The sequence below is a fragment of the Spirosoma sp. genome (assembly GCF_026391055.1).
Classification (GTDB): Bacteria; Bacteroidota; Bacteroidia; order Cytophagales; family Spirosomataceae; genus Spirosoma.
The window spans coordinates 345,367-390,619 of record NZ_JAPLET010000010.1 but is presented as its reverse complement, the minus strand read 5'-3'; the positions used below and the strand labels follow the sequence as shown (position 1 = coordinate 390,619).

Here is a 45,253-nt window from a genome sequence, read left to right as displayed (position 1 = left end):
TCTCTCTCTGTAGGAAAAAAGACAACAAGATATTGACTGGTCACAGTCGAAAGAGTCAATTAGGTTGGTGTAGTTTAGGCGGGTGTTCACCTCTACCATTTCGAACAGAGCCGTTAAGCCCCGTACTGCCGATGGTACTGCTGTCATAAGCGGGAGAGTAGGAAGATGCCACCTATTGAAACAGCGAAAGCCGTTCACCCAGTGAACGGCTTTTTGCGTTTTAAAGGTTTTGAAAGCTATTGTTAAGTTGCAGAAAATAGGTAACCTTGAGATCGTAACTTCATGAAGCCGGCTCGATCGAATAAAGAGAAGTTGACGTAATTTCACGCTCAAATTTCTGACTTCTATGAAGCGAAACTCTTTTTACTCTTCAATGCATACTTACCGGCTTACGCTGATCTTTTTAATTTGGGCCACGATAAATTCGTCTGCCCAGTCCACACAGCAGAAAGTAGACTTTGTTGACCTGATTAATCCGCTGATGGGGACGGCGTCAAAGCCAAGTCTATCAACTGGGAATACATATCCATCAATTTCATTGCCATGGGGTATGAATTGCTGGATGCCCCAGACTGGTAAAATGGGTGATGGATGGGCATATACCTATGACGCGGATAAGCTTCGGGGTTTTAAGCAAACTCATCAACCCAGCCCCTGGATTAATGATTACGGACAGTTTGCTATTATGCCTATCACTGGCAAAATTCGGTTTAATGAAGATGAGCGGGCTAGCTGGTTTTCGCATAAATCCGAAATAGCCAAACCCTATTATTACAAGGTTTACCTGGCAGATCATGATGTAACAACAGAAATTAGCCCAACTGAACGGGCAGCTGCCTTACGTTTTACCTTTCCCGAAACGGAAGAAGCTCACGTTGTTATTGACGCATTAGATAAAGGCTCTTCTATAAAAATCATTCCTGGTGAGAATAAAATCACTGGCAACACAACAAAGAACAGCGGGGGTGTACCTGCCAACTTCAAAAACTATTTTATTATTAAGTTCGATAAACCGTTTGCTAACACAACCACTTGGCATGGAAAAGAACTGGCATTAAAAGATCTCGAACAAACAGCTGACCACGTAGGGGCTGTGGTAAGCTTTAAGACAAAAAAAGGCGAGCAGGTTTATGCTCGGGTTGCCTCATCGTTTATCAGCCCTGAGCAGGCAGAACGTAATTTGACCGAAATAGGAAATGATTCATTTGATGTAGTTAAAGATAAAGCAAAAGCAATTTGGAATAAAGAGTTAAGTCGTGTAAGTGCAGAAGGTGGTACAGATGATCAGCTGCGGACCTTTTACTCGTGTCTTTATCGGACAATGTTGTTCCCTAGAAAATTCTATGAGTTAGATGCCAGTAAGAAAGTGGTGCATTATAGCCCCTATAACGGTGAGGTTCTACCGGGCTATATGTTCACTGATAATGGGTTCTGGGATACCTTCCGGGCGGCATTTCCACTGCTGAACTTGCTTCAGCCAACTATGAATGCCCATATCATGGAAGGGTTGGCAAATGCTTATAAGGAAAGTGGATTTCTGCCAGAATGGGCTAGTCCGGGCCATAGAGATTGTATGGTGGGGTCTAATTCGGCATCAATCATTGCCGATGCCTACCTGAAAGGTATTCGAACGGGCTATGATATAAATACCCTGTATGAAGCTATCTTGAAGAATACACAAACAGAAGGGCCCTTGAGTTCGGTTGGTCGGAAAGGTGCGTCTTACTATAACCGCCTGGGTTATGTTCCTTACGATGTAAAAATCAATGAAAATGCGGCCCGAACACTGGAGTATGCCTATGATGACTTTACAATCTATCAACTTGCGAAAGAGTTAAAGCGACCCCAGTCTGAGATTGATTTGTTCGCCAAACGCTCGCAGAATTACCGCAATCTTTTCGATCCAGCCACAAAACTGATGCGGGGTAAAAATGAGAACGGGACATTTCAGTCTCTTTTCAATCCGTTTAAGTGGGGAGATGCCTTTACAGAAGGTAACAGTTGGCATTATACCTGGTCGGTATTTCACGATGTGCAAGGGCTGGTTGACTTAATGGGTGGCCGTCGCGAGTTCACTAAAATGCTCGACTCTGTATTTGTTGTACCGCCTGTTTTCGATGATTCGTATTATGGCTTTGTGATTCACGAAATCCGTGAGATGCAGATTATGAACATGGGAAATTATGCACACGGTAATCAACCGATTCAGCACATGATCTATCTCTATAACTTCGCAGGCCAGCCTTGGAAATCGCAGTATTGGCTTCGTGAAGTAATGAACCGAATGTATCAACCAACGCCGGATGGCTATTGTGGGGATGAGGATAATGGCCAAACATCGGCTTGGTATGTGTTCTCCGCTATGGGCTTTTACCCCGTTTGCCCGGGCACTGACCAATATGTGCTGGGCGCACCTTTATTTAAGAAAATTACATTAAAGCTGGAGAGTGGTAAGACCGTAACGATCAATGCTCCCGGCAATAACGCCCAAAATCGGTATATAAAAACATTGACGATCAATGGGAAGGCCTACAGCCCGAATTGGCTAAGTCATAAAGGGTTGATGCAGGGCGCAACACTTGACTTTCAAATGACCGATAAGCCCGATACCCACCGGGGAACAAAAGAGATTGACTTTCCCTACTCCTTTTCAGCAGCGAAACGATAACTAATGATGAGTTCTGGGATGCTAAACGTTATCCCAGAACTCACTTATCATCAGTAATACCTCATCGACTGTGTTTGCAACCAGCAGTATAGACCGGTTTTCCGACTTAAGAAAGCCATCGGCAACCATCCGATCGAGTTGCTTTAGCATGAGGTCATAAAACCCGTTGGTGTTCACAATAGCGACAGGGCCATCGTATAATTTTAGTTGCCGCCAGGCCAGGATTTCAAACAATTCATCCATAGTTCCATAACCGCCGGGCAAGGCAATTACGCCTTTGGAAAGCTGTACCATTTTGAACTTGCGCTCATGCATGGTTTCAACGAAATGCAGCTCCGTCAGAGTTTGGTGAGCCACTTCCAGATCAGCGAGAAAGTTGGGAATCACTCCTGTTACTTCACCCCCATTTTTTAACACAGCGTTAGCAACATTGCCCATTAGGCCAAAGCCACCCCCGCCATAAATAAGGCGGACATTGTTTGCCGCCATCTTTTCGCCTAGTTCTATGGCTACTTCATTATAAATCGGGTTAACGCCGAGGCTCGACGCACAGTAAACAACAATGCTTTGCATAGAAAAACAAACGTTCGTTTGTTAAAAAGTATAGAAAATTGTAAGTCAACCTGTTTATAAAAGTTTATCAGCTAACGCATCTATTGCTAATCCGCCGAACTGGCCGGAACTCATTAACAAGAAGACAGTAGCTGCTTCTTGCTGATCAATCAGAAAGTTTTGCAACTCTTCAGGCTTATTGAACACATGTAAACCCGGCTTATTAAAGGCATGTAGTACATCCGTTGTCGATATAGCCTCTGGGTTGCCATCTGATGCGTTTTCGTAAAAGTAGACGACTCCAACATCAGCTGCGTCTAATGTGCCCTCGTACTGGTTAAGAAACGCTTTATTTAAACTACTGAAGGTAGACAACTCAACAACAGCCACGACTTTTCTTCCGGTAAATTGTTGCTTCATTGCTTCGGTGGTTGCTTCTACTTTAGCTGGAGAGTGAGCAAAATCGCGATACAGAACTCGTCCGCCCTTTTCGGCAACTTTTTCCAGTCGCATAGCCACCGGCTTAAATGTTGGGATGGCTTCATAGAATTGATCTTCAGTAATACCTATTCGGTCGCAGACGGTCATAGCGCCCGCAATATTTTTCAAGTTATGCTGGCCAAATACCTGTATTGGAACCCGCGCTCCTTTTTTAGTCACCAGAATCGTTTTGCCTTCAACGATTGTAGCCGGATGTGGCAGGTAGGGAATCTTTGTGATATCGGCACGCTCTTTCTGCCCGATCACATCAAGCATATCATCTGATTCATCAAAAATCAAAATGCCGGCCTTGGGCATGGCCTCGGCCAGTAATTCGAAAGCGTCGACGTACTCGTCCCAGGTTGGGTAAATATTGACATGATCCCAGGCAATACCACTGATTAGCGCAATATGTGGCTGATAATGAAGGAACTTTGGTTGGGCATCGATGGGCGACGATGGGTATTCATCGCCTTCGAGAATGATAACCGGCGCATCGGGCGTCAATTTCGCCATAGTCTCAAACCCGTCAATTTGCTCGCCTACAAGGTAGTCGAAATTGCGGTTGTGGAACTTGAGCACGTGCAGAATCATGGCGGTAATGGTCGTTTTGCCGTGGCTTCCGGCGATAACGACTCGCTGCTTCTGCTGGCTTTGCTGGTACATGAACTCAGGGTATGAGTAAATAGGTAAGCCTAACTCAAGTGCTTTAACAAGCTCCGGATTTTCCTTGTGTGCGTGCATACCAACAATAACGGCTGTAAGACCTGAATGGATTTTTTTCGGAAACCACCCCATTTCAGCGGGTAATAAGCCATGCTGCTGCAAGCGGGACCGAGACGGGTCGTAGATTTCGTCGTCGGAGCCCGATATGGTGTAGCCTTGTTGTTGAAGCGTCAGGGCAAGATTATGCATGGCACTGCCGCCAATGGAAATAAAATGAATAACCTGAGACATTCGGTAAAATCAATCTGTGTCGAATGACAAAAGTAGACGTTCTTTTTGGTTTCAGGAAAGAAGATAATTGGCCGGGCCGGTAACCAGGCTCAGCTACTATTAAATTTATGTGATTTCCGAATCAAACCCCCCACTTTTTCGTTGACTATCGTACGAATAAACTTTACTTGGAAAGCCGGAATGCCGGATCACCATTTTTCCGGGTGAAATTCGCGCCTGTTTTTTGAACACAAATCCCCTTTTATGCGTCAAACGTAAGAATGAAGACATACTATGACCTGATTGACCAGACGTTTGAGTTCCCAACCCGGGAGTTCAATGTCGAGAACAATGAACTGATGTTCAACAATGTTCCACTGATGGACATTGTCAAGCAGTACGGTACCCCGCTAAAACTGACGTATTTACCGAAAATTACGGAGCATATTGAACATGCCAAGCTGCTGTTCAAGAACGCCATGAAGCGGTATAATTACAAAGGGAATTATACGTATTGCTATTGTACGAAGTCGTCACACTTTCGGTTTGTACTCGATGAGGTTCTGAAGAACAACGTACACCTCGAAACGTCGTCAGCTTACGATATCCAGATTATAAGGGAGTTATATAAGGCGGAGAAAGTTAGTAAGAGCACCTACATTATCTGTAATGGATATAAACGGCCGCTATACACGCAATATATAAGTGAACTTCTCAACGAGGGTTTCACAAACTGTATTCCAGTTCTGGATAACCTGAAAGAAATTGAGGCCTACGAAAATTCGGTAACCGCCGAGACGGTTAATTTCGGTATTCGGATTGCTACAGACGAAGAACCTAACTTTGCCTTCTATACTTCTCGCTTAGGTATTCGGTATAGTGATGTGAATGAACTGTACCGTAGCAAAATTCAGCCGAATGAAAAGTTCAAGCTTAAAATGCTGCACTTCTTCATTAATACGGGTATTAAAGACAGCGCCTATTACTGGAGCGAATTAAGTCGCTTTATGTATAAATACTGCGAACTGCGGAAGATGTGTCCGGACCTCGACTCTATCGATATTGGTGGCGGTATGCCTATCCAGACGTCGTTCCAGTTTACTTACGACTACCAGGCCATGATCGACCAGATCGTGGAAAGTATTCAGTGGATCTGCAACAAGAACAACGTACCTGTACCGCATATCTTCACGGAGTTTGGTTCGTATACCGTTGGCGAAAGCGGGGCCGTAATTTATAAGGTGATCGATCAGAAGCTCCAGAACGATAAAGAGTTGTGGTACATGATCGATGGATCGTTCATTACTCAGCTACCTGATTCATGGGGCTTGGGGCAGAAGTACATTATGCTTTCTGTCAATAACTGGGAGAATCCGTATCAGAAGGTGAACTTAGGTGGTCTGACCTGCGATTCGCACGATTTTTATAATACCGAAGCCCATAGTGCCGATTTATATCTGCCTATTTTTGACCAGGATACGGAAGATCAGTACATCGGACTGTTTCATACCGGAGCCTATCAGGAATCATTAGGAGGATATGGAGGTATTCAACATTGCCTGATTCCAGCTCCGCAGCACGTCATTGTTGACAAGGATGATGAAGGTAATTTGCGTACCCGTCTGTTCGCTCCTGAGCAGAATAGCGAAGTAATGCTGAAGATTCTGGGCTACGGTGGCGCTGAGCCAGGTATGACGGAATTAGAAGCGACCGAAGCTGCTGAAGAGCGTGAAGAGGAAGCTGAATTGATAAAGGACGAAAACTAATTTTATCGGGCTAGCACGCCAGCCCGATAAAAAACTAACGAATCGTACTGTTTTTGGCACTATATTCGTTTATAGATCTGAAGGTTAAATCAAAAGCAGAGACTATCGATTCATGAAAAAACTACTGATCTTTGGTGCTGTACTGGCAACGTTATCGCTCGGGTCATGCTCACGCAAGGCAAATTGCCCAGCTTACGGAAGCACACTAAAGCCTGCTTCTGGACAAGTTCGGGCTTAGGTAAAGAACTAGGTATCAATAAAAAAGGGCTCCATTCAACAAGAATAGAGCCCTTTTTTATTGATACCTAGTCTATGCATATTCCAGCACAAAGCGAGAGGCTTCCAATAGGTTGGGAGCGCAGCCATCACACTCGGGGGTAAGCTCCGGTTCATGGGCAATGCGAACCGTGCGAACGCCAACTCGTTTACCCGCCTGCATATCCCGGAGCGCGTCGCCAATCATCCAGGACTGGTTAGGCAGGATATTATATTTAGCCATTGCTTTTTCAAGCATCAGCGAACCGGGTTTCCGGGTTAGGGACTCGGTATCGTATTTGGGGTGATGCGGGCAGTAGTAAATATCGTCGATGAGTTGGCCGCACTGTTCTTGCAAATACTGATAACAAGCCATGACATCGTCGCGGGTGTAGAGCCCTCGAGCAATACCTGCTTGGTTGGTAATGACAATGAGCAAATACCCGGCATCTTTCAGTAAGCGGAGCGCTTCGGGCACACCGTCGGGAATAATAAAATCCTCAACCCGATACACGTAGTCCGTTCGGTCCTCATTTAAAACACCATCCCGGTCCAGAAAGATACACTTGTTCATTGACGATATAGAATTTATAGAAAGCAATAATGCAATTATTTAACCAAATAATTGCATTATTGCTTTAAAAATATGGTTAAAATTTATAAACTGGTCATTAACCCCTTTAGTATCAATTGCTAATTGTCATTAGGAGGGTCTCAGTAACTATACGCTTAAGTCCTTCAATCGTTGCTCCAGGGCCTGTATTTTGGCATCGGCATCTGCTAATTTTTGACGCTCACGGTCCACCAGTTCGGGTTTGGCATTGGCAACGAATTTCTCGTTCGACAGCTTCTTGAGCGTCGACTCGCGAAAACCAATGTTGTATTCCAACTCCTTACGTGTGCTGGCAATTTCCTGCTCAACGTCAATTTCACCGGCAATATTTACAAAGTACTCATCGCCTTTAATCAGAAACGAGAGGGCCAGTCCAGAAGCGGCCTCACTAGCGCCTTGCTCATTTACATAACTGATCGCCGAAACGTTGGCCATTTTCTGCACCAGGGCTTCCAACTTGCCAAACCGCTCGGATGTGCCCGTTTTAATAGCCAGCGGAAGTTCCGTTTTAGGCGAAATCTGTTTTGCGTTCCGAATGTTTCGAATATTCGAGATTATCTCAAATAAGGTGTCAAAATCAGTCAGAACCTGACTATCGACAGTACCGGCCTTCGGAAACGACGAGATACAAATGCTTTCACCTGCTTGCCGTTCGCGAATATCCTGCCAAATTTCCTCCGTAATAAACGGCATGAACGGATGAGCCAGTCCCATTAGCTGCTCGAAGAAATTAATGGTAGCCTCGTATGTTGCCCTGTCAATGGGTTGCGAGGTACCCGTTACTGCATCAAACGGGGGTTTGATCAGTTCAAGATACTGCGAGCAGAAGTCATCCCAAATCAGTTTGTAAACAGCTTGTAATGCATCCGAAATCCGGAACTTGCTGAAATCGTCTTCTATCTGGATTAATGTTGCGTTCAATTTGGATTCGAACCATTGGATGGGTAAAGACGATGCACGCGTTGTCTCTAGGTTATCGTTCGCCACCGTCCACCCTTTCACTAACCGGAAAGCATTCCAGATTTTGTTGCTGAAATTCCGGCCTTGCTCCACTAACTTCTCGTCGAACATCAGGTCGTTTCCTGCCGCCGAACTGAAAAGCATACCCGTGCGTACGCCATCGGCACCGTACTGGTCGATGAGATCGAGTGGGTCCGGTGAGTTACCCAACGACTTCGACATTTTACGGCCCAACTTATCGCGGACAATACCCGTTAGGTACACGTTCTTGAACGGTGCTTCGCCCCGGTACTCGTACCCGGCAATAATCATTCGGGCTACCCAGAAGAACAGAATTTCGGGAGCCGTAACAAGGTCGTTGGTTGGGTAATAATAGTTTATATCGGCATTGTTAGGGTCTTTCAGACCGTCGAATACCGATATGGGCCAAAGCCAAGACGAAAACCAGGTGTCAAGTACGTCTTCGTCCTGCGTCAGATCGGCCTCGGTCATGGCAAACAGCAGTTTTTCGTGCTGTACTTTTTCCAATGCTTCGTGCTTGTTTCTAGCAACAATGATGGTGCCATCCTGCATGTAAAACGCTGGTATGCGCTGTCCCCACCAAAGCTGACGGCTGATGCACCAATCATGGACGTTCTCCATCCACGACCGGTACATGTTCTTAAATTTGGGCGGCACCAGATGAATAGTATCGTCCATTACATTCTTCAGCGCGGGTTTCGAAAGCTCGTCCATTTTCAGGAACCACTGCAACGATAGCTTCGGCTCAATAACGGCGCCGGTGCGTTCCGATGTACCAACGTTCGATTTATACTCTTCTGTTTTCTCCAGATTACCAGATTCTTCCAGTAATTTTATAATGGCTTTCCGGGCCGCAAAGCGGTCCGTTCCGACCAGAATCTGCGCCTTCTCGTTGAGTGTACCATCATCGTTGAGGATATCCAGAACGGGCAGGTTGTGCGCAATACCCAGCGCGTAATCATTAGGGTCATGGGCGGGCGTTACTTTCAGACCACCCGTTCCAAAATCCATCGTCACATACTCATCCGTGATGATGGGGATTTCTCGGTTGATAAGTGGGATAATGGCTTTCCGGCCGTGCAGGTGCTTGTATCGTTCGTCGTTGGGGTTAACGGCAATAGCCGCATCGGCCATGATCGTTTCCGGCCGAACGGTGGCAATGGTAATCGCATCCTGTCCGTTGCTTCCGGCTATTTCATAGCGGATGTAAACGAGCTTCTGCTGAATTTCTTTGGTGATAACTTCCTCGTCGGATACGGCCGTGCGCCCCTGTGGGTCCCAGTTCACCATCCGAACGCCCCGGTATATCTGTCCCTTTTCGTAGAGGTCGACAAACACGTCGATAACGGAATCGTGCAGAGCCGGTTCCATCGTAAAGCGTGTACGGTCCCAGTCGCAGGAAGCGCCGAGTTTACGCAACTGCGACAGAATAATACCGCCGTACTTATGCGTCCATTCCCAGGCGTATTCCAGAAACTCCTCGCGGGTCAGGTCTTTCTTGCTAATGCCCCGTTCCTTGAGCATAGCCACCACTTTAGCTTCGGTCGCAATACTGGCGTGGTCGGTGCCGGGTACCCAGCAGGCGTTTTTACCTTCCATACGCGCTTTCCGGACCAGCACATCCTGAATGGTATTATTGAGCATATGGCCCATATGCAGCACACCTGTCACGTTTGGGGGAGGAATAACGACAGTATATGGCTCTTTCTCCGGGTCGGGCGTAGATTTAAAAAATTGGTTATCAAGCCAATATTGATACCATTTTTCCTCGATTTCCTGGGGGGCGTATGTCTTTGAAATCATAAATCAGTTGAAATACTGTTCCGTACAATCCTGCAACGTGGCATTATCCTGAAAACCGATTGTGAGGATTACGGATAAAAAGCAAAATTAACTAAATTGGGTAGGGCGAAAAAACGAAAGCCTGTCTTTGGCAGTTTTATAACTACACTTCATGATCAGGCACACATGGAATTCGGGAAAGTACAAAACCTTAGTAACGTAAATTTCAGCTTACCGCCCGGTGCTGCCTTCAACGGCCGGATCTGGTCGGCCGTCGAGCAAATACAGCATAGCGGGCGATGTCAGCCGTTGGTTTCCATCGGTGGACCTGTATGGGCTAACAAAGATTATGTCGGAAAAGTGTACCCGTCTACGGCAAAGGAAAAGGAATTTCTACACTACTACACCCGCCAGTTCAATACCATTGAGCTTAATCTGACCCATTACCAGATTCCGACGCTGGGCATGATCGATAAGTGGAAGATGGAGGCAACGGATGGATTCACCTATTGCCCTAAATTCCCGCAGATGATCAGCCATGAACGGCAGCTAATTGCTACCGAAGGGCTGACTGAGGAGTTTGTGAATGCTGTTTTGAGTCTCGAAGAATACCTGGGCATGACGTTTTTACAGTTACCTCCCAATTTCAGCCCCGATAAATGGCCTGTTCTGGAGGCTTACCTTAAAAGTCTGCCCGATGAGCTGGATGTGGCCGTCGAATTCCGCCACCCAGATTGGTTCAGCAAAACGGCTGTCTGGCACCAAACGCTTGAGCGTCTTTTCAACCTTCATCGGCATGTGGTCATTACCGATGTTGCCGGTCGGCGGGATGTCTTGCACATGGGCCTGAGCAGCCCCGTATTAACACTTCGGTTCATTGCCAATGAAGGTCATCCAACGGACTATGCGCGAACCGATGCCTGGGTGCAGCGGCTGAAAACGTGGTTTGAAAAGGGCCTTCAGCGGGCTTATCTGTTTGTGCACGGTGGTGGCGACAACGACACCGCTCCTGAACTGATCGCTTATTGGATTCGCGAGTTGAACAAACACTGTGGCCTGAACCTGCGTCAGCCCGTTCTCCAACCCAAAGTAGTACAGGGAAGTTTGTTTTGATTTACAGGCCATAGCGTTTACCTTTGCCCTATGACTTCACAGGCAACAATTCATCGGCATCATCATTCTGAGCGGTAACGCAGCAGAACAAGATGCTCGTGTTTGTGAATTCGGATAGATACTTCTGATTACCACAATATACAAAGCCCGGTTCTGCCAAAGAGCCGGGCTTTCTTATGTATGAAAACTGTCATTATTAAATACAACGCGGGGAACGTGCAATCGGTGATGTACGCGCTGGATCGGCTGGGAGCCAGTTATCTGCTTACCGATGATGAAGCCGAAATCCGCTCGGCCGATAAGGTTATCTTTCCCGGCGTGGGTGAAGCCAGTACGGCAATGGCTTATCTTCGAGAACGGGGATTGGACAAACTGATTCCGTCGCTCAAACAGCCGGTGCTGGGCACCTGCGTGGGTATGCAGCTCATGTGCCGCTATTCTGAAGAGAACAACACGACCTGCATGGGCATTTTCGATATCGATGTCCGGCGGTTTCCGAATGAAGCGGGTCTGAAAGTGCCGCATACCGGCTGGAACAACATTCATACGCTGCGCGGCCCCCTGACAGAAGGACTGAACGATAACTCGTACGTTTACTTCGTTCATAGCTACGCGGCCGATGTGTGCCCCGAAACGACGGCTATCTGCGATTATGTCCGGCCGTTCAGCGCTATGCTGCACCGGGATAATTTTTACGCAGCTCAGTTCCATGCCGAGATCAGTGGAAATGTGGGGCAGCGGATTTTAGAAAACTTTTTAACGTTGTAGTGCCGGGCGGGACGCCCGGTAAGAGAAGAATAGTAACGAGGGATTTGCAACGACCCACTCGTTATGGCAAACAACAGAGCCAGAACTTACTAACACGGCCGGGCGCGATGCCCGGTGCTACAGAAATGCATATAATCCCCGCTATTGACCTCATCGATGGTAAAGCCGTTCGACTCACTCAGGGCGACTACAACCAGAAGAAAGAATACAACGCCCGTCCGCTTGAAGTGGCAAAACAGTTTGAAGATGCCGGTCTGACTCGCCTGCATTTAGTAGACCTTGACGGGGCTAAAGAAAAACGCGTTATCAACTGGAAGGTGCTGGAGTTGATAACGTCTAAAACCAGTCTGCACGTCGATTTCGGTGGTGGCGTTCAGTCCGACGAAGATTTACGGGTTGTGTTTGAGTGCGGGGCTAAGCAAGTTACTGGCGGAAGCATTGCCGTAAAAAATCCTGACCAGATGGAACGTTGGCTTTCGCAGCTGGGTTCCGAAAAACTAATTCTGGGTGCCGATGCCAAAAATGAAAAAATCGCCGTTAGCGGTTGGGAAGAAGGTACCGACGTCTGGATCTATGACTTCCTTCAGAACTGGGTTGAGAAGGGAATCAAATACGTGATCAGTACCGATGTAGCGAAAGATGGACTGTTACAGGGGCCTTCGTTCGATCTGTACCGCAATATGCAGGACCAGTTTCCTGACCTGAACATCATTGCCAGCGGGGGTGTCAGCAACATGGCCGATATTGAAACCCTGGCCGATATGAACGTCTTCGGCGTTATCGTTGGCAAAGCGATTTACGAAGGGCGCGTGACGTTAAAGGAGTTGCAAAAAATCAGCGGGAAATGACCACCGATTATACCATCAGTGACGATAAAGGCAGACTTGACCTTGAGATGATTCACCGCTTTTTGAGTCAGGAAGCGTACTGGTGCAAGAATATTCCGATTGACATCGTTCAACGGTCGATCGATAATTCTCTCTGCTTCGGCGTCTATCGGGGTGACAGTCAGGTTGGGTTTGCCCGGGTGATTACCGACCAGGCCACCTTCGGCTATCTGGCCGATGTGTTTATATTACCCGAACATCGGGGTAGGGGTTTGTCGAAAAAGCTTGTCGCTTTCATTATGGCCTATCCACCATTGCAGGGGCTGCGCCGACTCATGCTGGTTACCTTTGATGCTCACGGCTTATACGAGCAATTTGGCTTCAAACCCATTGACAGCCCCGAAAATACGATGTCTATTAAAGCTTTTACTGCGTACTAATGCTGACAAAACGAATCATTCCCTGCCTCGATATAAAAGACGGGCGCACGGTAAAAGGAACCAACTTCGTCAACCTTCGCGATGCGGGCGACCCGGTTGCTCTGGCTGCCGTTTACGCCGAACAAGGTGCCGACGAACTGGTGTTTCTAGATATTACGGCCACCGTCGATGAGCGAAAAACCCTTATTGAACTCGTACGCAACGTAGCCCATACCATTAATATACCCTTCACAGTTGGTGGTGGTATCTCGTCCGTTGCCGATGTGTCTGCGCTGCTCAATGCCGGAGCGGATAAGATTTCCATTAATTCATCGGCCGTTCGCAACCCGAATTTGATCAACGAACTCGCTTTGGAATTTGGCAGTCAGTGCGTTGTCGTGGCTATTGACACACGCTTTGTAAACGGCGAACACATCGTTCACACGCACGGCGGACGTAAGCCAACGGAGCTTCGTACGATTGCCTGGGCCAGAGAACTGGAAGAGAGGGGAGCAGGTGAAATTCTGCTGACGTCAATGGATACCGATGGTACCAAAGCTGGTTTTGCCCTTGAGCTAACGGCCCAAATTTCAGGTGCAGCGAACATTCCCGTCATAGCCTCGGGCGGGGCGGGAACCATGGATCACTTTGTCGACGTATTCACCACCGGCAAAGCTGATGCCGGACTGGCCGCCAGTATTTTCCACTTCAAAGAAATCGAGATTCCCGATCTGAAAGGGTATTTGCGGGAAAAAGGAATCGAAATGCGGATTTAAAAAGTTTGGGCCAAGCTCCAGCTTGGCCCATCAAATTTGCTATGGCCAATCTAGAGATTGATTCAAACATTTGCATTAAAACTTGAACCCTAAATCCAGCGAGACGACCCGGTTTTTAGAGGTTAGCTCATTGGCTCTGGCTACGTTGATCAGGCCACGCTGATAACTCATGCCGATGTTGAATGCGTTGTTTTCGTTGATTCGGTATTGAACCCCCGCACCTAGTAACAGCTCAATATCACCGAAGCCATATTGTCGGCGGGTGCCGCCACTTTCGGCCATATAAAGACCATTTCGGGTTGGCTCCACGGCATGTTCAGCTAGTTTTAAACTCAATAAGCCGCCTGTTTGCACATACAACCGCATGTTGGGGCCTATATTGTTGGCAAACAGTTTCACCGTTGCCGGAATCTGGAGGTATTGCAAATTATAAACCGATTCCTTTTCGGGCGCACCGGGATTCCACCGCGACTCACCAAAGGAGCCGGGCATCTGAAAGCCCGAGCGTTTGATTGTGTAGAAAAGTCCGGTACTAAAAGCGTATCGATCTTTGAAGAAAAAGTAGTCCAGCGTTGGACCAACACTCATCCGAACCCCCGCGCCGTTATTACGGAAGCCAGCATAAGACCCGCTACCTTCGGCTGTGTTGAGATTGAGTGAGGGAGCAAACCGAATGCCCATCTCAATCAGGTGAGTTGGCCAGGCGTAATCAGGGCCGGAGCCGTAGCCATTGTTGTCGGTTTGGCTACCGGTAGTTTGTTGCTGTTGCTTTTTTCGTCGGCGTTTGCGGTCGTCGTCGTACTCCTTGCGGTTTTTATCCTGCCCGTCGTAATTATCGCCCAATATTTTTCGGAATCGCCTGTCAGTAGCGTTCGATTCCTTCGTTCTCATCTGGTATAAAGCGGGTGAAGTGGATTGTGCCCAGCCGCAACTAACGGATAACATAACCAAAATCAATCCGAACCCTGCAACTTTTTTCATAATTTTGCACGTTTTCTATATTGAAAACACGTGATTTTCATGCGAATATGGTCGGCCCTTGTAGGCCTTTTTTGCTTCTTTTCCCTGACTTCGTGTACTAAAAACGAAGAGGTTACCCTTATCCGGCTCGACCAGCAACTTTTCCCCGGTAAATCGCCCGATAGTGTTCGGACATTATTAAACCGGAATCCGGCCGTGGCTCAATTGTACTTTAACGCGAACGGAGCCGGAAATGATACAGCACTCGTCCGGGAATTGACCAACCGGGTTACAAATCCGGCATTGAATGAACTTAACCGCCAGATTCAGGCCGAGTTTGGTGATATGGCCGATCTGAAAAGTCAACTGGCCGACGCCTTTACAAACATAAAAAAAGACTTTCCTGATTTTAAGTCGCCCAAGGTGGTTACTGTTGTAACGGGTTTTCTTGGTCCAGATTTAGTCGTTACGGATAGCCTCATCGTTATAGGTCTCGATTACTTTGCCGGGCCGAAAGCTAAATACCATCCGCCCGCACAGGAGTTCCCTCAATATATTCTTCGCCGATACCAGAAGCAGTACATCGTTCCGGCCATTGTCTTTGCTATTTCCGACAAGTACAATGCAGCCAACCGGGCCGACCAAACCATGCTGGCCGATATGGTCTATTACGGCAAAGGCTATGTATTTACCAAAACTATGCTGCCTAACATCAACGGCGAACCCATTGCCGACAGCCTGATTATCGGATATACAGACAAACAACTAACCCAAACGTTTAATGCGCAGGATATCGTTTGGGCGCATTTTATTGACAATCAGCTTTTGTACCAAACGAGTCCTGCTATAAAACAGCGATATTTGAACGAGCGGCCTTTTACGGCCGAAATTGGTCAGGCTTGCCCTGGTGCGATTGGCCGGTGGTTAGGCTGGCGAATTGTTGGCCGGTACCACGATGAACACAGTAGTGTTGGCATTTCGGAATTGATGCGTAATGCCGACGCCCGGCAGATTTTTGAGCAGTCGGGTTATAAAGGACAGAAAGAATAGTGAAGTAGTGATAGTAGAGAATTCGTGTAGTTGATCGTAATGGAATAAACAACTGCACCCATTCACTACTACACCATTCAACCAAAAACAATGGCAAAACGGGGACGAAGTTTTGGCGAGGAAGCCAACGAAGAGGATAAAAAGAAAATCAGTCGCGAAGGCTTTAAAAAGGCACTGAGCATATTTCGGTTTGTAAAACCCTATCGGTTTCAGTACATCATTGGTTTTGTGTTCCTGATCCTGTCGACGGGCACGACGATGAGTTTTGGTTTGCTCATTGGGCAAATCACGAGCGTGATACAGGGAAAATCGGCGTTTACACTCAATCAGGTCACGCTGTTTTTTGTGGGCGTGCTGGTAGCGCAGGCTATTTTCTCATTTTTTAGAATTTACTTTTTCTCACAGGTAAGTGAGCGGGCCATGGCCGATGTGCGTCGGGCGGCTTACAGCAAGATCATTACTCTGCCGATTCCGTTTTTCGAGCAACGGCGCGTGGGCGAATTAACCAGTCGAATCTCGGCCGATATTTCGCAGTTACAGGATGTACTGACGCTGACCGTGGCCGAATTGTTCCGGCAGGTTGGCACGCTTACCATTGGTACGGCTATCATTTTTTACGTTTCCTGGAAGCTAACGCTGTTTATGCTGGCAACCTTTCCGGTTATCATTGTGGCAGCTATGGTCTTCGGTCGGTTTATCCGTAAACTGTCAAAACAGGCGCAGGATTTGCTGGCGCAGGCCAACATTATTGTGGAGGAGACCCTCCAGTCGGTAAACGTGGTGAAGGCATTTACCAACGAGAGGCTGGAAATCAACCGGTACGGAACAGCACTGGAGCGGGTGGTCAACACCGCACTGCGGGCGGCACGGTTCCGGGGGGTATTTGTCTCATTCGTGATTTTCGCCCTCTTTGGCGGTATTATCGGGGTTGTCTGGTACGGTGGTTCACTAGTGATTTCCAACGAGATGCCGTTTGCTGACCTGCTGACGTTTATTGTTTACACAACCTTCATTGGCGGGTCGGTAGCAGGTATGGGCGATTTATACGCTCAGCTACAAAAGACAATTGGTGCTTCGGAGCGAATTCTTGAAATTCTTGAAGAACCATCAGAAGTAAATGCTGCCGAAGAAACACCATTGTTTGTACCCGTGCTTGGTAATGTTCAGTTCAACGATGTCCGGTTCTCGTACCCATCGCGTCCGGATGTATCCGTACTGAAAGGGATAACGCTTAATGTAGCTGCCGGTCGGAAAATTGCGCTGGTGGGCCAGAGCGGAGCCGGAAAATCGACGATTGTTCAGTTGCTGATGCGGTATTACCAAATTGGCGGTGGTCAGATTACGGTAGACGGCCGCGACTTACTGGGTTTCAACGTAACAGAATTACGCAAAAATATTGCTGTGGTGCCACAGGAAGTCATGCTCTTTGGCGGAACCATCCTCGAAAACATTCAGTATGGTAAACCCGGTGCGTCGGAAACCGAAGTGCGTGAAGCCGCCCGCAAAGCCAATGCGCTTCAATTTATCGACTCCTTCCCGGAAGGATTACAAACAATTGTTGGTGAGCGCGGTGTCAAACTATCCGGTGGCCAGCGGCAGCGTATTGCCATTGCACGCGCTATTCTGAAAGATCCCGCCATTCTGATTCTGGACGAAGCAACGAGTTCGCTCGATGCCGAATCGGAGCGGCTCGTTCAGGAAGCACTGGACATTCTGATGCAAAACCGTACAACGATCATTATTGCCCACCGGCTGGCCACCATCCGTAAAGTAGACATGATTTACGTGATGCGCGAAGGGCAGATTGCCGAAGCGGGTACTCACGACGAATTGGCTACCCAGGAAGACGGCATCTATGCGAATCTGGTCAAATTACAGTTTGAAACGATAGAATAGTTGATAATGCATAATGTATGATGAGGGGTACAGAAAAACAGATCAACTTCCATTATACATTATGCATCACACATTTTCCATTCATAAATTATGACCCTGGCCGCTAAAACCCTGAAAGCCTTCAACCTTCGCCACACCAATGGCCGGGAGGAAGTCCTTGATTTGTTTCTGAATGCCGGTCACGCACTGGCTCATAACGATGTCGAAAACGGCCTCGGTCCCGATCATGACCGGGTAACGATCTATCGAACGCTGCGGACGTTTCTGGATAAAGGACTGTTGCATAAAGTGCTGGACGACGAGGGCGGCACGAAATACGCCCTTTGCCGCGACAACTGTTCGGAAGGCCATCATCACCACGATCACGTCCATTTCAAGTGCGAGACCTGCGGGCAAACGACTTGCCTTGATAAAGTCAGTATACCGGCCATTCCGTTGCCCGAAGGCTATAACCGAAAGGAAATGAACCTGCTTATCCAAGGCGTTTGCCAGGATTGTAATAGGTAGCCTGGCGGGTAACGCGGGCCCACCCGCCTTTAACAACGTCCACGTTTTTTCTCCATCAGTCGCGGATTTCCCCGGCAACGGCCGACCGTCCGCGTTACTCACTACCGAATGCCCCCAGAAACCGCTTTTCTCGAACGTCAGCAGGAGTTCAGTCAGAAAGAACAGGCTGCTCAAGGCAACTATAATCAACTGGCCTTCTGGCGGCTTATCTGGTTTGTTGGCGCTGTTGCCGGAGTTTGGCTGCTTGCTCGGTTCGATCAGCAGCTAGCTGCGGCTGGCGTTTTGCTGGTCGGCCTGATTGGGTTTATGCTGCTATTGAAAAAGCACCAGACCATTCGTAAGGAGCGGGATTTGTATCACCAGTTGGCCTTTGTCAATCAGGACGAAGTGGCCCGGCTAAAACGTCAGTACCTGCGCCCGGAAACCGGCGAACGGTTCTCAAGCCCTACTCACTCTTATGCCGGCGATTTAGACGTATTTGGCAAGCACTCACTTTTTCGGCTACTCAATCGTACGCATACGTACGAGGGGCAGAGACGTCTGGCAAAGTGGCTGAAGGCATCTTCTGCTCCAGACGCTGTCCGATTGCGTCAGGAGGCTGTAGCGGAGCTTAAACCGCAACTGGAATGGCGTCAGCAGTTGGAAGCGCTGGCCTATACAGAGCCAACCATCAACCAGTCGCCGGATTCCCTCGTGAAATGGGCAACAGCGGAAAGCGAGCCACTACCGGGTTACTTATCGATTGTCCGTTTTCTCTTTCCCGCAATTACCATAGGTTTATTTATCGGGTGGCTACTGGGTTACGTTCAGGGAGCCGCCGTGCTGCTGGCACTGGCGGGGCATGGTCTTGTACTCAATCAAATTTCAGCGCGTGCTAAAGGGGTTAGTGAGCAGACATTCGAAATAGCAACGGCACTTCGGGCGTATCAAGCGTTGTTTAAGCAAGCCGAAGGGGTGAAGGGAGATACTGTTCGATTGCGCGCAATCCGACAGGCGCTAACGTCTGATACTAAACAATCTGCTTCCGCAGCCATTGGCCAGCTCGGACGACTCACCGAGGGCTTGAATTTCCGACGCAATCCTTATTTCGCGTTGCTGCTTGGCGTAGCAACGCTTTGGGACATTCACTATCTAATAAAGCTTGAACACTGGCGACAAACGCATGGACCGGCACTCAGTTTGTGGTTCGAGGCACTGGGCGAGCTGGAAGCCCTCAATAGCCTGACTGGTTTCGCGTATGCGCACCCGTCCTATGCAACTCCCGAAATCGTTGATGATAAGTTTGTACTGGAATTAACCTCGGCAGCCCATCCGTTACTAGCAGAGAACAACAGTATAGCCAATTCGCTGATTTTGCGTGGTGCTGGACAAACCGTCCTGATTACCGGCTCCAATATGTCGGGGAAAAGCACGTTTCTACGAACAGTAGGCACAAATGTAGTGCTGGCATTAGCTGGGGGTGTGGTGCGTGCCGAACGCTTTCGGTGTTCGCCCGTACAAGTGTTTACGAGCATGCGCACACAGGATTCACTTGAAGAAAGCACCTCCTCGTTCTATGCTGAACTCAAGCGCCTTCAAACGCTTATTGGCCTGACAAACCCGGATAAGTCAGCATCAGTTTCCTCTAAAAACTCCTTACCTGTTCTGTATTTTCTGGATGAGATATTGAAAGGTACGAACTCCGCCGACCGCCATCGGGGCGCTGAGGCCCTTATTCGTCAGTTACACCACACAACTGCATCTGGCTTTGTGTCTACCCACGATCTTGAACTGGGTCAACTTACCGATGCTGATGGCTTTGTGCGCAACTACCATTTCCAGTCCGACCTCCTGAACGGCCAACTCGTCTTCGACTATAAACTCCGCAATGGTATTTGCCAGAGTTTCAATGCCAGTCAGCTGATGCGGGCCATCGGTATTAACATGGATGCGGTGAAATAGTGGACGTATCGGGTGTGCCAGACAGAAACATGCTGTTTGGTACGTTTATCATATTTCCTACAAACAGCATCTTGCTGTTTAGTACCTTAAGGCTCCGTCTGGTTTAAATCCAAAACAACCCCAGTATACACTTGTTAGATATACCGAAAGCAGTATATTTGCCGTTGGTATAATAGTATGCACGCATACTATTATTAGGCAATGTCAATTGAATCAGTATATGCAGCGCCCTTTTAAAAGTACAGTATACAAAAAAAGCCTTCCCAATTGGGAAGGCTTGCGTTAGGGTGGTGGTGATGGACGGAATCGAACCGCCGACACAAGGATTTTCAGTCCTTTGCTCTACCAACTGAGCTACATCACCCTGAAACGTGGGTGCAAAAGTACTTATTGATCGGGTTTGTGCAAGCATATTTTAAAGAATATTTTTTGTGAATTAGTGTAGTCGACGTCAAATGATTGATTGTCAGACAGAAGAACTCCCTTAAACGAATGGAAATTTTTCAACAAATTTTATTTGTCGCGGCTTTAGCAGCCGTGGCCTGGTACATAACCAAGCGAATCCAGCTCATTTCACGGGCTATTAAACTCGGACGCGCCGAAAACCGAACCGATCATGCCGATGAGCGATTAAAAACAATGCTTCTGGTTGCCTTCGGTCAGAAGAAGATGTTCACCAATCCACTGGTTGGTGTCATGCACTTTATCATTTATGCCGGGTTCATTATCATCAACCTCGAAATTCTGGAGATTATTCTGGATGGTGTTCTGGGAACGCACCGGCTATTTGCGCCTTACATTACGCCTGTTTATCCCTTTCTGATCAACATATTTGAGATACTGGCTTTTGGGGTGCTGGCCGTTTGTGTGGTGTTCCTGTGCCGTCGGTTTGTGGCGAAAGTAAGTAGGTTTCAGCCGGAGCGCCACCGCGAGATGGCTCGCTGGCCCCAAACTGATGCTGCTATCATTCTAACCGCCGAAATTCTGCTCATGATCGCGTTTCTGACCTGGAATGCATCAGACAGCGTACTGCGCGACCGGGGTGTTGGCCATTATGGCGAGTTACAGGGTATTGTGCCCGATTTTATTATTAGCCAGTACCTGAAGCCGCTATTTGCCGGTTTTAACGATACAGGCCTGGTGGCCTACGAACGTATTGCCTGGTGGTTGCATATCCTGGGCATTCTGGCCTTTGCAGTTTATGTTACATACTCAAAGCACTTGCACATCGCACTCGGTTTCCCGAATGTCTACTTCTCCGACCTGCAACCCAAAGGCGAGATGCAGAACATGCCTGAAATTACCAAAGAAGTTCAACTCGCCCTTGGCTTGCCGGTTACTACCGAAGCAGACGGTTCGCAGACGAATGATAATGGCGAGCAGCCCAGCCAGTCCGCCGGTGCGGTGGATTCTCCAGCCGAAATTGGCCGCTTCGGGGCTAAAGATGTGCAGGATCTGAAATGGATCAACCTGATGAACGCGTATAGCTGCACCGAGTGTGGGCGTTGTACGGCGGCTTGTCCGGCTAACATCACGGGTAAGAAACTGTCGCCCCGCAAGATCATGATGGACACCCGCGATCGGCTCGAAGAAATTCAGCAGGGTTGGAAAACGAACGGGCCAGACTACCGCGACGATAAATCCCTGCTGAACGATTATATCACCGCCGAAGAACTCAATGCCTGCACCACCTGCCAGGCCTGTGTAATGGCCTGTCCGATCAATATTAATCCGCTGGACATTATCCTGCAATTGCGCCGGTATCGCGTCATGGAGGAATCACAGGCACCTGCCTCTTGGAATGCGATGTTCAGTAATATCGAAAACAATATGGCCCCCTGGAAATTCTCACCCAGCGACCGCTTTAACTGGGCTGACCAGGTGAATGATTAACGTCTTTCAATAATTCGGTTTCAGGTCTATCCTAAACAGAATGCTCAAACACAACTGATAATGACGACTGAAAAGACATATAAAGTACCAACTATGGCCGACATGGCCGCTTCGGGCGAAGAACCCGAAATTCTGTTTTGGGTTGGCTGTGCTGGCTCGTTTGATGACCGGTACAAACGCGTAACCATTGCCTTCGTCCGTATCCTGAACCATGTAGGCATTAAATTCGCCGTATTGGGGCCGGAAGAAGGTTGTACCGGCGATCCGGCCCGTCGAGCTGGAAACGAGTTTCTGTTTCAAATGCAGGCAATGTCCAACATTCAGGTGCTGAACGGATATAACGTTAAGAAAATCGTAACGGCCTGTCCCCATTGCTTCAATACGCTTAAAAACGAATATCCTGAGTTGGGCGGTAACTACGAAGTTATCCACCACTCGCAGTTCTTACAGGGACTGATCAATGAGGGCCGGGTGCGGGTGAAAGATGGCGAGTCGTTCAAAGGGCGTCGGATTACCTTTCATGACTCCTGCTACCTGGGCCGTGCCAACAAAATATACGAAGCGCCCCGTGAGGTTCTAGCCGCCCTGGATGCAGATCTGGTCGAGATGAAGCGCGTTCGCGCCAACGGACTCTGCTGTGGCGCAGGCGGTGGTCAATATTTTAAAGAACCGGAGCCGGGTAAGAAAGATGTAAACGTTGAACGGGTTGAAGAAGCACTCGGCACCGGTGCCGATACCATCGCCGTGGCGTGTCCGTTCTGTATGACCATGATGTCGGACGGTGTTAAGAATAAGAACAAAGAAGATTCCGTCCGCGTCTACGACATCTCGGAACTCATCGCCCAAGGCCAGGGGTTATAATTTTAATGAATAATGTAAAATGGGTGAGTCTGAGCATTTCATTTAGTTGACCATGTAAGCAACTCCAATTATTCAATTTACATTATTCATTTTACATTTATTCAGTAACCATGTACATTGATTTTGACAAATTGCCGGAGGCAGCCCGTGTATGGGTTTACCAGGCAAATCGTGCGTTGAGCGACGCCGATGTGAAAACGATTGAGCAGGCTTTGCAGCCTGCTCTAAGTCAGTGGGCGGCACATGGGCAACCGTTACTGGCCGCTGCACGGGTTGTTGAGAGTCGCTTTGTTGTGGTTGGTGTCGATGAAGGGTATACCCTGCCAAGTGGCTGCTCCATCGATTCATCCATGCGAACGATTCAGGAAATAGGTCGTCACCTTGGCATTGATTTTTTCGACCGTTCGGCCGCTGTGCAGGCTGCTGATGGTTCTGTACAGACCATTGCCCTGCCAGCTATTAAGGAAGCGGTAGCAAACGGATACCTGACACCCGACACGACGGTATTCAACACATTGGTTAAAACAAAAGCGGAATTCCTGTCAGACTGGCGGATTCGGGCTACAGATTCGTGGCTGAAGCGCTATTTTAAGTCAATAACTGCTTAAACGGCCTGTTAAGTAGGTAAAGCCGGTCAATTGCTATTTTATCTAGATAGCAATTGACCGGCTTTAACGTTGACAGATGTTGAAACGTTCACTGCCAAATCGTCATATTAGCCTGATTTTAAACCTTTTTTTTGAACAAAGGATTGATTTTTGTAGTCAACCTCAGATACGATTCGGCGGATTGGTTTTCCATAATTATTCAATTCGTTGGGTCCTGCCGACGGTACAACGGCAATTTACTCTTACTTTTATGGCGACTATACCCGAAGTTATGTCAGATACGCCAACTCGCGACGACCAGGACCGCACCGGAATGCCGGATCACGGAATGCCGGACCACGGCGGCCCGTCCGGACCAGACCATTTATTACCAGACGGGGGTCCCGTCGATCAGCCATCGGCTGATACACCCGCTCGCCGTTATACCGACGAGCAGAAATATCAGGTTTTCAATAAGGAGTTCATGCCCCACATTGACTCCATGTACAATTTTGCCTTTCGACTGACCACCGATGAGGACGACGCCAATGATCTGGTGCAGGATACCTATCTGAAAGCATTCAGGTTTATTTCGTCATTTGAGCAAGGAACTAACGCAAAAGCATGGCTGTTTCGAATACTGAAGAACAGCTTCATTAACGATTACCGGAAGAAAAGTAAAGAGCCAGCTAAGGTAGATTATCAGGACGTCGAAACGACCTATAACTCTGAAGACGCTGAATCCGAACACACGGTCGACCTCCGGGCCGAGTCCGTTTCTGACTTGATCGGCGATGAAGTAGCCACGGCACTGAACTCGTTGCCTGTTGATTTTCGGACAGTCATTATTCTCTGCGACATCGAAGGATTTACGTACGAGGAGATGGCCAAAATTTTGGATATACCAATAGGAACCGTACGGTCCCGCCTGCATAGAGCTCGTAACCTGTTGAAAGAAAAATTGCGTGATTACGCATCATCAATGGGTTATAATGAAGAAAGTGAAGAATAAACCGAACTTTTTATAACTCTATTTTGGTTCTGCTAATAACTTAACGTATTATTATTCTTGGAATAAATAAAATTTTTCCAATGCAAACGTCGTCGTCACTATCATCTTCTTCATCAGATTCCAAGCCACAGATGAAAGAACATTGCGACCATCAGGTCGACTGCTTGAAGATGATTCAGTTGATTCTGGATGGAGAGGCTACAGATCAGCAACTCGCCCGGTTAAAAGCTAATCTGGTATCCTGTCAACCGTGTATCCAAATGTATCACCTCGAACAAGAGGTAAAAGAGTTATTAACGAAGCGAATGGAGAAGAAGTGCTGCCCTGAACAGTTAGTGGCAACGATCAAATCCAAGATCCTGACGTTTAGCTAATTCCTGAAGAGATTTGATTGGGGTAATTAGGGCGATGCTGTCAAAGCTAACCTTGATTACCCCAATTTTATTATAGATTCACCCAATTGATAACCTGCCGTGGACGGTAAACTAATCATCTTTTCTGCCCCTTCCGGTTCGGGCAAAACTACCATTGTCAAGCATTTGCTGGCCGAGAACAACAATCTCGGCTTTTCCATTTCAGCCTGCACCCGCGACCGTCGGGGCCGTGCCGAAGAGAATGGCAAGGATTATTACTTCCTAACACCAGAAGAATTTAAGCAGCGAATAGATAACGACGAATTTGTTGAGTGGGAAGAAGTCTATGTAGGCGCGTTCTACGGAACCCTTAAGTCAGAGATCGAACGGCTCTGGAAGAGCGGTAAACATGTATTGTTCGATGTGGATGTACAGGGAGGACTGAAACTAAAGGAATACTATGGGGACAAAGCACTGGCCGTTTTCGTCAAAGTGCCCGACGAAGAAACCCTGCGTCAACGCCTGATTGGCCGCGGCTCCGAAACAGAAGAAAGCCTGTCTAAACGGCTATTTAAAGTTCACTTCGAAATGAGCTTTCAAGACCGCTTCGATGTAATTCTGGTAAACGACGACTTGGAAACATCGCTCCAAAAAGCCCAGAAGCTGGTCGATGATTTCGTGAGAGGGAACAAAGTGCCCGTGAAGGGGAATATTATTTAACAGTATTAGGAGTTGGGAGCGGGGAGTGAGAATGGCTGACGCAACTCCTTATGCTTCGTGTCAGCCATTCTCACTCCTCACTCCCAACTCCTCACTCCTATGAAAATTGGTTTATTCTTCGGCTCTTTCAACCCGATTCATATTGGGCATCTGATTATAGCCAATACCATGGCCACTACAACAGACCTCGAGCAGGTGTGGTTTGTGGTGTCGCCCCAGAATCCATTTAAGAAGACGAAAAGCCTGTTGCACGAGTTCGACCGGCTCGATATGGTTGAACGGGCCATTGCCGATAACAGCCGCCTGAAAGCAACGAACATTGAGTTTTCGATGCCCAAGCCTAGCTACACCATCGATACACTGGCCCGCCTTACCGAGAAATACCCACAACACACGTTCCGGCTTATAATGGGCGAAGACAATCTGGAGCAGTTTTCCAATTGGAAGAACTACGATAAGATTCTGGAATATTACGGATTATACGTTTATCCAAGGCCCAGAAGCAAAGAGAGTAAATTCAAGGTCCACCCGAACGTCCGGCTCGTCGAAGCTCCCCTTTTAGATATATCTGCTACGTTTATTCGCGATAGCATCCGTGCCAACCGGTCCATTCGTTACATGGTGCCGGACGTGGTAGAGGAAATGATTGAACGGAAGAAATTTTATGTGTAATGTACCCATGGGTTTTAACCCGTGTTATAGGATTACGTATTCTTTGTTTAATCACGGGTTAAAACCCGTGGGTACATTTCACGGAATACCGTTCTGGAACGTAACTTCCGTGGCCAGACCAATGGCGCTCATTCGAATGGCCACCGACCGGCTGGTCGATTTGGTGCCTGCCTGATCGCACTGAGGACCTTTTTCGAGGAAGTAAATGTAAAACTTTTGGTTTCGGTCGGCGATTTGGTTCACGTCCGGTCGGCCGAGGAGTTCGCCGATTTCGTTGGCCGACTTTCCTTTCAGGTTCTGAATTTCGGCTCTAAAGTCTGGCTCAAGTGTAGCCCGGATGCCGTAGCAACCGCCCCGGTCGCCCCGCCACTTTTTTATATCAAGTTTACCAAACTGGTCGGGGGTAGAACTGCACCCACTTACCAGCATAACAGCGAAAGCTGCGTAAAAGAACTTCATAGTGTATTGATGGCTTAGCAGAAAGGCACCGTCTGAGCGGTGCCTTTCGTTGTTATTGTTGCTCGTTGTAAAGTACCTGTAGCAGCGTTTGCCCAACGGCTTTTAACGTGCCTCGGTCAATATTGCTCATGTTATCTTCAGCGGTGTGCCAGGCCGGAAAGAAGCCTCCTGTGCCAATGTTTGTATGAATGATGTCGATCATCGGAATCTTGGCGATGGTGTTCGGTGCCACGTGGTCGTCAGTGATTTGACCGCCGGGTGTGTCGATAAAATATTGACTGTAACCCGCCCGGCTGGCTGTTTGCCAAACATTATTGACCACCGTTGGCGCAAACTGCATGGAGAGCCCTTCTTTGGCAAACGTAGCACCTTTGGCGCCAACCATGTCCAGCAAGATGCCGTAATAAGCAGAGTAGCCTGGTTTATGCAGGTTTTTCGCCCAATGTCGTGAACCCAGGCAGAAACCGATGTAATCGTACTGATTACCGCTTTCCTTTTCAAAGTCGCCGGCGGCCTTTTCTCCGTTACCCCAGTCTTCGGCATCGAAGAAAATAATGTCAATACCAACGGAAGGCTTTTGCTGGCTTTGTTGGATGGTACGCGCCAGCTCCAGCAAAACGCCAACACCACTGGCTCCGTCGTTGGCAGCCGTAACAGGTTTATTCTGATCCGCTTTATCTAAATCGGCGTCAGCATGAGGGCGCGAATCCCAGTGTGAGGCCAGCACAATCCGCTTTGTTGCTTTGGGGTTGATAGCTCCAATAATATTGCGGGCATTCAGCTTTTTGCCATCCCAGGTCGTGGCCACAAACGTTTGTTCCGTCACCTCACAGCCAAACTGCCTTAGCTTATCGGCCAGGTAGTTGCCCGTCTGAACGTGTGCGGGCGTATTGGGCACGCGTGGCCCAAACTTTACCTGCTGATCTACGTAAGCGTAAGCTGAATCAGCATTGAAAGCTGGCGCGGAGACTGTGGCAGATTGCTCTGTAGTCTGTGTAGCGTCGGTTTGCGACTGCTTGGTTCGGCAGGCACCGGCCGTCAGGAGTAACAGGGCCGGAACGAGAATTAAAGATGATTTGGTCATTCTTGTGGGTCTGGGCCAATCTCCAGATTAGCCCGTCATTTTTTTTAGGTAGGTCAGGCTGGAACGGTCCGCCATAGCGGCCTGCCCCGGACATTATTCTTCGTACGCCCAGTCAATCTGGTGTTTCATGTCTTTGATAGCCAGTCCCTGTGCTTTAAAGTACGAACGAATCTGATCCACCTTGTCGTATTGACGCTGCTCTTTGTACTCTTTATAAAGTGTTAACAGCCCTTCCAGAACAGGTTGATTGGTAGCTCCTTCTTCAAGCAAACCGAGCACATCCTGCATGAAAGTTACAAACGACTCTTTTAGAAGATTGACTGTTTCTTCGCCAAGAACAGCCGCCTGGAGCTGGTTCAAATACAGCATATTCACATACTTCAACAGCGTAAATAACTGGGCAATGGCTACGGCTGTATTCAGGTCGTCGTTCATCGCATCGTAAAACTGTTGAACAGCCTTCTGAATCTCTTTCTGTTTAGCCTCGTCAACAGCCACGCCGTTTTCTGCTTCTGCATCCGACGGGTACGACAGCGTTTTGATGACCCGCAGGCCATTTGCTAACCGCCGATAGCCTTTTTGAGCGGCTTTCAGCGCGTCGTTCGAGAAGTCGAGGGTGCTTCGGTAGTGCGATTGGAGCATGAAGAAACGCACCGTCATGGGACTGTAAGGCTGGTCGAGCAGGGGGTGGCTACCAGCAAAAAGCTCGGCAGGCAGGAAGGAGTTACCCAGCGACTTCGACATTTTCTGCCCGTTTACCGTTAGCATGTTCGAGTGCATCCAGTACCGAACCGGATCGACACCGGTTAAGCCGTCGCCCTGCGCAATTTCGCATTCGTGGTGCGGGAACTTAAGGTCCATGCCGCCACCGTGAATGTCAAATTGCTTGCCTAAGTATTTGGTACTCATGCAGGTACATTCCAGGTGCCAGCCCGGAAAGCCTTCGCCCCAGGGCGAATTCCAGCGCATGAGGTGTTCGGGAGCGGCCCGTTTCCAGATGGCAAAATCAAGCGGACTCCGTTTCTCGGACTGGCCGTCCAACTCGCGGGTTTCGTTTAGCAGATCATCCAGAATACGGCCTGATAGTTTTCCGTAATTGCCGCCCCGCTTGTTGTAGGTGTCAATGTCAAAATAAACTGAGCCGTTAGACTCGTAAGCCAGCCCGTTGGCAAGTAAGGCCTGCACCGCTTCGATCTGCTCAACCATATGGCCGGTGGCCGTTGGTTCGATGCTTGGCGGGAAGGTGTTGAACTGCGCCATCACCGTATGGAAGTCGTTGGTGAACCGTTGAACAATTTCCATCGGTTCTACTTTTTCGAGCTTGGCCATGCGGCCAATTTTATCTTCACCATCATCACCATCGCCCACGAGGTGGCCTACATCGGTCAGGTTGCGGACATAGCGGACTTTATAGCCGATGAACGTCAGATACCGATACAGTGTATCGAAGGTCAGAAAGGTGCGGACATTGCCCAGGTGAACGTAGTTGTATACCGTGGGGCCGCAAACATACATACCTACATAAGGCGCATTGAGCGCTACGAACGGTTCTTTTTTGCGGGAAAGCGTATTGTATAACTGAAGTGGTTGCATTCGATGTTAGGTCATACTACTGGTTTTGTTCGGCGGTGGCCGGGTCAAAAACAGGCACCCAAAGTTAGGGATTGTTCGGCGGAAAACGGTAGCCCGGATGCTTTTGGCTATATTCGCATTTCATTTTGAAAATTGACCGGCTCCGGTTCTGTAATGCAGGTAGTTGAGGTAGGCGAAAACGCCCAATACAAGAAAGAATTTATTCAGTTTCCCGTACGTCTCTATCGGACCGATTCATGCTGGATCAGGCCGCTGGATGCTGACGTCGAAGAAGTATTCGATCCGGGTCGTAACAAGCGTTTCGAACACGGCGAATGCGTCCGGTTTCTGTTGCTGAACGATAAAGGTGAAACTATTGGCCGTGTGGCGGCTTTTGTTGATCGTGAAATCGCTAACCTCGACAACGACCAGCCCACGGGCGGATTGGGTTTCTTCGAGTGCATAGACGACCAAGCTGCGGCTTTTGCGCTGTTCGATGCGGGCAAAGCCTGGTTGCAGAGTCGGGGAATGGAAGCGATGGATGGCCCCATCAACTTCGGCGACCGCGACCGCTGGTGGGGGTTGCTGGTAGACGGCTTTGACCGGGAGCCTAATTACTGCATGCCATACACCAAGCTGTATTACATTCCACTCTTCGAAAACTACGGGTTCAAGGATTATTTCAAGCAATACACGTTTGGGATTCCAACCACCTGGTCGAAACTGGTGGATATGTCGCAGGCAGTGAAAGACCGGGCTCAGCGCATTTATCAGAATCCGGACTATACGTTCCGAACCATCGACAAAAAGCAGTTACCAGCCGCAGCCGAGCAGTTTCGGCATATTTATAACGCGGCCTGGGGCGGACATAGTGGCGTAAAGGAAATGTCGGCGGCACAGGCGCAGCTGCTTATGCAGAAGTTGAAACCAGTTATCGACGAGAAAATCATCTACTTCGCTTATTATCAGGACGAACCGGTTGCCTTCTTCGTTTGCCTGCCCGAGCTAAACCAAGTATTTAAGCATGTGAACGGTAAGCTGGATTTGGTTGGTAAGCTGAAGTTCCTGTGGCATATGCTGTTGAAGACCAACCGGAAAGCGTTTGGCGTGGTGTTCGGTGTAGCGCCTGAGCATCAGGGAAAAGGTGTGGAAGCGGCTATTGCCTTACGAATGCCGCACGAAGCCGACAATAACCCCAACTTTCAATACACGGAACTGGAAATGAACTGGGTGGGCGACTTCAACCCAATTATGGTGCGGTTTGTGAGTCAGCTGGGCTCAAAAATTGTGAAGACACACGTCACCTACCGCAAGCTATTCGACGAAACAAAGCCGTTTAAACGCTGCCCGGTTATTGGGCGGAAAAAATAATTGCCTGCGCCAGGCCGCTACAGCGGGCCGTTCCCGCCTGGTCATGTAACTATAACTCCAACGGGCCAAACGGGAGCTTGGCCCAGACAAACAATGAGCTTACTTACCGTTGGTTCCGTAGCGTTCGATGCGCTGGAAACCCCGTTCGGCAAAACCGACAAAATCATTGGTGGTGCCGCTACATACATTACTCTGTCGGCGTCGTATTTCGTAGAAAAAAACAATCTGGTAGCGGTCGTTGGCGACGACTTCCCGCAGTCCATGATTGACGACCTTCATCAGCACGGTATTACTACCGATGGTCTTGAAATTCGGCAGGGGGAGAAGACCTTCTTCTGGTCGGGGAAGTACCACAACGACATGAACAGCCGCGATACGGTTGAGGTGCAGCTAAACGTGATGGAGCATTTTAACCCCATCATTCCGGATTCGTATCAGGATTGCGACTACCTGATGCTGGGCAACACGGCTCCAGCCATCCAGCAGATGGTGATCGAGCGGTTGCACAAGCGGCCCAAACTCATAGTGCTCGACACCATGAACCTTTGGATCGAAATTGCCAATCCCGATCTGATGAACCTGCTCAAGCTGGTCGACGTGCTGGTTGTCAATGACGAAGAGGCCCGCCAGCTTACCCGCGAGTACTCACTGGTGAAAGCAGCGGCTAAAATTCGGTCCTTAGGACCGCAAACCGTTATCATCAAAAAAGGCGAGCACGGTGCATTACTGTTCAGCGAAGGCCAGATTTTCTTTGCTCCTGCACTTCCCCTCGAAGAGGTATTTGACCCAACTGGCGCGGGAGATACCTTTGCCGGAGGCTTCATTGGTCACTTAGCCAAAACCGACGATATCTCGTTCGATAACATGAAGCGGGCCATTATTTATGGGTCGGCCATGGCGTCGTTCTGTGTCGAAAAATTCGGTGCTGAGCGGATTATGAACCTGACGCAGGAAGAAATTCAGGCGCGGGTAAGTGAGTTCGTTACGCTGTCGGCGTTTGGGTTAGATTTGTAAATTGTAACAAGGCTGTTCATAACAGGAATGGGGCACCGGTGAATCACCGGTGCCCCATTCCTGTTATGAACAGCCCAAGTCAGGTTAGTTAAGCCAGAAAAGGCGTAACCAAAGCCAGTACCTGATCTTTCGTCAATATTTCATCAAACGCTTGGCTAACCATGTCGGGCGTTATACGGCTGTCGCCGGCCAAAGCCGAAACAAGGTTAACACCTGCCTGCGTGACATTTTCTTCACCAGCATAATTACCATTGACAACGGCGGGAAGTCCCTGCATGGCAGCTGTACCGCCCGTAATCCAGCCTTTCTGGCCACGCATGTAGCGTACATTCGCTGCGTGAGCGGCCTCTGTCGCGTGGATTTGAAGCGCTACCTGTAAAATGGCGGGGGCCGGCATCAGATTAGCTGCCTGACCTTTGTATGCCCGAACGCCCGTATCTTCGAGGGTCTGCGCGATGGCCGAGAACGTGGCAAAGTTGGTGAACGTATCCGTGAATGTTCCTTTTGCCGAGAAGTCAAACTTTGGTTCGGCCACTGCCTCTGCACCAAGTACCGACTTCAGTAACCGAACGTGTACCTGTTCGTGCTGCCGGATCAATTCAAACGCTGCTCTGTAATCACTTGGAATCATCGAAAGATTACGGCCAGCGTCGTAGAAACGATACTCCAGGTATTCCAGCGTGAGTGCAAAATTAAGCACGTCTTTCACGCCTTGTGGTAGTGCGCTTGACTGCCCGTAGGCTTTTGTCAGGGCAGAAGCCATAATGGCGGGAGCCGCTACGGCAATCGTTTTTTTCGTCAGTGAGCTGAATAAGCCCCGACGGGAAACGTGGGCCAGGCGGTCGAAAATCTCGCCATCCACTTTCTCAATATCGCTAAGTATGTTCTGTAAGTTCATTGGAGTTGAGTGATTTAGGCGAGGCTGGCTACTAATGCGCTTGCGTCGAGTGTTTCATTAATGTATTTCTGTGCGATAGGCAGCACAAACGTTGGCTCGTAAGCAAGGTGTAAACCCGTATCGCTGGTCACGATGGACGGACCGGCAAAAGCATCGGAGTGCGGGTATTGCAGTTCGCGGATAATGGAGTGGTGACGCGTCTCAACTGATACAATCTTACCAGCTAAGGTCAGATAGTCAGCATTCTTGATGTACTTACCAGCACCATTGTAGGCACCAACGCCTGTCTTTTCAAACGCTTCGGCGTGAATCAACACGTCTGCACGGTTGTTGAAGTCGATGCTTGAGAAGTTGAATGTTAAATCTGGAACGGCGCTTCCCACAGCGGCTTTGAAAAGCGCACGGTGGATAATTTCGTGCCCGCCAATGTCTGCCCATAGCTGCTTATCAGTCGAGGACATATTTGGGTATGGCTTCGCCAAAATCATTTCGTAGAAGGCTGCTTCGAGCTGTTCCAGTACATAAGCAAACGCCAAGATACCTACATCGCCGGTTGGTAAGGCAACCATTGGACCCGCTGCACGGGCACTGCCACCGGGTGTGATAGCTGTTTGATCTGCGTTTGAGCAGGCAGATAGCAGACCACCGGTTACGGCTGCTGCCCCCGCTACTCGAAGAAACGACCGGCGGCTGGCTGCTGCAACCTCCGAAGGCGTCGCTTCAGGTCGGTTAGTAACGTTTTCCATTGAGTAAAAGTTATTTAAGTGATTGTCCCCGATTGTTTGCCGATCAAGGTGATGTATCTACGCGAAGAATTAATAGGAGGATTTTTATAATTATATAAACGTTATTTATTTATATAGTACTATGTTTTAATCTATTGATTTAAAGGAGGTTATGTGTTGAAAATATAAAAACTGTCAGGAAAAGTACAATTAGATATAATGATCTTTGTTTGACGTCGATCTAATTGTAATTGCCAATTTCAGCCCTATGACCGATTTTGCCGGTCACTGTCTGAAAAGCAGTGATAACTCACAGAATAGACTTATTTTTCAATCCAGAGCATAATCCCTATTTAATTATATGATAAGCTTTTTACATCAGGTTGCCTTCATTACGGGTGCTGGATCAGGTATTGGCCGGGCCACCGCACTGGCTTTTGCCGAAGCAGGCGCTCAGGTTGTTGTCGCCGAAATAAATGAAGAGAGTGGCCGGGAAACCGTCGGTCAGATTCACCAGTCAGGAGGAGACGCGCTTTTTGTGGCTTGTGACGTAGCTGAGCCAGCCCAAATCAATGCCGCCATTCAGCAAACCGTCGATACCTACGGGCGGTTAGACATTGCCGTTAATAACGCGGGTATTGGCGGGCGGTATGGCCGATTTACGGAACAGACGCCGGAAGACTTCGACCGAATCATGGCCATCAATGTGGGTGGCGTCTTCTACTGTATGCAAGCGCAAGTCCGGCAAATGCTTCTACAGCAGAAAGGAACTAAAGCAGAAGGGAAGACCGCCGAGTCAAATCCCATGGAAAGTTTTCCGGTAGGGGGACGCATTGTAAACGTGGCTAGTATTGCCGGGGTGCGGGGAATGCCGATGGGTGCCCCTTACAGTGCGTCCAAACATGCGGTGATCGGGCTTACAAAGACCGCAGCGCTGGAGTATGTAAAACAGAATATCCGGATCAATGCCGTTTGCCCGGCTTATACGAATTCGGCGATGGTCGATGGGTTGATCAGTGCAGCACCCGCAATGGAAGACCGCATGCGCCGTATGATTCCCCTTGGCCGGTTTGGCCAGCCCGAAGAAATTGCCCAGGCCATTTTATGGCTTTGTGCCGACGATAACACGTTTTTTACGGGACAGACGCTCCAACTGGATGGTGGCCTGACAGCCGGTTGATTACAACTGACTTATCCACTCATCTTCTTTAAGGCGCATTAGAGCCGCTTCCTCGTCAGTTTTATCGCCATAACCGCATAGGTGTAACAGGCCATGCGCCAGTACACGGCGCATTTCCTGCTCGGCCGGAACGGCCAGCTTATTGGCGTTGTCAATGACACGTTCCACGCTGACGAAAACGTCACCTTCTATCTTACCCTCTTCTTCGCTCATGTCGAAGGTGATAATGTCTGTGTAATAGTCGTGCTGTAGGTAATCCCGATTTACCTGTAGCAGGTATTCATCGGAACAGAACATATAGTTCAGATCGCCTACCGAGAAGCCTTCGGCCTCGGTTTGCTGCTTCAGCCATTGGCGAATTGCCTGCTTTTGAGGAAGTTTATAGGGAACGTCCTCGTTGAAAAAACGAATCATATAGGGTCTACAGCTTTTCGTTTGGGGGTATCTGTTCCCGCTAGGCTGTTTTGTTAAAGTAGCGTTTTAATATCGGTCCACACGTAGCGATAGGCATCTGAAGCACCACCGCCGGGATTCTCGTGCGATAGTACGTCCTGATTGACCGCTCCTAAACTTTGGTAGAATTGCTGGGCGCTGGTGTTTTGCGTCAGTACCCACAAATAAAGCCCTAAGTCGGGGTTTTGGCTGTATGACCAGCGAGCTGCCGATTTCAGCAGTTGCGTGCCAATTCCTTTGCCTTTCTGATTGCTGACAACGTGTAAATTGTCCAGTAACGTTCCCCAGAGGGCGTTATCGCCAGCATAAGCACAGGCAAAGCCATAAAGTAGACCAGCCTCTTCGGCCACGATAACCAGTTGATTTAGGACTGGGTTATCCAGTCGCTCGTGCCAAACGGCCCGCCTATTGGCCAGAACGGGACCGTCCAGAAAGTCATCTGTCCAAATACCTCTGTAGTTTTGCTGCCAGCTACGGCTATGGAGTTGCGCGATAGCCTCGGCATCAATCAGCGTTGCCTCCCGATAAGTTATCATAGCTTTGTAGAAGCGGGTTCAAACAAATGTAAACGTCCGGTATTTTGTTACAAACTTATTAACTACTTGCCATCAGTCTATGAAAGCCATACTGCTTGCCGAAAAAAAACAACCCGTACAACTTGTTGATGCGCCAACGCCGACTGCCGGACCGGGCCAGATACTGATCAAACTTAAAGCGGCTGCTCTGAATCACCGTGACGTATTCGTTCAGCAGGGTTTGTACCCCGGCATTAAACTTCCGGCCATTCTGGGCTCTGATGGGGCCGGTGTGGTGGCCGAGGTCGGTGAAGGTGTCGACCCGGCCTGGCGGGGACAAGCTGTTATTATCAATCCAGGCTTGTATTGGGGACCTAACCCCAGGTTTTACGGGTCGGACTTTCGGATTTTAGGCATGCCCGATAACGGAACGTTTGCGGAATATGTCGTGGTAGATAAGGCGTATGTGCATCATAAACCTGGCCACCTTTCTTTTGAGCAGGCGGCTGCGCTGCCACTAGCGGGCCTGACGGCCTGGCGAGCACTCATGACACGGGCAGGCCTTCATACATCGGGAAGCCCCGAAAAAGTGCTTGTAACGGGTATCGGTGGCGGAGCCGCTTTGTTTGCACTGCAGTTTGCCGTGGGGGCCGGAGCCGAAGTTTGGGTAACATCTGGTTCCGAAGAAAAGCTGGCCAAAGCCGCAGCTTTGGGTACCGCAGGGGGTATCAACTACCGCGAGCCGGATTGGGAAAAAAAACTTATGACGCTTACGGGTGGCGAACGGAAAGGGTACTTCGACGTTATTATCGATAGTGCAGGAGGACCGGGCTTTGCCAAACTGATCGACGCAGCGGCAGCAGGTGGGCGGATCGCTTTCTTCGGCGGCACTACAGGCAACATCACCGACATTATACCGCCCAAAGTTTTCTTTAAGCAACTCTCAATTTTTGGTACAACAATGGGTACCGAACATGAATTCGCTGATATGCTGTCGTTCGTAACCGACAAACAACTAGTACCCGTGGTGGACGACGTTTTTCCATTAACTGATATGTCGCAGGCCATGCAGAAAATGGATACCGGCAAACAATTTGGAAAGATTGTTATTAAAATAGGGGATTAACAACCTTCTGATGGACCATTTTGGTCCGTATAATAACGATATGTTCCTGATTGTGCGGCTAAGTGAAAGTTATCCACAATTTAATTGTGGATAAGTCCCTACTTACGCACATTTTACCAATTGATGCGCGAGCAAGGAAAATCAATCGGACAAGGCCTGTTACCTTTGTCGACATGCTTACTTCAACGGATTCGATTAACCAGACTTTGCTGGAGCGATTAGCGGTATATCGGCAGAAAGGGCTTTTAAGGCAACTCCGGATTGCAGATGAAGCCGTTGACTTCTGCTCAAATGATTACCTGGGCCTAGCACGCTCCTCCCAGCTTAAGCAGGCTATTCAGCAGGCCAATGCCGAACACAGTAGCCTGCGGACAGGAGCTACCGGCTCCCGTTTGCTGGCCGGTCAAACGACGCTTGCTCAAGAGGTTGAGCAGAAATTGGCTCTTTTTTATGGAACGGAAGCGGCTCTCGTTTTTAATTCAGGTTATGATGCTAACATCGGCCTGCTGGCCTGCCTACCTCGAAAAGGGGATACTCTGCTAACCGACGAGCTGATTCACGCCAGTATGATCGATGGTGCCCGGCTGAGTTATGCGGCCCGTCATCGGTTTCGGCACAATGATCTGGTCGATTTAAAAGCCCAACTGGAAGGCGCATCCCAGCCGCAAAACGGACAGATTTTTGTCGCCGTAGAATCGGTTTACTCAATGGATGGCGATGTGGCCCCCCTTCGTGAACTGGCGGATCTCTGCGACGAGTACGGGGCTGCTCTGTTGGTGGATGAGGCACACGCCACGGGCATCTACGGCTCTGAGAACGGGGTAAATGGAGAAGGCCTGGTGACTGCCCTAGGCTTACAAAACCGCGTGCTGGCCCGAGTGCATACATTTGGGAAAGCGCTGGGTGTTCATGGAGCCGCTATTGTAGGACCAGCCGTATTGCGCGATTACCTCATCAATTTTGCCCGGCCGTTTATTTACACGACAGCGTTGCCCCCGCATAGCCTGCTGGCTATCCGTTGTGCACATGACCAGGTGAGAGCAGACTCATCAGCTCTTCAGCAACTCCATCATCAACTTACTTACTTCCGTCGGCAGGTAGCCGAAAAACTACCGGGCAGCCAATGGAGCACTAGCCAATCGCCTATTCAGTGTCTTATCATTCCGGGGAATGACCGCGCTCGTCGGGTAGCGGCTGCAGCACAGGCTACCGGGCTAGATGTGCGGGCTATACTTAGCCCAACGGTTCCGGTAGGGCAGGAGCGATTGCGACTTTGCATCCATGCCTTTAACACAATCGACGAAATAGACCGGCTGGTAGACGTTCTTCAAAAAGCGCTGGCCGAAAACACTACACTATGAATACCACCAAATTACCTGCCCGCCTGATTGTGGCGGGTATAGGAACCGAAATCGGTAAAACGGTATCGTCGGCCGTGCTGGTCGAAGCCTTACAGGCCGATTATTGGAAGCCCGTTCAATCGGGCGGATTAGACGACTCGGATACGGCCACGGTCCGCCGATTGATTAGTAATACAAAATCGTATTTTCACCCGGAAGCTTACCGGCTTACGCAACCGCTTTCGCCACATGCAGCGGCCGAAATCGATGGCGTCACCATTGATCTGGCAAAATTCAACCTGCCCGAGACCCAGAATGCACTGGTGGTTGAATTGGCGGGGGGGCTTATGGTTCCCTTAAACAACCATGAACTGACCATTGATCTGGTTCAGAAGCTGGCCTTGCCTGTAGTACTTGTATCCCGAAACTACTTGGGAAGCATTAATCACACACTACTATCGGTTGAGGCTTGTCGAAGCCGGAACATTCCACTGGTTGGAATCTTGTTCAACGGTCCTACTGTTGCGGCTTCTGAATCGTTTATTTTGAACTACACAGGGCTGTCCTGTATCGGTCGAATCGGGCAGGAAGCCATTGTTACAAAGGATGTGATCAGCCGGTACGCCAGGTTGCTGTCGGGCCAATAATAAGCCCTGACTGGTTAAGATTTGGTAGATTTTGAAGAAGGTGTTTTGAGGTTTACCAAGTCTTAACCAGTTCATCGAACCGTTCCAGCAGAAACTTTGATTTAGGACCAACATGCCCGTCACCAATGGTCAGTTCGCCGATCTGGGTAATGGGCAGTATTTTTTTCGTAGAACTGGTTGTAAAGGCTTCGTCGGCGTCGTAAAGTTCGGAAAGAAGTACGGGTCGTTCTTCAACCTCGAAATCACTTTGAGCCAGTTGCATCACGGTTTTTCGCGTGATTCCGTGCAGAATATGCCGATCTGGTGTGCTGATTTTTTCGCCTTTGACGATAAAGAAATTGCTCCGGCTCAGTTCGCTGATTTCGCCCCCTTTCTGATACAATATATCCGACGCACGAGCCGCCCGAATAGCTTCGGCCATCAGAATCACACGTTTGTAATCGGTACTTTTTACTTCGGCCATTTCCCGAACATACTCATCCAGAATCACTTTTATCCCCTGCTCATACTGAATGACCGGAACCGGATGAATCATTTCGGCCAGGATGAAGAGGTTGGGCTTTTCCACGCTGATACTGTCTGCCGAATAACCACCCGTCAACACGAACCTGATGCCAACGTCGGTTGGTGTAGCCTTGCCGGTTTTGCCGATTGCTTCGTTACTGCGTTCCACCAGCTTCATGACAATTGCATACGTTTCGTCTTTTCCCAGCGGCAGTTTCAGGTGCATGCGGGAGGCCGAGTTCTGAAATCGTGCCCAGTACCAATCCCACTGGAACGGTCGCCCGTTGTACGTCAGGAAGTAATCAAATAGGCCATAGCCCCGCAGAAGGCCGAGGTCGGTAATGCCAACCGAAAGCTGGTCGGTAGGGGCGATGGTACCGTTGAAATATCCGTAAAACATGGGCGACACGTTGGTTTGACTCACGGCCAAAGATAAAGGAAATGGCTGAAAAAGGCACAGCCTGGTGCCGCTATGGAGAACCAGGCTGTGTTTGCTTTGATGCCTTTCGAAAAACCAGTTTGATTGAAGTGACCGGCTGCTAGCCTTCGCCCCGAACCGAAGCCGGGCGGGTTACGGTACTGAGTTTTACCCCCAATTTTGGGTTGATCGGCAGGGTAGGCGAAAGCTGAAAGCTCTGGGCTGAGGTTGCTAAAAAGCTGGGCATCCCATACTGCGGAAACAAATCGGTGGTTCCCCAGTCCTGTTGTTTAGCTACCGTAAGCACAGATGGGAAGTTGGGATACCAGGATTCACCCAGTGGGGTTGTGCCGTTCCAGCAAATGACAAGCGAATACCCATCCCGTTCAAAGTAAATGGTATTCTGGCTAGTCGACAGACTACCTCCTTTGTACCCCCAATACAGCCCTTTAGCTGCGTCGGTAACGCCCACAGCATCGAACCCGTGGTACCCATGGGCACTTAATTTGGGATTCGACGAAGCCGCAGCTGCATTGGCCAGCATGGTCGTTATAGTATCATCTTTTAACATGGGATTAGCCTGATGTACGCTCAGGGCGGCTAAGACCCGGGCAACATCGGTAGCAGCGGCCGATAACCCCCCCGAGCCATCACAAATCTCCATATTTGTTTCACCATATCCCAGTGTCACCAGCGGTTGACCGGGCGACATAACACTGACCGACGTGCTGAGCGGCTTTGGGTGGTAGCGAACTTCATCCGCAGCCTGCACGTTAACCAGCGTTCGTGACTGACGAACACGCGTGACGTTCAAGGGGCTTAAAAACGCCAATTGAATGGCGGCTTCGAACGAGGGTGCATTAAATAATTTGGCGACTATCTGACTTAGCAGGAAGTAACCGCCGTTGCTATAACCCGCAATAGCCGGATCGCCGGGCGTGCCGGCTAAGGTTTGTGAAGCGCAAAAGGACGACAATTGCGCGGGGGTTACGGGGAGTTTGGCCCCAAACGCTTTGGTAGCGGCAACGTCCTGCCAGATCAGGCCGGCGTCGACTCCCGCCGTCATCTCCAGCAAGTGTCGAATGGTAATCTGGCTGAATTTAGAATCAGTAGGGTTACCATTTTGGGGCGTTTTAAGCTGTAAAACACTTTGCAGGGTGGTATCGAGCGTAAGTTTACCCTGCTCAATGAGTTTATAGATAGCGATGGCCGCAAACGTTTTGGATACACTGGCCTGGCGAAACAGTGTTGTGGGCTGAACGGTTGGGTAGTCTGCCTCGGCCCAGGTATAGCCTTTGGCGTACACAAGCCGGGTGCCTTTTACAATGGCCAGCGATGCCCCGCGTAGTTGATTGATTTTCATAACCCCCTCCATAGCCGCGTCAATCTGTGCGATAGATGGAGAGCCAGTTGTTCTGAAGGTACGGGGGTGTTCCTGTTCCTCGGCTGCGAATATAGCGGCAAAGCGGGTGTTGGTACCTAACCCTTCTGCCGATACGCAGATTGGCGCCAGTCCTTTAGCCATGTGCTTTGTAAACTCGTCCTGATAGCCGCTGCTCGTCATATTATTCCGGGAAGACCAGGCGCTGACTTTTGTATCGGTATATACTTCCAGATAACCCTGCGACGGCGTAATGGCGATATGCACAGGACGTGCCCATCCAGAGGTGAGCGCATTAAAGCGCAGTTGGGTAGTAGCGAAGTCGTCGTTCACAGAATCGCAGTTCCAGGCTACTTTATTGGGGTTGGGATACCATACTGCCACATAACGGGTGTTACCGGGAGTACCATAGGCGTCAGCCCAGCGCAGTATGTTGCCACCATCCTGCTGTTGCTGATTGAGCTGACGAAACTCAGCCTCGGTTAAGCCAAAGCGTGTCAGTGGTGTGGGGCTGACCGGCCAGAACGAAACCGCAAATAAGGGATCGGTAGCCGAACCGGTTGCACTTATGATATAAGGGCCCCAACCTTTTGCCGACATCTCGTTGAACTTCGCCTGAAACTGGCTGGCGCTTAAGCCGAAGAATTGCTGCTCGGCAATGACAGCGGGTCGTTTAATCATGACAACCGCATACCGAGGGTCATTACGGTCGCCATATATGCAAAGTGAGAGGGTACGATACCCTTTAATTGCCGATGAATCAACCATTTGCTTGTGGACAGCCGCGTTACGATCATGCCACGCAATAATATCTAGTGCCATTTTGAGAAAAAGAGTTTAGCAGGGTTCTCCTTTGATAAGACCAGGAGATCATCTGCTGAAAAGGTAGAGAATAGTAACCGGTAGGTTTTATTGTTTTGAGTGAGCGGTTGAACGTATTCCTTATCGGCAACAGATGTTAATAAATGAGTGGATTTGGGCAGATGCAACCCTAGTAGGCTACATAAAACGCCGACGGTCGATACGACAATGCCGGGTTTATCCTAAGCACTGTCGTATCGACCGTCGGCGTTTTAAATTGACTAGATCGGGCTGTATTCGACCCGGTTATAAATTTGTTCAGTTACTCAAATCTTTAACAACGAGCTGAACCGTATACCGGCTTTTTTGCTCCAGCAGGAGTTTTTTGTTCGGCATCACGCGATCTATGGTTCCCTGGTCGTAGTAGCGGATGGTGATCAACTCCACGTCGCTGTTGTACGTTACCCGGAAATCCTGTTTTAATAGATTCAGTAAAGCAGGCACCCGGTCTGGATTGTTATCCACAACCACGGAGAAGCTAATGGCGGTGTTTTGCATCAGATTGATTTTAACTCCCGCTTGCGCAAACATGCCGAAAATACGACTTAAGTTGTCTTCCGCGATGAATGAAAAATCGTTCGGATGCAGCGAAATCAGCACCTGGTTAACTTTGAAAATAAACGACGGAATGCTTAAGTGCTGTTCATAATTGCCAATGACCGTTCCGGGGGCTTCCGGCTTTAGAAAGGAACGCACATAGAGCGGGATGCCCTTGTTCTGAAGGGGCTTGATCGTTTTGGGGTGAATGACGGTTGCACCGTAATACGCCAGTTCAATAGCATCTTGGTAGGTTAGCCGTTCCAGCAGGACCGTATCATCGAACCATTTTGGGTCGGCGTTCAGCACACCTGGTACGTCTTTCCAAATGGTAACGCTTTCGGCATTCAGGCAAAAGGCATAGATAGCCGCGGTGTAGTCCGATCCTTCTCGGCCAAGCGTAGTTGTTCGCCCATCTTCCGTCTGACCAATAAAACCCTGAGTGATGTTAACCCCATTCTTTTTGACCGCACTGTTTATTTGCCGACTAGTCAACTCCCAGTCGACCCGGCCTTCCCGAAAGGTTGCGTCCGTTTGAACCAGTTGGCGGGAGTCTAACCAGCGGCTTGAAAGGCCTATCTTATTCAGGTAAGCGAAAATAATCTGCGTAGACAAGAGCTCACCTACCGAAACAATCTGGTCGTATACCTCATCATATAAAGCGCTAACCGGACTTTTCAGGTAGTTTTCCAACTGCGCGAATGTATAATGAACCTGATTGTAGTTGCCAGTCAGGTCGTCCATGATGTTTGTATGGTAGCTTTTTAAGCTAGCCAGTTGCGCCTTAACGTCATCCGGGCGCTTATCTACATACGCTCGAACGAGGGCTTCCAGAGCGTTGGTCGTCTTGCCCATGGCCGAAACGACAACAACGATATCCTTACCCTGTTTTTGGATAATATCGGCCAGATTACGTACACCGGCAGCATCCTTTACCGAAGCTCCGCCAAATTTGAAAACCTTCATACTGGTAAAAAAAGAAAGGAACACGGATAAGACGGATTGAACAGATTTATACGGATAGTCTATCCGCCAAAACCCATTTTATCCGTCTTATCCGTGTTCCCAGGTATACTTGATTAAACAGTTACAGCCCGGCCAGTAAAGAGCAACTCGCGAACGGCATCGGCAATACCCTGCGGATCGAAACCACACTCGCGGTGGAGTTCGATTTGTTCACCATGCTCAATAACGGCGTCGGGGATTCCCAGGCGTTTGACGCGGGCCATATAGTCGTTGTTCGCCATGAATTCCAGCACCGCACTACCAAATCCGCCCATTACGCAACCATCTTCGACGGTCACGACCCGGTCGAAACGGCTGAAGATTTGATGAAGCAGCGCTTCGTCCAGAGGCTTCACGTAGCGCATATCAAAATGAGCAGGACGGATACCTTCTTTCGCCAGCATAGTCGTGGCCTCAACGGCATAATTTCCGATATGGCCGATAGTTAGAATGGCAACCTCTTCGCCATCACTGATCATTCGGCCCTGGCCAATCACCTGTTTCTCAAGGGGAGTACGCCAGTTGGGCATAACGCCTTCGCCCCGTGGATACCGGATGGTGAAGGCCTGCTTACCCTGCTGAACCTCGTCTGACTGAGCGGTAAACATCATGTTGCGAAGTTCCTGTTCATTCATTGGCGCGGCCACAATCATGTTCGGAATACAACGCATATAAGCTAAATCATAAGCCCCGTGGTGCGTAGGTCCATCAGCACCAGCAAAACCGGCGCGGTCGAGGCAGAAGATAACCGGTAATTCCTGGATGCAGACGTCGTGAATAACCTGATCATAGGCCCGCTGCATGAATGTCGAGTAGATGTTGCAGAAGACAACTTCACCCTGCGTAGCCATACCGGCAGAGAACGTTACGGCGTGCTGTTCGGCAATGCCTACATCGAAAGCCCGCGTTGGCATCGCCTTCATCATAATGTTCATCGACGAGCCGGATGGCATAGCGGGCGTGACGCCCACAATACGAGCGTTCTGCTCGGCTAACTCAACCAGTGTATTTCCAAACACATCCTGATACTTGGGCGGTTGTGGCTTATCGTAAATTTTCTTTTGGATAACCCCCGTCACTTTGTCGAACAAACCGGGCGCGTGCCATTTGGTCTGGTCTTTTTCTGCTGGTCCGTAGCCCTTACCTTTTACCGTAAGTACGTGTAAAAGCTTAGGGCCAGGGATGTGCTTCATATCGTCCAGAACACTAACCAGATGATCGATGTCGTGACCGTCAATGGGCCCGAAATAACGCAGATGAAGTGATTCGAACAGATTGCTTTGTTCGAGTAATGAGCTCTTGATACCCGACTGAACCTGAGAAACCAGCTCCTGCGCTGTTTTGCCCAGTTTATCCATTTTGCCGAGCAGGTTCCAGATCTCGTCTTTTACTTTGTTGTAGGTCTGAGACGTGGTAATGTCGGTAAGATATTCGCGCAAAGCCCCAACGTTTGGGTCGATGCTCATGCAGTTATCATTCAGGACAATCAGCAGATTGCTATCCGTAGCACCGGCATGGTTCATCCCTTCAAACGCTTCTCCTGCTGTGAGGGCACCATCGCCAATGACGGCAATATGGTTCCTGGACGTATTCCCCTGAAGTTGTGAGGCAACGGCCATACCCAGCGCTGCCGAGATGGAAGTCGATGAGTGACCAACGCCGAAGGAGTCATACTCGCTTTCTTTTCGTTTGGGAAACCCCGACAGACCCTTATAGAATCGATTGGTGTGAAATTTCTCCCGCCGACCGGTCAGGATTTTATGCCCATAAGCCTG

At 49.1% G+C, this 45,253-nt stretch carries 40 protein-coding genes and 1 tRNA gene (1 of these 41 cut by a window edge); 24 read left to right on the top strand and 17 right to left on the bottom strand.

Annotated features, from left to right (window positions below):
- Positions 1 to 373: 373 nt before the first annotated feature.
- On the top strand, positions 374 to 2,668 hold the full coding sequence (locus tag NT073_RS04045) for a GH92 family glycosyl hydrolase (protein WP_297369129.1): 2,295 nt from the start codon (positions 374 to 376) through the stop codon (positions 2,666 to 2,668).
- Between the two features lie 21 nt (positions 2,669 to 2,689).
- Here the strand turns inward: NT073_RS04045 and NT073_RS04040 are convergent, their stop codons facing one another.
- Together NT073_RS04040 and NT073_RS04035 are read right to left on the bottom strand one after the other, a co-directional pair.
- A complete protein-coding gene (locus tag NT073_RS04040; protein WP_297369127.1) occupies positions 2,690 to 3,241 on the bottom strand; it encodes a TIGR00730 family Rossman fold protein in 552 nt (183 codons plus the stop codon).
- 54 nt (positions 3,242 to 3,295) lie between these two features.
- Positions 3,296 to 4,657 carry a Mur ligase family protein gene (locus tag NT073_RS04035; protein ID WP_297369124.1) on the bottom strand — a complete coding sequence of 454 codons (1,362 nt, stop codon included), beginning with the start codon at positions 4,655 to 4,657 and terminating at the stop codon, positions 3,296 to 3,298.
- A gap of 260 nt (positions 4,658 to 4,917) precedes the next feature.
- Between NT073_RS04035 and NT073_RS04030 the strand changes: the two genes are divergently transcribed.
- Positions 4,918 to 6,402 (top strand): arginine decarboxylase, encoded by a 1,485-nt coding sequence (locus tag NT073_RS04030; protein ID WP_297369121.1) that lies wholly within the window; start codon positions 4,918 to 4,920, stop codon positions 6,400 to 6,402.
- 310 nt (positions 6,403 to 6,712) lie between these two features.
- Here NT073_RS04030 and NT073_RS04025 read toward each other — a convergent pair whose 3' ends face one another.
- Together NT073_RS04025 and NT073_RS04020 are read right to left on the bottom strand one after the other, a co-directional pair.
- A complete protein-coding gene (locus NT073_RS04025; protein ID WP_012929990.1) occupies positions 6,713 to 7,231 on the bottom strand; it encodes an HAD family hydrolase in 519 nt (172 codons plus the stop codon).
- Positions 7,232 to 7,378: 147 nt separating this feature from the next.
- The gene (locus NT073_RS04020) at positions 7,379 to 10,054 is read right to left on the bottom strand and encodes a valine--tRNA ligase (protein WP_297369117.1); all 2,676 of its coding nucleotides are present in this window, start codon (positions 10,052 to 10,054) and stop codon (positions 7,379 to 7,381) included.
- Positions 10,055 to 10,219: 165 nt separating this feature from the next.
- On the opposite strand from NT073_RS04020, the gene NT073_RS04015 reads away from it, so the two are divergent.
- The 5 genes from NT073_RS04015 (at position 10,220) to hisF (ending at position 13,936) form a co-directional block, all read left to right on the top strand.
- Positions 10,220 to 11,146 carry a DUF72 domain-containing protein gene (locus NT073_RS04015; protein ID WP_297369114.1) on the top strand — a complete coding sequence of 309 codons (927 nt, stop codon included), beginning with the start codon at positions 10,220 to 10,222 and terminating at the stop codon, positions 11,144 to 11,146.
- 180 nt (positions 11,147 to 11,326) lie between these two features.
- Entirely contained in the window at positions 11,327 to 11,914 is a 588-nt protein-coding gene (hisH, locus tag NT073_RS04010; protein ID WP_297369112.1) for an imidazole glycerol phosphate synthase subunit HisH, read from the top strand.
- 125 nt (positions 11,915 to 12,039) lie between these two features.
- Entirely contained in the window at positions 12,040 to 12,762 is a 723-nt protein-coding gene (gene hisA / locus NT073_RS04005; protein ID WP_297369184.1) for a 1-(5-phosphoribosyl)-5-[(5-phosphoribosylamino)methylideneamino]imidazole-4-carboxamide isomerase, read from the top strand.
- Positions 12,759 to 13,181 carry a GNAT family N-acetyltransferase gene (locus tag NT073_RS04000; protein ID WP_297369109.1) on the top strand — a complete coding sequence of 141 codons (423 nt, stop codon included), beginning with the start codon at positions 12,759 to 12,761 and terminating at the stop codon, positions 13,179 to 13,181. The genes hisA and NT073_RS04000 overlap by 4 nt, the downstream gene beginning before the upstream one ends.
- Entirely contained in the window at positions 13,181 to 13,936 is a 756-nt protein-coding gene (hisF, locus tag NT073_RS03995; RefSeq protein ID WP_297369104.1) for an imidazole glycerol phosphate synthase subunit HisF, read from the top strand. Before NT073_RS04000 ends, hisF begins: the two co-directional genes overlap by 1 nt.
- Positions 13,937 to 14,011: 75 nt before the next feature.
- Here hisF and NT073_RS03990 read toward each other — a convergent pair whose 3' ends face one another.
- A complete protein-coding gene (locus NT073_RS03990) occupies positions 14,012 to 14,917 on the bottom strand; it encodes an outer membrane beta-barrel protein (RefSeq protein WP_297369101.1) in 906 nt (301 codons plus the stop codon).
- 39 nt (positions 14,918 to 14,956) lie between these two features.
- Here NT073_RS03990 and NT073_RS03985 point away from each other — a divergent pair, with 39 nt between their 5' ends.
- The 4 genes from NT073_RS03985 to NT073_RS03970 all read left to right on the top strand — a co-directional run bounded on the left by NT073_RS03985 (position 14,957) and on the right by NT073_RS03970 (position 20,290).
- The gene (locus tag NT073_RS03985; RefSeq protein ID WP_297369099.1) at positions 14,957 to 15,946 is read left to right on the top strand and encodes a gliding motility protein; all 990 of its coding nucleotides are present in this window, start codon (positions 14,957 to 14,959) and stop codon (positions 15,944 to 15,946) included.
- A 90-nt stretch (positions 15,947 to 16,036) separates the two neighbouring features.
- Positions 16,037 to 17,842 carry an ABC transporter transmembrane domain-containing protein gene (locus NT073_RS03980; RefSeq protein ID WP_297369096.1) on the top strand — a complete coding sequence of 602 codons (1,806 nt, stop codon included), beginning with the start codon at positions 16,037 to 16,039 and terminating at the stop codon, positions 17,840 to 17,842.
- Positions 17,843 to 17,932: 90 nt separating this feature from the next.
- Entirely contained in the window at positions 17,933 to 18,349 is a 417-nt protein-coding gene (locus NT073_RS03975; RefSeq protein ID WP_297369093.1) for a transcriptional repressor, read from the top strand.
- Positions 18,350 to 18,457: 108 nt separating this feature from the next.
- Positions 18,458 to 20,290 (top strand): DNA mismatch repair protein MutS, encoded by a 1,833-nt coding sequence (locus NT073_RS03970; protein WP_297369090.1) that lies wholly within the window; start codon positions 18,458 to 18,460, stop codon positions 20,288 to 20,290.
- Between the two features lie 288 nt (positions 20,291 to 20,578).
- On the opposite strand, the gene NT073_RS03965 is transcribed toward NT073_RS03970, so the two are convergent.
- Positions 20,579 to 20,654 (bottom strand) — tRNA-Phe (locus NT073_RS03965).
- A 128-nt stretch (positions 20,655 to 20,782) separates the two neighbouring features.
- Here NT073_RS03965 and NT073_RS03960 point away from each other — a divergent pair.
- The 7 genes from NT073_RS03960 (at position 20,783) to nadD (ending at position 26,388) form a co-directional block, all read left to right on the top strand.
- Positions 20,783 to 22,183, top strand: a complete 1,401-nt coding sequence (locus NT073_RS03960; protein ID WP_297369088.1) for a 4Fe-4S dicluster domain-containing protein — start codon at positions 20,783 to 20,785, stop codon at positions 22,181 to 22,183.
- A gap of 60 nt (positions 22,184 to 22,243) precedes the next feature.
- Entirely contained in the window at positions 22,244 to 23,044 is an 801-nt protein-coding gene (locus NT073_RS03955) for a (Fe-S)-binding protein (RefSeq protein WP_041617653.1), read from the top strand.
- 110 nt (positions 23,045 to 23,154) lie between these two features.
- Entirely contained in the window at positions 23,155 to 23,652 is a 498-nt protein-coding gene (locus tag NT073_RS03950) for a hypothetical protein (RefSeq protein WP_297369082.1), read from the top strand.
- A 250-nt stretch (positions 23,653 to 23,902) separates the two neighbouring features.
- Positions 23,903 to 24,643, top strand: coding sequence for a sigma-70 family RNA polymerase sigma factor (locus NT073_RS03945; protein ID WP_297369079.1), 741 nt, complete (start codon positions 23,903 to 23,905; stop codon positions 24,641 to 24,643).
- Between the two features lie 131 nt (positions 24,644 to 24,774).
- Positions 24,775 to 25,017 carry a hypothetical protein gene (locus tag NT073_RS03940; protein ID WP_097129403.1) on the top strand — a complete coding sequence of 81 codons (243 nt, stop codon included), beginning with the start codon at positions 24,775 to 24,777 and terminating at the stop codon, positions 25,015 to 25,017.
- Positions 25,018 to 25,116: 99 nt separating this feature from the next.
- Positions 25,117 to 25,716 (top strand): guanylate kinase, encoded by a 600-nt coding sequence (gene gmk / locus NT073_RS03935; RefSeq protein WP_297369072.1) that lies wholly within the window; start codon positions 25,117 to 25,119, stop codon positions 25,714 to 25,716.
- A 99-nt stretch (positions 25,717 to 25,815) separates the two neighbouring features.
- Complete coding sequence (nadD, locus tag NT073_RS03930; RefSeq protein ID WP_297369070.1) at positions 25,816 to 26,388, top strand: nicotinate (nicotinamide) nucleotide adenylyltransferase; 573 nt, start codon at positions 25,816 to 25,818, stop codon at positions 26,386 to 26,388.
- 78 nt (positions 26,389 to 26,466) lie between these two features.
- Here the strand turns inward: nadD and NT073_RS03925 are convergent, their stop codons facing one another.
- The 3 genes from NT073_RS03925 to cysS form a co-directional block, all read right to left on the bottom strand.
- A complete protein-coding gene (locus NT073_RS03925; RefSeq protein ID WP_297369067.1) occupies positions 26,467 to 26,847 on the bottom strand; it encodes a hypothetical protein in 381 nt (126 codons plus the stop codon).
- Positions 26,848 to 26,899: 52 nt separating this feature from the next.
- The gene (locus NT073_RS03920; protein ID WP_297369064.1) at positions 26,900 to 27,931 is read right to left on the bottom strand and encodes a M28 family peptidase; all 1,032 of its coding nucleotides are present in this window, start codon (positions 27,929 to 27,931) and stop codon (positions 26,900 to 26,902) included.
- A 93-nt stretch (positions 27,932 to 28,024) separates the two neighbouring features.
- On the bottom strand, positions 28,025 to 29,524 hold the full coding sequence (gene cysS, locus NT073_RS03915) for a cysteine--tRNA ligase (protein WP_297369060.1): 1,500 nt from the start codon (positions 29,522 to 29,524) through the stop codon (positions 28,025 to 28,027).
- A gap of 153 nt (positions 29,525 to 29,677) precedes the next feature.
- Here cysS and NT073_RS03910 point away from each other — a divergent pair, with 153 nt between their 5' ends.
- Both NT073_RS03910 and NT073_RS03905 read left to right on the top strand, forming a co-directional pair.
- Complete coding sequence (locus NT073_RS03910; protein WP_297369058.1) at positions 29,678 to 30,874, top strand: hypothetical protein; 1,197 nt, start codon at positions 29,678 to 29,680, stop codon at positions 30,872 to 30,874.
- Positions 30,875 to 30,967: 93 nt separating this feature from the next.
- Positions 30,968 to 31,888: a PfkB family carbohydrate kinase gene (locus tag NT073_RS03905; protein WP_297369056.1), complete on the top strand. Its 921-nt coding sequence runs from the start codon at positions 30,968 to 30,970 to the stop codon at positions 31,886 to 31,888.
- Positions 31,889 to 31,976: 88 nt separating this feature from the next.
- Here the strand turns inward: NT073_RS03905 and NT073_RS03900 are convergent, their stop codons facing one another.
- Both NT073_RS03900 and NT073_RS03895 read right to left on the bottom strand, forming a co-directional pair.
- Positions 31,977 to 32,786: a ferritin-like domain-containing protein gene (locus NT073_RS03900; protein ID WP_012930017.1), complete on the bottom strand. Its 810-nt coding sequence runs from the start codon at positions 32,784 to 32,786 to the stop codon at positions 31,977 to 31,979.
- A gap of 14 nt (positions 32,787 to 32,800) precedes the next feature.
- Complete coding sequence (locus NT073_RS03895) at positions 32,801 to 33,532, bottom strand: ferritin-like domain-containing protein (RefSeq protein ID WP_012930018.1); 732 nt, start codon at positions 33,530 to 33,532, stop codon at positions 32,801 to 32,803.
- Between the two features lie 340 nt (positions 33,533 to 33,872).
- Between NT073_RS03895 and NT073_RS03890 the strand changes: the two genes are divergently transcribed.
- Entirely contained in the window at positions 33,873 to 34,691 is an 819-nt protein-coding gene (locus NT073_RS03890; protein WP_297369050.1) for a glucose 1-dehydrogenase, read from the top strand.
- Here NT073_RS03890 and ybeY read toward each other — a convergent pair whose 3' ends face one another.
- Positions 34,692 to 35,105: an rRNA maturation RNase YbeY gene (gene ybeY, locus NT073_RS03885; protein WP_297369048.1), complete on the bottom strand. Its 414-nt coding sequence runs from the start codon at positions 35,103 to 35,105 to the stop codon at positions 34,692 to 34,694.
- 53 nt (positions 35,106 to 35,158) lie between these two features.
- Positions 35,159 to 35,680, bottom strand: a complete 522-nt coding sequence (locus NT073_RS03880; protein WP_297369045.1) for a GNAT family N-acetyltransferase — start codon at positions 35,678 to 35,680, stop codon at positions 35,159 to 35,161.
- Positions 35,681 to 35,759: 79 nt separating this feature from the next.
- On the opposite strand from NT073_RS03880, the gene NT073_RS03875 reads away from it, so the two are divergent.
- The 3 genes from NT073_RS03875 to bioD all read left to right on the top strand — a co-directional run bounded on the left by NT073_RS03875 (position 35,760) and on the right by bioD (position 38,772).
- The gene (locus tag NT073_RS03875; protein ID WP_297369042.1) at positions 35,760 to 36,785 is read left to right on the top strand and encodes a zinc-binding dehydrogenase; all 1,026 of its coding nucleotides are present in this window, start codon (positions 35,760 to 35,762) and stop codon (positions 36,783 to 36,785) included.
- A gap of 173 nt (positions 36,786 to 36,958) precedes the next feature.
- A complete protein-coding gene (locus NT073_RS03870; RefSeq protein WP_297369038.1) occupies positions 36,959 to 38,146 on the top strand; it encodes an 8-amino-7-oxononanoate synthase in 1,188 nt (395 codons plus the stop codon).
- Entirely contained in the window at positions 38,143 to 38,772 is a 630-nt protein-coding gene (bioD, locus tag NT073_RS03865) for a dethiobiotin synthase (protein ID WP_297369034.1), read from the top strand. Before NT073_RS03870 ends, bioD begins: the two co-directional genes overlap by 4 nt.
- Before the next feature lie 52 nt (positions 38,773 to 38,824).
- Here the strand turns inward: bioD and NT073_RS03860 are convergent, their stop codons facing one another.
- The 4 genes from NT073_RS03860 to dxs all read right to left on the bottom strand — a co-directional run.
- Positions 38,825 to 39,676, bottom strand: coding sequence for an aminotransferase class IV (locus NT073_RS03860; protein WP_297369180.1), 852 nt, complete (start codon positions 39,674 to 39,676; stop codon positions 38,825 to 38,827).
- 139 nt (positions 39,677 to 39,815) lie between these two features.
- A complete protein-coding gene (locus NT073_RS03855) occupies positions 39,816 to 41,897 on the bottom strand; it encodes a serine hydrolase (RefSeq protein ID WP_297369031.1) in 2,082 nt (693 codons plus the stop codon).
- Positions 41,898 to 42,194: 297 nt separating this feature from the next.
- On the bottom strand, positions 42,195 to 43,439 hold the full coding sequence (locus tag NT073_RS03850; protein ID WP_297369028.1) for an aspartate kinase: 1,245 nt from the start codon (positions 43,437 to 43,439) through the stop codon (positions 42,195 to 42,197).
- A 113-nt stretch (positions 43,440 to 43,552) separates the two neighbouring features.
- Positions 43,553 to 45,253 carry the 3' portion of a 1-deoxy-D-xylulose-5-phosphate synthase gene (dxs, locus tag NT073_RS03845; RefSeq protein WP_297369025.1) on the bottom strand. 234 nt of this gene lie beyond the right edge of the window, so the window shows 1,701 of its 1,935 coding nt (coding positions 235-1,935); its start codon lies beyond the right edge, outside the window; the stop codon is at positions 43,553 to 43,555.

Excerpts from the sequence above, each read along its gene's own strand:
- NT073_RS03855 (WP_297369031.1), bottom strand. The coding sequence starts at position 41,897 with ATGGCACTAGATATTATTGCGTGGCATGATCGTAACGCGGCTGTCCAC.
- NT073_RS04020 (WP_297369117.1), bottom strand. The coding sequence starts at position 10,054 with ATGATTTCAAAGACATACGCCCCCCAGGAAATCGAGGAAAAATGGTAT.
- NT073_RS03860 (WP_297369180.1), bottom strand. The coding sequence starts at position 39,676 with ATGTTTTACGGATATTTCAACGGTACCATCGCCCCTACCGACCAGCTT.
- NT073_RS03925 (WP_297369067.1), bottom strand. The coding sequence starts at position 26,847 with ATGAAGTTCTTTTACGCAGCTTTCGCTGTTATGCTGGTAAGTGGGTGC.
- bioD (WP_297369034.1), top strand. The coding sequence starts at position 38,143 with ATGAATACCACCAAATTACCTGCCCGCCTGATTGTGGCGGGTATAGGA.
- NT073_RS03990 (WP_297369101.1), bottom strand. The coding sequence starts at position 14,917 with ATGAAAAAAGTTGCAGGGTTCGGATTGATTTTGGTTATGTTATCCGTT.
- NT073_RS03900 (WP_012930017.1), bottom strand. The coding sequence starts at position 32,786 with ATGAACTTACAGAACATACTTAGCGATATTGAGAAAGTGGATGGCGAG.
- NT073_RS03955 (WP_041617653.1), top strand. The coding sequence starts at position 22,244 with ATGACGACTGAAAAGACATATAAAGTACCAACTATGGCCGACATGGCC.
- cysS (WP_297369060.1), bottom strand. The coding sequence starts at position 29,524 with ATGCAACCACTTCAGTTATACAATACGCTTTCCCGCAAAAAAGAACCG.
- hisA (WP_297369184.1), top strand. The coding sequence starts at position 12,040 with ATGCATATAATCCCCGCTATTGACCTCATCGATGGTAAAGCCGTTCGA.
- NT073_RS03895 (WP_012930018.1), bottom strand. The coding sequence starts at position 33,532 with ATGGAAAACGTTACTAACCGACCTGAAGCGACGCCTTCGGAGGTTGCA.
- NT073_RS03850 (WP_297369028.1), bottom strand. The coding sequence starts at position 43,439 with ATGAAGGTTTTCAAATTTGGCGGAGCTTCGGTAAAGGATGCTGCCGGT.
- NT073_RS03870 (WP_297369038.1), top strand. The coding sequence starts at position 36,959 with ATGCTTACTTCAACGGATTCGATTAACCAGACTTTGCTGGAGCGATTA.
- NT073_RS04040 (WP_297369127.1), bottom strand. The coding sequence starts at position 3,241 with ATGCAAAGCATTGTTGTTTACTGTGCGTCGAGCCTCGGCGTTAACCCG.
- NT073_RS03960 (WP_297369088.1), top strand. The coding sequence starts at position 20,783 with ATGGAAATTTTTCAACAAATTTTATTTGTCGCGGCTTTAGCAGCCGTG.
- NT073_RS03950 (WP_297369082.1), top strand. The coding sequence starts at position 23,155 with ATGTACATTGATTTTGACAAATTGCCGGAGGCAGCCCGTGTATGGGTT.
- NT073_RS03910 (WP_297369058.1), top strand. The coding sequence starts at position 29,678 with ATGCAGGTAGTTGAGGTAGGCGAAAACGCCCAATACAAGAAAGAATTT.
- NT073_RS03980 (WP_297369096.1), top strand. The coding sequence starts at position 16,037 with ATGGCAAAACGGGGACGAAGTTTTGGCGAGGAAGCCAACGAAGAGGAT.
- hisF (WP_297369104.1), top strand. The coding sequence starts at position 13,181 with ATGCTGACAAAACGAATCATTCCCTGCCTCGATATAAAAGACGGGCGC.
- NT073_RS03920 (WP_297369064.1), bottom strand. The coding sequence starts at position 27,931 with ATGACCAAATCATCTTTAATTCTCGTTCCGGCCCTGTTACTCCTGACG.
- NT073_RS04030 (WP_297369121.1), top strand. The coding sequence starts at position 4,918 with ATGAAGACATACTATGACCTGATTGACCAGACGTTTGAGTTCCCAACC.
- NT073_RS03975 (WP_297369093.1), top strand. The coding sequence starts at position 17,933 with ATGACCCTGGCCGCTAAAACCCTGAAAGCCTTCAACCTTCGCCACACC.
- ybeY (WP_297369048.1), bottom strand. The coding sequence starts at position 35,105 with ATGATTCGTTTTTTCAACGAGGACGTTCCCTATAAACTTCCTCAAAAG.
- NT073_RS04045 (WP_297369129.1), top strand. The coding sequence starts at position 374 with ATGCATACTTACCGGCTTACGCTGATCTTTTTAATTTGGGCCACGATA.
- NT073_RS04000 (WP_297369109.1), top strand. The coding sequence starts at position 12,759 with ATGACCACCGATTATACCATCAGTGACGATAAAGGCAGACTTGACCTT.
- NT073_RS03875 (WP_297369042.1), top strand. The coding sequence starts at position 35,760 with ATGAAAGCCATACTGCTTGCCGAAAAAAAACAACCCGTACAACTTGTT.
- NT073_RS03905 (WP_297369056.1), top strand. The coding sequence starts at position 30,968 with ATGAGCTTACTTACCGTTGGTTCCGTAGCGTTCGATGCGCTGGAAACC.
- NT073_RS04035 (WP_297369124.1), bottom strand. The coding sequence starts at position 4,657 with ATGTCTCAGGTTATTCATTTTATTTCCATTGGCGGCAGTGCCATGCAT.
- NT073_RS04025 (WP_012929990.1), bottom strand. The coding sequence starts at position 7,231 with ATGAACAAGTGTATCTTTCTGGACCGGGATGGTGTTTTAAATGAGGAC.
- NT073_RS03970 (WP_297369090.1), top strand. The coding sequence starts at position 18,458 with ATGCCCCCAGAAACCGCTTTTCTCGAACGTCAGCAGGAGTTCAGTCAG.
- NT073_RS03940 (WP_097129403.1), top strand. The coding sequence starts at position 24,775 with ATGAAAGAACATTGCGACCATCAGGTCGACTGCTTGAAGATGATTCAG.
- NT073_RS03890 (WP_297369050.1), top strand. The coding sequence starts at position 33,873 with ATGATAAGCTTTTTACATCAGGTTGCCTTCATTACGGGTGCTGGATCA.
- NT073_RS03985 (WP_297369099.1), top strand. The coding sequence starts at position 14,957 with ATGCGAATATGGTCGGCCCTTGTAGGCCTTTTTTGCTTCTTTTCCCTG.
- hisH (WP_297369112.1), top strand. The coding sequence starts at position 11,327 with ATGAAAACTGTCATTATTAAATACAACGCGGGGAACGTGCAATCGGTG.
- NT073_RS03945 (WP_297369079.1), top strand. The coding sequence starts at position 23,903 with ATGGCGACTATACCCGAAGTTATGTCAGATACGCCAACTCGCGACGAC.
- NT073_RS04015 (WP_297369114.1), top strand. The coding sequence starts at position 10,220 with ATGGAATTCGGGAAAGTACAAAACCTTAGTAACGTAAATTTCAGCTTA.
- nadD (WP_297369070.1), top strand. The coding sequence starts at position 25,816 with ATGAAAATTGGTTTATTCTTCGGCTCTTTCAACCCGATTCATATTGGG.
- NT073_RS03880 (WP_297369045.1), bottom strand. The coding sequence starts at position 35,680 with ATGATAACTTATCGGGAGGCAACGCTGATTGATGCCGAGGCTATCGCG.